Genomic DNA, 55580 nt, shown 5'->3' with positions numbered 1-55580 from the left:
GCCGCGACCGCTTTTCCAGGACGAGCGCTTCGCTCACCGCCATGACGTGAACCGATTCCCTCAAGGTCGAGGCGGTTGTGGCGCGGCAAGCTTGCGCGGGGATGGGTGCCTGCGGGCAAGGGCGGGAGAGCCGGTCGGCAGAGGCTCTTAACCCTGACTCTCAAAGCCTGCCGTCACCCTCCGCATGGCAGGGCGTCGAATCGGATGCTGCCGTTGCCTGCTCTCGGTGTTAAGGTCTTCTCCGTCGAAGCTTTTGTCCTTCCCAAGGTCGAGGCTTTCGCGCGGGACCGGGCGATCAAGTCTCGACAGCTTCCTCCGCCCGGTCCCAACCGTTCTTCCACCGTCGAGCCGGTCTGTATCGGTCTCCTTGCGCCGGATGCTCCGCTTCACGGGCGGGGCGCGCTTGCGAGCGGCTGGCAGGGTTTCAGAACCCGGTCGCGATCCGGCCGTAGGTCATCTCGGCAAACGCGTAGATCTGCGCGCCGACGAAGGTGCCGGTCACCAGCATCACCAGCAGGATCGCGACGATCTTCGGGACGAAGGTGAGCGTCACCTCCTGGATCTGCGTCAGCGCCTGAAGCAGGGCGACCGCGATGCCGACCAGCATCGCCGCGCCGACGGAGGGCCCGGCGGCGACCAGCACCGTCCAGATCGCGGAGCGGACGAGTTCGAGGGCGTCGACCTCGTTCATGAGTGGGTCTTTGGATGGCGCATCGTCTTCGTCCGAAAGCCGGCAACCACCTTTCGGGACGATGCGCTAGCTGATCGAGATGCCGGAGGCGAGCAGCATCTCGCGGCCGTCGGTGAGCTTGGCCATCACGCCGTCGCCGGTGACCCGCACCGACTGCACCGTGCCGGACGTCAGGCCGTCCGCCGAAGTAAGGCTCCGCCCGATGATCGCGTCGGCCTGATTCAGGAAGCTCGACGTGAGCAGCGAGTCGAGCTTCTGGTTGGTCTTGGTGGCCTGCTCGACCTGCGAGAACGTGGCGAGCTGGCTGACATATTCCGTCGAGTCCATCGGCTTCGTCGGATCCTGATTCTGAAGCTGGGCCATCAGCAGCGTCAGGAAGGTGTCGGCGTTCATCTTGGAGGCGACCGAGGTCGCCGCCTTCGCCGCCGCGGCGGTGGTCGAGCTGGTGGTGCCGGTATTCGTGCCGGTGCTGCTGACGTCCATGGAAGTTCAGGCCTTGTCGGAGGAGAGGGCCGGCCGGGGCCGCGGCCGGCGGCGTTGGCCGGAGCGGGCGGATGGCACGAGGGCGGCGGGCGGCACCTCGGGAAGGGGAGCCAACGGGCCGAGCAAGGTGGCCTCCGTCGCGTAGAGGCCGCGGATGAGCTTCAGCGCCTCGAAGGCCCGGCCCGCCTCGACGAGGGCCTGCGCCGCCGCCAGCCCCTCCCGGATCGCGGGCTCGGTCGTCACGGCGAGGATGCCCTCCTCGATCAGGGCATAGAGCGACCGGGCCGGGCCGGCCTGGGCCGGGGTGATCAGCATGGTCTGCGCCGCGAAGTAGAGCTGGCGCAGGGGCGTCGTCGCCTCCTCCGCCTGGAGGACGTGGCCCTCCAGCAGGAAGGTCGCGTCGTTCATCAGTTCGAGCGCGACCTTGCGGTCGACGCGCACCACCGCGCCGTTGATGTAGACGCGCTCGCCCGCTTTCAGGCTCAGGTGCATGGTGCGGGTAGCGGCCCGGCCGGTCTCGCGCGTCATGGCCCGCCCCCTACTGCAATCCGTCGCGGATCGAGGTGTTGACCTCGATCAAGGCCGCGAGGCTGCGGTCGGGTGCGCTCAGCACCTCGCCGGCCTCGCGCATGTTCCACAGGCCGATGGCGACGAGGTCGGCGCGCAGGCTTTCGGGCAGCGCGTTCTCGGGGTCGAGCAGGTCGGCGATCAGCACGTTCCAGAGATCCTGGATCGAGCCGACCGCGGCGCTGCGCGCCGGGCCCGCTGCGGCGCCCCGTGCTTCGGCCGTGCGGAGTTGGCTGAGCGCCCGGTCGAAGGCGTCGCGCTCGCGCTCGCGACCGAGGTCGGGCGCGTCTTCCATGATCTCGGCATAGGACAGGCGGTACATCGGGGCCGACGCTCCGTACTCGGTTTGAAAAAGGCGGGCGTTCAGGAGATGAAGTTGATCAGGCTGAGGCTGCGCAACTGCGCGGTCAGCCCGTAGGACATCTGCATCTGGGTCGTGATGGCATCGACCCGGCTCTTGGCTTCGGCTGGATCGACACTCTCCAGATCCCGGATCTGTCCGGTCAGCAGCGCGGTCTGCTTGGACATGCGCGCGTTCGCCTCCGTGATCTGGTTCTGGGCGCGGCCGAGATCCGCCTGCATCGTCGTGAGGCTTCCGCTGACTTGGCCGAGGAGGTCCATGACCTTGCCGGTGGCCACGTTCTGCGCCTCCTGCGAGAGGCCGGACAGGCCGAGCCCCGAGGCGATGACGTAGGCCATGCCGAGCTTGCGGAACGGCTCGGCGTTGGCGCTCACCGAGGTGGTGACGGTCTCGGTGAGCGAGATCTGGCTGTCGAGGGGGCGGCTCGAGGCGCTCGACCACGTCTGATTCCAGTTCACCTCGGTGAACAGGCCGGCGAGCGGCCCATCGATGAAGCCCTGGAGTTGGTTCGGGGTGATGGTGGACGCCGCCGCCGAGCCGGGCGCGAAGCCGAAGAAGCCCGTGAAGAGGTTATCGACCGCCGTCTTGGCGGCGGAGGTCGGGCTGCCCTCGTAGGAGGCCAGCGGTGCCGCCCCACTGTTCGTGCCGGCAAACACGAACTGACCGCCCGTGCTGGTGTTGAGCGCGCCCGCCAGCGCCGCGAGGCGACCGCGCGCGGAATCCACGAGCGTCTTCGCCCGCTGATCGGCGGGGAGCGCGGTGAGTTCGTTGAGCGTCGCGTCGGCGGACGAGCGAATCGCGTTGAGCGCGCCTTGCGTCGCCGCGAGCCGGGACGTGGCCGCGGTGTTGCTCTGGGTCAGCGAGGCGAGCACGGCGCTCTGCCGCCGCAGGCCGAAGGCCCCGGCGACACCGCCGCCGAGGGTCGCGCCGACATCGGCCAAGCGGCCGGTGGCGATCTCCCTGGTCGCGGTCGCGAGTTCGCTCTGGAGCCGCGAGACGCCGGTGCGCGGCGCATTCCAGAGGTTGAGGCTTGAGATGAAGCCGGTCGTCATCATGGCCGTATCACCGCACCGCGTCGAGGAGGGTCTTGAGGAGGTCGTTGACGACCGAGATGAGCTTGGCCGAGGCGCTGTAGGAGCGCTCCAGCTGCAGGGCGAGGGCGGTCTCGTCGTCGCCGTTCACGCCCGCGACGTTCGAGAGCGCCTCGTTGGCGCGCGTCAGCAGGGTCTTCTGGTAGGAGGCATCGGTCGAGGCGTCCTTGCGCTGCGCTTCGAGCCAACCCGCGGAGGCCGCGGCGAGGTCGGGCAGGCCGGCGGAGGTGCCGAGGCCGAGGGCCGGATCGACGGGCTGGGCCGCCGACAGCGCCGTGAGAAGGCCGCGAAGGCGACCCGCATAGGCCGCGTCGCCGCCCGCCGCAGGGTCGGCATAGTCGCTGCCGTTCATGCCGCCGCTGCGCAGCAGGGCGACGGAGCCGCCTCGGGCCGGGTCGACCGCCGCGTTGACCGAAATCGAGGCCGCGAGGCCGGTGCGCCCGGCGGCCATGGGCAGGATCCCGCTGCCGCCCGCGGTGAACAGGCCGGCCCGCGGACCGCTGTTGATGCCGACGGCATCGCTCTCGGCGAACGCGTCGATCAACCCGCCGGCGAGGGCGTCGAGCTGCGCCTCGTACTGGACCGCCGCACCGTCGCGCAGGGCCACGAGCCCGGCGATCCGCCCGGAATGGAGCGGCATCGGCGAGGCGGCCCCGGTCACCGGCACGCCGTCGATCCTCACGCCGCCGCCGACGGTGCCTGCGGCGAAGACGGATGTGGCCGAGAACGTGACCGCGCGGGGCCCGCGCTCGAACAGGGTCACGCCGCCATCGGTGTAGAGCGCCATGTCGCCGCCCTCGCGGGCGACCGCGTGGACGCCGATCTCCTGCGACAGCGCGGTCAGGATGCGGTCGCGGTCGTCCAGCGCGTCGGTGGCATCGCCGCCGAGGGCCGTGGTCTTGGTCACGGCGCGGTTGGCGGCGTCGAACCGGACGAGAAGGTCGTTGATGCGGCTCACCGAAGCGGCGATTCCGGCATCGGCCTCCGCCCGCACGGCGTGGACCGCGTCCGCCGCCTGGCTCAGGCTTCCCGCCAGAGCCTTGGCCGACTCGACCGCGTCACGGGCGAGCTGCGCGTTGTCGGGCTGGTTGGCGGCGCCCTGGAGCGCGGCTTGGAAGGTCGTGAGGCGCGCGGCCGGCGCGGTCGGGTCCTCGGTGTCGCCGACGGTCTGCGCGAGCTTCGTCAGCCCGGTGAGAAGGGCGTCGCCGCGGGCGGCGTCCGACGAGGCGTTCAGCGTGCGGGCATAGAGCGCCGGGTCGCCCGCACGGGTGATCGTCACCGTGGCGCCGCCCGCGCTGCCGGCGACCAGCGTCGCGATCTTGCGCGAATAGCCCGGATCGTTCGCGCCCGCGACGTTGCGCGCGGAGACGGCGATCTGGTTCGAGTTCGCGAGCAGCGAGGCGCGCGCGGTGTTGAGCGCGAGGGTGAGACCCATCGGTCGGTTCCTGGGACGCGATACGAGATGGGGACGCCGGTGTCGGGCCGGCGCCCCCGGATGCGACGATGGTCCGCGTCAGCGCTTCAGGTTCATCAGGGTTTCGAGCAGCTCGTTGCCGGTCATGAACACCTTGGAGTTGGCGGTGTAGACCGTCTGCGCCTCGATCATCGTCGTCAGTTCGGTGCTGACATCGACGTTGGACTGTTCGAGTGCGCCCGCCTTCAGGATGCCGCGCCCGCCCTGGCCGGCGAAGCCGACCTGGATGTCCCCGGATTCGGCGCTCGTCGTGAAGACGTTGCCCGCCCGCGGCGCGAGGTTGTCGGGGCTCGCCACATCCGCCAGCGGCACCTTGAACGCGGCCTTGCGAGTGCCGTCGGTATAGACCGCGTAGACCGTGCCGTCCTCGCCGAAAGCGGTGCCGCTCACGGAGGTGGGCGAGGAGCCGTTGGCGGTGCCGGAGAGGTTGTGTTCGCCGGAGAGCTGCGTCAGGCCGCCCAGATCGACGGTGATGCGGCGACCGTTCGGCACGTCCACGAGGGCCGAGCCGCCGCCATTGACCTTGCCGTTGCCGTCGAAGGTCACGCTGGTCGTGCCGAGGGACACGGTCGGCGCCGCCGGGTCGAAGAACGCGACCGACCACGTATTGGCGGCGGTCTTGGTCATCTGGACGTCGAGCGTCACCGGCCGGCCGACATTGTCGTAGACCTTGAGCGAGTTCTTCTTCGAGTAGCCGATGGCACCCGTCGCCGTCGGATCGTAGACCGGCGTCTCGAAGGAGAGGTTGCCGCTGACCGTGGCGGCGGTGGAGGGACGCGCCTCCTGCCCCATCACGCTGACATTGACCGGCTTGAGGTCGGCCACGCCGTTGAGGACCGGGTTCGGGGTGCCGTTGGCGAGGCTGTAGCCCATCAGGGTGAAGCCGCCGGCATTGACGAGGTTGCCGGTCTTGCCGTCGACCACGAAGTTGCCGGCCCGCGTCATGAAGGGCGCGCCGGCGGCATCGCTCACCACGAAGAAGCCGTTGCCCTGGATCGCGAGATCCTTGTCGGAATTGGTCGAGGCGATGGGGCCGCCCTCGCTCACCGAGCGGCGCAACGTGGTCTCGACCGCGCCCGAGTTGTAGTTTCCGACATCACCCGAATCGAGCAGCAGCGACGAGAACTCGGCCGAAGTGCGCTTGTAGCCGGTGGTACTGGCGTTCTGAATGTTCTCGGCCACCGTGGAGATTCGGTTGGACTGAGCGTTCATTCCGGAGACGCCGGTGCGGAGCACGCCGATGAGACTCATGCGGACACCTCGTTGACTTTCGAATTCGTGCGCAATGGACACGGTGTCGCTTGCGCGGGGCTGAAGGTTTTGCGGGGCACAATCATCCCCGCAGGGATTGGGCGAGTTCGAGGAAGGCGTCGCGGCTCGGCGGCTGGCCCGGCTCCTGGCGCAAGGCCTCGTAGATCCGCGGCACGAGGCTCACGGCTTGGTCGAGGTCGGGATCGCTGCCGGCGCGATAGCCGCCCATCAGGCGCAGATCCCGTGTCTCCTCGAAGCGGGCCATCATGCTCTTGAGCTTGCGCACCAGCTCGCGCTGGTCTCCGGTCCAGACCTCGCCCGCCAGGCGCGAGATCGAGCCGAGCAGCTCGATCGCCGGGTAGCGGCCCTGCTCGGCGATGGCGCGGTCGAGCACCACGTGGCCGTCGAGGGTGCCGCGGATCGAGTCGGCGACCGGGTCGTTGTGGTCGTCGCCATCGACCAGCACCGAGAAGATGCCGGTGATCGTGCCGGTGCCCTCGGCGCCGGGGCCGGCGCGCTCCAACAGCCGCGGCAAGTCCGAAAAGACGCTCGGCGGGTAGCCGCGGGCCACCGCGGGCTCGCCGGCGGCGAGCGCCACGTCGCGGGCGGCGTGGGCGTAGCGGGTCACGGAATCGACGATGAGCAGCACCGACTCGCCGCGGTCGCGGAAGGACTCGGCCACCGCCAGCGCCACCTTCGGCGCTTGGCGGCGCATCATCGGGCTCTCGTCGCCGGTCGAGACGACGATCACGGCGCGATCGCGGGCGGCGGCGATGGGGCCTTCGAGAAACTCGCGCACTTCGCGTCCGCGCTCGCCCACCAGCGCGACCACAACGCTGTCGAAGCCCTGGGCGCCGGCCAGCATCGCCAGCAGGGTCGATTTGCCGACGCCGGAGCCGGCGAAGATGCCGATGCGCTGTCCGGCGCAGAGCGGCGTGAAGAGGTCGATCGCCCGCACCCCCGTGGGCAGCGGCGTCTTCACCCGCGCGCGGGTCATCGCGGCCGGCGGGTCGGCATCCAGCGGAACGCTGGCGGGCCCCTCGGCCAGGGGGCCGAGCCCATCGACGGGGCGGCCGAGCGCATCAATCACCCGGCCCTTCCAGCGCGGATCCGGGCGCAGCTGCGCCGGGCCGATGCGATGGGCGAGGCTGCCGATGCCGGCCTCGATCCGGCTCTCGAACGGCTTCACCGTGGCGCCGGCCGCATCGATGCGGACCACCTCGCCGACCTGCGTGCGGCCGTCGGCGGAAAAACCCATGCGGTCGCCGAGTCGCACGAAGGCGGACACGCCCGCGACCCGTGCCGCGCTGGCGGTCACCTCGCGCACGGGGCCGGCGACCCGCACCAGCGGCAGGTCGCGGCGCCCGGCCTCCATCGCCCGTTCCAGGCGCTCGATCGCGTTGAGGCTCATCGCATCAGCCCTGCGGTCCCAGCGTCTTGACGGCGCCGGTGAGGGTGGTGTCGGCCTCCGAGGTCATCGTCGCCGCGCTCTCGAAGGCGCGCTGGATCGCGATGAGCCGGGTCATCTCCATGATCGGGTTGACGTTGGCGCCCTCGACATAGCCTTGCACGAGGCCGATGCGGGTGAAGTCCTGCACCGGCCGGCCGGGCAGGCTCGAGGCGACGGCATTCTCGCCCGAGCGCGTCAGCGTCGCCTTCGGGTCGATGCTGAACAGGCCGAGCGCGCCGACCTGGTTCACGCCCTGGTGGATGCTGCCGTCCCGGCCGATGACCGGTGGACCGGCCTGGGGATCGAGCAAGAGCGGGCCGCCGCCGGGATCGACCACCGGCATCCCACCCACCGTCCGCAACTGCCCGTTGGCGTCCATCGTCAAGCGCCCGTCGCGCGTATAGAGCGTGTCGCCCTTCGGCCCCTTCACGCCGAGCCACGCATCGCCCTGGACGGCGACATCGAGGGCGGAATCGGTCTTCGTCGTCGGGCCGGCGGCGCGCGAGATGATGTTCTTGCCAGGGCCCACGAAGGCGACGTCGCCGCGGTTCGAGCGGGCGAGCAGTTCCGAGAAGCTGACTTCCTCCGCCCGGAAGCCCACCGTCGCCATGTTGGCGACGTTGTTGGCGGTCGTGGTCAGGCGCTTTTCGAGGGCGATCTGGCTCGATAGGGCGACGTAGAGGCTGCTCTGCATGGCCCTTAAGCTCCGATCCGCGCCGTCTGCACGCTCTGGAGCGTTTCGGCGTCGAGGCTGCCCGTGCCGGTGAACAGAGCGAGGATGGGTGCGCTGGCGGTGTTGTTCTGCGCGTCCCAGATCGCCGCGAAGCGCCGCACGAAGGCGTCGAGCTTGGCAGGGTCCCGGAAGCTCGCGATGTCGATCTTGGCGGCGATCAGTTGGGCCCGCTTGGCCAGGGCCTCGCTCGTGGCCGCGCCGCTCGTCGCCGGCAGGCCGATCACGGTGTTGGCCACTTGGCTCAGCGCCGCGTCGCCGAGAATGTCGTAGGCGCTCGTGAGCGTCGATGCCTTGCGGGCGAAGTAGAGCGCGAGGCGCACGCCCGTATCGGCGTCGCCCGCCTCGCTCTCCAGCGACTGGCGTAGATAGGCCTGGGTCACGGTCTGCGCCATCGTGTCGGGCCCCAGATCCGTGCCGAAGCCGACATCGACGGCGGTCCGATCGGCGGAGAGCGGGGCATTCCGGATCGTCAGGGTGCGGTTCGGCCCGCCCGCGTTCACCAGCGTGTCGGCGTCCCGGCCCGTGCCGCCGTAAGCGCCGTCGGCGCCGAGATCGGTCAGTGCGGTGGTCTCGAAGAACAGGCTCCCGTCGGCGGCAAGCCCCGCCTGGACCTTGCCCTTGAGGGCGGACGCCTCGATCTGCGCCGCCACCGCTGCGGCGATCTCCGACGGCGTCACCTTCGCGGGATTGTCCACGCGACCGGCCAGGGTTTGCGCGTTGAGCCGGATCGTGACCGATTGCGTCGTCGTGGCGTCGAGCCGGGACTCCACGAGGAAGCTCGCCTCGGCCCGGCCGCTGAAATCGTAGGTATCGGCCAAGAGCTTCGGCGCGCTGAGCGAGGCGGCGCGGGGCTGCTCACCGAAGCGCGCGGTGTCGGCACCCGTGGCGGTGACGCCCTGGCCGAAGCTGAACGCCTTGGCAAAGGCGGTGTAGCGGTCGTCCGCCAAGCGGTTGGCGAAGCTCGCCGCGCTGGCAGCGCCTTCCTCCAGCACCTTGCGCATGAACGCCTTGGCGTAGGTCATCTCCTCCAGGCCGTAGGCCTTCATGGCGTAGGCGTAGAGACGCTGGTCGCCGAGCAGATCGTCGACCGATTTCACCCCGCCGATATGCGCCTCGTAATAGGCGGTCTCCCGGGCAACCGTCGGCTCGGCCGCCTTCCGGGAGAGGGAGGCGGGGAGATCCTTGGCGATCAGCCGGTAGCTGGTGAGGGTGTCGGTCACGGGCGGGCGCCTGAGCGGGAGCGCGGGAGGGGGGCGACCAACGGCTCGGCGGTGCGAGCAGGATCCGATGCTTCTTTTGCATCGTCGTTTTCCGAAAGCCGGTCGCCACCTTTCGGGCCGATGCTTAGGGCGGCTCCCTTGTCCCAGGCTTGCCCGCCTTCGGCCGGTCGCGTCACGGCGCCACCGGGCCGATGATCGTCTCGGTCGTGATCACGACCCAGCCCGCGCCGGTCCGGCGGATCGACAGGACGCGGCCCGCGCCGGGCAGCACGCTGCCGAGCGCGGCGGTGCGCTGTCCCTCCCGGTTCTCGAGGGTCGCGATGCCGTCGGCGACCCCGCGCAGGGCGTAGGCGCCCGCGGGCGGCAGGGCCGGCGACTCCGCCGGACCCTGAAGGCCGGCGGTTGCCGCCCCGGGCCGGTCGGGCAGAGAGCCGGTGGTGACGGGATCGAAATCGGGGTCGGCCAAGCGCCCCTGCGCCACGGTCTTCTTCCAGGTGAAGGGCGCCGTGCCGGCGGGCAGAACTGCCTGCACCGCATATTCGTGCGTTCCCGTTGCGATGGCGTAACCGGCGAACCCGCTGGCGGTGAGGGCGAGCAGGACGAGGGCGGCCAGCACGGTGCGTTCGCCGGCCGCCTCGCGGGCACGGCGGGCCGCGATGCTTCCCGCCACCGGCCGCGCCGGCAGGCTCGCGGCGCGTGCGACGGTGCCGAGGGAGGATCGCCGTGCGGAATCGGACGTCATGGAGGTCTCGGCAGGTGATCCCGGTGCGCCGCGCGAAGCGTCCTCGCGGCGCGTGCCCCGGGGGCGACAGCGTCATCCTTCATGATCCGTCTACAAATATGCTTGATGTCCGGTTAACAATGCCGCGCGAAGGCGCGTCCCGTCTCATCGACAGCGCCGCGGGCGCTCGTTAAGCCGAAGGGGAGGGCGCCGGGGAGCGAGCATGGCCAATCCGCGGGAAAGTGTTTCGCCGGAAGCCGCAGCGCCCGTCGAACGGACGGGCAAGCGTCACCGCGTCGTCCAGCAGGGCCGCATCGTCCTCGGCCCCGAGCGCCTGATCGCCTGCACCGTGCGCGACCTCTCGCTTCGGGGCGCCAAGATCCGCGTCGCCCCCGAGCATGTCCTGCCGGAGACGTTTTCCCTCGTAATCGCCGCGCATGACCTGCGCACGATGACCGCCCGGCTGTGCTGGCGCCGCGGAGACTTCGCGGGTGTCGCCTTCGAGGGCGAGCCGGTCGTTTAGAGCGCCGCCCGTCGAAGCGGTCGCCGGTTCGGCGAAAGAATACGTGTCACGACAAGGACCGAGGGACGCCGGCTTGATGCCATCAGGTCGGAGACGGCTCTCGCCCCTTCTCCACAGGCACGAGGCCGACCTGTGGAGGGCGTGCGGCGGGACGGTGCCGGGCAGGCTCGCTTAATCGCTTCGTAACGGGAGGCGGCCATTGTCGGCCCATCGCGAGGCGCCTTCCGCAACCATGCGGAGCCGCCTTCGAGAAGAGGCCAGCGGGTGAACCCTCCGACGGGTTCATAGACATGATGTCGGTCCGTTGATCCGGTGCGAGTCCGGAGGTGTGATGCGCGGCGAAACGAGCCCTCAGGGGCTCGCCGCGGCCCTCTCGATAGGGCCGTGCGGCCGTACCGGTGCGAGTCCGGTCCTGAGAACCGTCCCCCCTCTTTTGCCGGAAGTCTGACCTGTGACCAGCCTGCTCACCAACATCTCCGCCATGACGGCGCTGACGACGCTCAAGGGCATCAACAGCCAGCTCGACGCCACCTCCAACCGGGTCTCGACCGGCCAGCGCGTCTCGACCGCCTCCGACAACGCCGCCTACTGGTCGATCGCCACCACGGTGCGCACCGACAACGCCTCCCTCTCGGCCGTGAAGGACTCGCTCGGCCTCGGCTCCTCGGCGGTCGACACCGCCTATAACGGCCTCAACTCGGTCCTGTCCGACCTGCAGAACCTGCGCGCCAAGCTGCAGACCGCGCTTCAGCCGGGCGTCGACCGGAACAAGGTCCAGACCGAGATCAAGGCCATTCAGGACAAGATGAAGGCCACCGCCGATTCTTCGACCTCGTCCGGTCAGAACTGGCTCTCGGTCGATTCCTCCGCGACCAACACCAGCTATCAAGCAACCCAGAACGTCGTCGCCGGCTTCTCGCGGAGCCCGACGGGCACCGTCGGCTTCTCGATGATCGGCATCGACGTCAACGCGATCAAGCTCTACGACGTCGCGACCTCGACCGTGAACACGGCCGCGACCGAAGGTAAGGTCACCGGCGCCCAGTCGCTGACCGGCACCTCGGCCTTCTCCCCGGGCGGCGTCGTCGACTTCGCCACCGTCACCGCCGGCAAGTCGAAGCAGGTCTCTTTCACCGTCACGCTCGGCACCGGTGCCAGCGTCGACATCGTCCTCGACAAGAACACCATGATGTCGGCCGCCAAGGATCTGACCAAGGTCACGACCGACGAGTTCCTGAGCGCAGTGAACAATCAGATCGCCGCAAGCGCGGCGATGTCCGGAAAGGTCACGGCGAGCCTCGACACGGCGGGCCGCCTGTCCTTCCAGACGGCGGCGACCGGCGCGGGTACCAATGCCCAGGTCTCGGTGACGAACAACGCGGTCGCCAACGGTAAGTTCGCCGCGGCGGATGTCGGTTTCGGCACCTTCTCCGGCTTCATGACGGGCACGGCCCTCGCTGCCCTCGACGTGACGACCGCCAAGGTCCTGACCGTCAACGACGGCGCCGGCGTCAAGACGGTCACCCTCAACTCCGCATCCTTCTCCGCGCTCGGCAGCGACGCGACCTCGGCCGCCAACACGGCCGTCAACGGCGACGACGTCGCCGCGATGATCAACGCCCAGCTGAAGTCGGCAGGCAGCAAGGCGCGGGTCTCCTTCGCTGGCGGTGCCCTGTCGTTCGGTTCCAATGCCGGCGGCTCGACCACGATCACGCTGAACGGCGCGGATGTCGCCAGCTTCGGCTTCACCGCGGCCGACTCCACCACCGGCACCAGCGGACTCACCGGCAAGGGCACGGCCGCAGGCACGACCAACGCCAAGGGTATCCTCGACACGGTCGATGCGACGACCACCTTCTCCATCGGCGAAATCGGCACCGGCGGCACGGGCATCAACATTGCCGGGCTCGTCGGGACCACCGGCGACACGACACTCAAGAACATCATCACCCAGGTCGAGAAGGCCATCGCCTCGGTCACCAACGCCGGCACCAAGCTCGGTGCCAACAAGACCCAGATCGACGGCCAGAAGACCTTCGTCGACACCCTGATGAAGGCCAACGACCGCACCATCGGCACCCTGGTCGATGCCGACATCGAGGAGGAGTCGACCAAGCTGAAGGCTCTCCAGACGCAGCAGCAGCTCGCGGTGCAGGCTCTCTCGATCGCCAACTCGGGCAGCCAGAACGTTCTGTCGCTGTTCCGCTAAGCTGAGACGTCCCAGCCGCTCGCGCGGCTGGGACACCGCCCGTCGTAGAAAAAGGCCGCGCTCTCACCGAGTGCGGCCTTTTTCATGGAAAGATCTTGGAAGGATCGTGTGCGGATTCTTCAGCCGACGAAAGTGTAGCCTGCCATCCGCTTGGCCTCGATCGGATCGTAGCCGAGGCGCATCCGCAGCTTCTTGCGCAGCTTGCTGATATGGCCCTCGACCACGCTCTCCTCGACGCTGGTGTCGAGGTCGCCGTAGACCGCCGTGAAGATCTGGCCCTTGGTCACCTGCCGGCCGCGGTTCTTCGAGAGATATTCGAGGATGTGGCGCTCGCGCCGGGGCAGGATCAGGCAGGCGCCGTCGATCTCCGGGTCGCGCCCGTCGGTATAGACCTTGAGGCGGCCCGCCCGGTCGGGGGCCGGCGCCGGCTCGACGCCCCGGCCGGTCCGGCGACGGATCGCGGTGGCGCGGGCGATGATCTCGCGGACATGGACGGGCTTGCGCACCACGTCGTCGATGCCGACGGTGAACAGCGCCAGGGTCTGCTCGAGCGAGCGGGTCTCGTTGAGGGCGATGATCGGCGCCCGGCTGAGCGAGCGGATCGCCACGGTGCAGGAGGCGCGGTCGGCGCAATCGCCGATCAGGAAGCCGTCGATCGCCTCGACGTCGATCCGCGGCGCGGCGTCGAGCCAATCCTTCATGGACCCGATGGCCAACCCTTGCGCCTTCACGCCCTCCGCGCCGAACCCGGCGACGTAGTGGTCGGTCACGGTCTGCTGCTCGTCGACAACGATATACATCGTCAGTGCTCGAAGGTGTGCGAGGAACTGCGGGGTCATCGCGTCCGGCGCGACTGTCCGTCGCGCCGCGCCATGGCCGATTGAAATTCGGAAGGCTTTCGAATGCTGTCGGTTGGCGAAGGTGAGAGCGTATCGGCTTTCGCTCGACACTCTCCGCGTTCCGCTTACTTTCAACATTTGACGGTTTTAGCTTTTTGGTTGGAATGGTTAACGACGCGTTAAAGCTGTCCCCGGCGGGAGGGCGGCGTTAGGAGTTTGGTCACGTTGCATCGGCGCGCGTGGCAGAGGCGCCACACTGTGACCTTGGGTTCACGGCATGGTCTCCGTGCCGTCGGTTCGGTTCGTTCCGGGGGCTGATGTCGGCGGCGCTCGAGCGGCGGGCGGCCGTCGCCCCACTGCTTTCCGCCGGAGCCGCCTTGACCGGGGCCCATTCGCGGGCTCGAACGCGGGCCGGCACCACTACGAGGAATCCCATGCCGTCGCTGTCCACCCTGTCGCCCAAGGCTCTGACGGAGCTGCGCTCCGGCCTGCGCGGCGAGTACGAAGTCCTGAAAGCGCAGGGGCTCAAGCTCGACATGACCCGCGGCAAGCCCGCCTCCGATCAGCTCGACCTTGCCGCCGAGATGCTGGCGCTGCCCGGCAACCGCGACACCACCGCCGAGGACGGCACCGACGCGCGCAATTACGGCAACCTGCAGGGTCTGCCCGAGACCCGCGCGCTGTTCGCGCCGGTGCTCGGCGCGCCGCCGGAGCAGATCGTGATCGCCAACAATTCGAGCCTCGCGCTGATGCACGACGTGCTCGTCTACGCGCTGCTGAAGGGCGTGCCCGGCGGCGCGGGGCCGTGGTCGAAGCAGGAGCCGATCACGATCCTCTGCCCCGTCCCGGGCTACGACCGCCACTTCACCCTGTGCGAGGGCTTCGGCATCCGCATGATCCCGATCCCGATGACGGGGGAGGGGCCGGACATGGAGGCGGTCGAGCGCGAGGCCGCCGACCCTTCGGTGAAGGGCATCTGGTGCGTGCCGCAATACTCGAACCCGAGCGGCGAGACCTATTCCGAGGAGACCGTGCGGCGGCTGGCTTCGCTGAAGGCCGCGGCGCCCGATTTCCGCATCCTGTGGGACAACGCCTACGCGGTGCATCATCTCACCGAGGCGCGGCCCTCGCTTCCCAACATCCTGGAGGCCTGTGCCGAGGCCGGAAACCCCGACCGGCCGATCGTGTTCGCCTCGACCTCGAAGGTGACGCTGGCGGGTGCGGGCCTCGCGATGCTGGCCGCCTCGCCCGCGAACGTGAAGTGGTATCTCGCCCAGGCCGGGCGCCGCAGCATCGGGCCGGACAAGCTCAACCAGCTCCGCCACGTCCGCTTCCTGCGCGACGCCGCCGGCATCGCCGCACATATGGAGCGGCACCGCGCCCTGATCGCCCCGAAATTCGCCGCGGTGGAGGAGGCCTTCGCCGCCCGCCTCGACGGCTGGGACGTCGCAGGCTGGAGCCGGCCGCTCGGCGGCTACTTCATCACGCTCGATGTCACCGACGGCACCGCCTCGCGGGTCGTCCAACTCGCGGGCGAGGCGGGCATCGCCTTGACGCCCGCCGGCGCGACCCACCCCTACGGCAAGGACCCGCACGACCGGACTCTGCGCATCGCGCCGACCTTTCCGGGTCTCGACGCCGTGCGCAAGGCCGCCGAGGCGGTGGCGCTCTGTACGCTGCTCGCGGCGGTGGAGGCGCGGGCGGCCGGGTGAGGGTGAACCATTCTCCGTAGGTCATGCGGAGAATGGCGTTCCTCATCTCCGCACGTGGTGAATCGGGTTTTCGGAAGATCTCAATCGGGGCTGACCTCGTCCCCTCTCCCCGCGTGCGGGGAGAGGGGTTGCGCTTCCGGGCCGCACGGTAAGGCTCTTACACCACCACGGTGATCGCCTGCGCCGCCCGCGTCAGCCCGGTATAGAGCCAGCGCGCCCGGTGCTCGCGAAACGCGTAGGATTCGTCGAACAGCACCACCTTGTCCCATTGCGAGCCCTGCGCCTTGTGGACGGTGAGCGCGTAGCCGTAGGTGAACTCGTCGGTCTCGCGGCGCAGGAAGAGCGGGATCTCCTCCTCCGAGCCCTCGATCACCTGCCGCAGCACCTTGATGTCCACGGCCCGGCGGCGCACCGCCGGATCGTCCTCCGGGACCACGTCGAGGCGGATCGTGTCGGGGCGGGGCGGGGCGCGCAGGGCCTGCACCGTCCAGGTCGAGCCGTTGAGCAGACCCTTGGTGCGGTCGTTCCGAAGACAGACCAGCTTCTCCCCCACCGACGGCATCGGGTCGGTGTGGCCGGCAAGCTCCCGCAGGCGGTTGTTGTAGAGGCGCCGCGTCCGATTGAGGCCGACCAGGACCTGATCGCAATCGAGCACCTGGGCCGGGTCGATATCGCGGCGGCGCACCACCCGGCTCTCGCCGTACTCGCCCACTTCGAGCCGGCCGCCCTCGCGGATCGTCATCGCCATGCGCACGATCGGGTCGTCGGCAGCCTGCCGGTGGACGTCGGTGAGCATCACGTCGGGCTCGGCCTCGGTGAAGAAGCCGCCCCCGCGCACCGGCGGCAACTGGGCGGGATCGCCCAGCACCAGAACCGGCTTGTCGAAGGAGAGGAGATCGTGGCCGAGGTCGGAATCGACCATCGAGCACTCGTCGATGACGATGAGGTCGGCCTTGGCCGCCGGGCCGGAGCGGTTAAGGGTGAAGGTCGGCCCGCCCTCGTCGCCCTCCTTGCTGCGGTAGATCAGCGAGTGGATCGTCGCCGCGTCCTCGCAGCCCTTCTGGCGCATGACGGAGGCCGCCTTGCCGGTGAAGGCGCCGAACACGACCGGCCCGTCGACGTCGTCGGCGATGCGGCGGGCCAGCGTGGTCTTGCCGGTACCGGCATAGCCGAACAGCCGGAAGACCTGGGAGCCGCCCTCCTTGCGCCAGCGGGCGATGGCTTTGAGCGCCTCGTCCTGCTGCGGGGCGAAACGGGTGGGAAGCGGGGACTCGGCCATGGCGTCACGTCATAAACGAGTCGGCCGATTTGTGGACCCGCGTTCGGGTCAGGGCCAGCGCACGGTCGGCGGCAGCGAGGACAGGATCGAGGCGACGTTGCCGCCGGTCTTCAGGCCGAAGATGGTGCCGCGGTCGTAGAGCAGGTTGAACTCCACGTAGCGCCCGCGCCGCACCTGCTGCTCTTCCCGGTCGGCCTCGGTCCAGGATTTGGCGAGATTGCGCCGGACGATCTCCGGATAGGCCTTGAGAAACGCCTGTCCGACATCGCGGGTATAGGCGAGATCGGCCTGCGGATCGCCGGTCCAGTGATAGTCGTAGAAGATGCCGCCGATGCCGCGGGGCTCGTTGCGGTGCTTCAGGTGGAAATACTCGTCGCACCACGCCTTGTACTTCTCGTAGTCCGCGGCCGGCGCATGGTTCTCGCAGGCCTCGTGCAGGCAGGCATGGAAGAGCTGCGTGTCGGGATCCTCCTGCGTCCGGCGCCGGTCGAGCACGGGCGTGAGGTCGGCCCCGCCGCCGAACCACGCCTTCGTCGTCACGACGAAGCGGGTGTTCATGTGCACCGTCGGAACGTTCGGGTTCCAGGGGTGGACGATCAGCGAGATGCCGGTGGCGAAGAAGCGCGGATCCTCGGCCGCCCCCGGCATCTGCGCGCGGAATTCCGGTGCGAACTCGCCGTGGACGGTCGAGATGTGGACGCCGGCCTTCTCGAACACGCGGCCCTTCAGCATCGCCATGACGCCGCCGCCGCCCGGCGTGCCGCTATGGTCCGTGCGCTGCCACGGCGTTTTTTCGAATTTCCCCGCTTCTCTCGGCGCATCCTCGTGGAACGGCCCCTCGGCCTCCGCCTCCAGGGTCTCCAGCGCGGCGACGATCCGGTCGCGCAGGGTGGAAAACCACGCCCCCGCCTCGCTCTTCAGCGCGGCGAGATCGTCGGGTGAGGGGAGGGGGGGTGCCGTCACATCAGCCATGGAGAGGCTTTCCCACTCGGTGGGCGATCCGTCAATTCGGGCTCAGAACTTGTAGGTCAGGCTGCCCAGGATCGTGCGCCGCGTGCCGACGAAGCAATCGCCGCGGGCGAGGCAGGTCGAGAGATACTTGGTGTCGGCGATGTTGGACACGTTGAGCTGGGCGCGCCAATGCGCGTCCTCCCAGCCGATCAGCGCGTCGGCCAGCGTCACGGCCGGGGTGTTGAAGCTGTTGAGCGAGCCGTCGAACGATTCGCCGATGTAGCGCACGCCGCCGCCGACGAGGAAGCTGCCGGGCACGTCCGCCAGGGTGAAGCGGTGCGTCACCCAGAGCGAGGCGAGGTGCAGCGGCTGCGTCTCGACCCGCGCTCCGGCGTTGTCGCCGGCCGCGTAGCGGGCATCGGTATAGGCGTAGCTCGCGATGATGTTGGTGTCGTTGTCGATCGTCGCGATCGCCTCGATGTCGCCGCCCTGGATCTTGACCTTTCCGGTCTGGATCGAGATCGGCAGGCCGCTCGGATCGGGGGTGAGCCGGTTGCGCTCCACCGTGTCGTAGATCGCCGCGTTGACCGCGAACCAGGGCGTCGGGTTGTACTTGAAGCCGCCCTCGATCTGCTCGCCCTCGATCGGCCGGCAGGCCCCGCCCGCGCAGACATTGGCGCCGAAGATCGGGGTGAACGAGGTCGCGTAGGAGACGTAAGGGGTCAGTCCGTTCTCGAAGGCGTACATCAGGCCGATGCGGCCGGTGGTGGCCTCGCCGGCGACGCTCTCGGCGCCGCGCGTCGCGCTGTTCACCCAGTCGTGCCGCACGGTGGCGAGCACGATCCATTGGCCGAACTTGATCTGATCCTGAAGGTAGAGGCCGGTCTGGCTCTGCGAGAGCGCGGTCGGCACGCCGAGATCCGGTGGCGTCACGCCGACATAGACCGGCGCGTAGAGGTCGAACGGGCGGGCATCGGTGCCGAAGCCGGTCCGCGTGCTGTCCCATTGCTGGCGGAAATCGACGCCGCCGAGCACCGTGTGCGAGACCGGCCCGGTGTCGAAGCGGCCCTGAAGGTTGGTGTCGGTGGTGATGCGGTCCTTGACCGAGCTGACGCGGTAGGTGAACCGGTCGACCGTCCGGCGGGCCGGGTCGAGGAACGGGGCGTTCGGCAGGCTGGCGCTCGGCGTCAGCGTGTACACGTTGCCGTAGGCCGACTGGTACGTGCCGTCGATGTGGCTGTAGCGCAGGTTCTGCCGCAGGATCAGGCTGTCGTCGAAACGGTGCTCGAACAGGCTGGTGATCGAACTCGTCTCGGTCTCGTAGCGGTTGAAGTTCGGGTCGCCGGTGAAGCGGCTCAGCGGAATGAAGCCGTTCGGGCCGGCATAGAGCGAGCCCTCCCGCGGCAGGAACGCGTCGGAGGCGCCGAACGCGTCCTTCTGGTGCAGGCCGATCAGGGTCCAACTCGTGTCGGCGGAGGGGCGCCACGTGACCGAGGGGTTGATGACGTAGCGGTCGTTGGCGACGAAATCGGTCTGCGCGTCGGCGAGCCGCCCGACGCCGACGAAGCGATAGAGGAACTGCCCGTCCTCGGTGAGGCGCCCGGTCGAATCCGTGAAGGCTTCCTTCCAGCCGAAATTGCCGAAGCGGACGCCGGCTTCGGTGTAGGGCACGTCGAGCGGACGTTTTGACACGAGGTTGATCAGGCCGCCGACGGGGCTCGACCCGTAGAGGGTCGAGGCGGGGCCGCGCAGCACCTCGATGCGCGACAGAGTGTAGGGATCGGGGCGAGGCTCGTTGAAGACGTCGGGGTCCTTCAGGCGCAGGCCGTCGAGGAAGATCGCCGCGTTCGAGCCGCGAATGCGCGGATAGTCGCCGCGGGTGCTCGGGCCATAGGCTTCCGCCGCGATGCCCGCGGTGTAGCGCAGGGCTTCCTGCACGCTGGTGGCGGCCTGCTCGCGGACCTGCTGCTCGCCGACGACCGAGATCGATTGCGGCGTCTCCTTCAACGCCGTGTCCGTCTTGGTGCCGGTGGCGCTGCGCTGCGCGACATAGCCGGGGACCGGACCGAAGGCGCTCTCGGTGCCGGACCTGCCGGGGCCGCTGCCGCCCCGGCCCGAACCCTCGACGCTCAGCGTTTCCAGCGTCACCGCTTCCTGCGCCCACGCCGCGCCGGACGAACCGAGGGCGGCCGTGCCGGCGAGAAAAGCGGCAACGCCGTAACGCAGTCGATCACGCAACGCAGGCGACATCCGGGAACCCAGTTTCGTTGTTCGCTGAGGAGGCAGCTAGAACGAGGGGCTGGGCTTCGCAACACAGGTTGCGTTTCTGGAAATAGAAAGATTCAAGTCTTCAAAGTGATCCGTGTTTTACTTCAAGCATCGGGCATGGTCTTCGGGAGGATCATGCCTGTGCACATTCCTGCTTCGCTGTTTCTTTTCGGTCACTCGGCCGCGCCGGCATGGCCGTTAGCGGCCGGCGCGACGGCCGTTCCGTTCCGCAGCCCGCCGACCAGCGTGTCGAGGCTGCCCTTGCCCTCGGAAAAGCCCGCCTCGTTCAGGATCGCCCCGAGGATCGGGCTGTTGTACTGGTAGCGCAGCAGGTGGCCGGACAGGCTGTCGCCGAGGCTCGCCGAGACGCCGCCCGCGCCGTTGCCGCCCATCATCCCGCCCGCGTCGAAGATGCGGATCGAGTCGATCTTCTCCACCGCCCGCATACTCTCGCGCAGCGCGTCAGGGATGATGCCGAGGCGCTTCAGCCCGGTCTCGTAGGTGCGCGCCTCGGCCGAGAGGGCGTTGCGGGCCTCGTTCATCACCCGCTCGCGCTCGGCCTCGGCCCGGCCGAGCTGGGCGATGGCCTCCGCCTTGGAGGCGGCGGCGGTGGCCTCGGCCTCGGCCAGCGTTGTGATGGCGTTGGCCCGGTCCTCCGCCGCGCGCCGCTCGGCCTCCGCCGTGACGGTGACGCCGGTGGCATCCCGCTCCGCCTCGCGCTTGGCGGCGATCACCGCGATCTCGCGCTCGCGCTCGGCGATCTCCTTGGCTTTCGCCGTGGCCACACGCTCCTCGGCCGCCACGGCCAGAGCCTCGGCGGTCTTGGCGGCGGCGCGGGCCTCGGATTCCTTCTGCGAGCGCTCGGCGATCTTGATGGCATTGTCCTGAAGGATGAGCTGGCGCTCGCGCTCGGCCTCCGCGTTGCGCTGGGCGATCGCCAGATCCGCCTCGATCCGCGCGCCCTCCGAGTTCTTGCGCGCCTCGGCCTCGCGCAGGCGCACCGCCTGCTCGCGCTCGATCCGGGCGGTCTCCTCGCTCTGCTGGGCGCGCTGCTCGGCCTGCGCCGTCTCGGCGCGGGTCTCGGCGGTCTTGTTGGCGATGTCGCGTTCCTGGGCGAGCTGCGCCTCGCGGGTCGTGCGCTTGATCTCGAGCTGCTTCAGCGCGGTCTCGCGGTCCTTCTCGGCCACCGCGACCTCGGCGTCGCGCTCGGTGGCGTTGCGCTCCTTGCGGCGCTGCTCGGTGATCTCCTTCAGCCGGGCGAGGCCCTCCGCGTCGAACGAGTTGTCGGGGTTGAAGTGCTCGATCGAGGTCTGGTCGAGGCGCGTCAGCGAGGCGGATTCGAGTTCGAGGCCGTTGTGGCGCAGATCGCCCGAGACCGCTTCCTGCACGCCCTTCACGAAGGCGGCGCGCTTCTCCTGAAGGTCGGGCAGGGTCATGCCGGCGGCGACCGCGCGCAGGGCATCGACGAACTTCGCCTCGATCAGCTCGCGCAGCAGCATCGCGTCGTTGGTGCGGTCACCCAGCGTCTGGGCGGCGAGCGCGATCGACTCCTCCTTGGGCTCCACGCGCACGTAGAACTCGACGGTGATGTCGGCCCGCAGACGGTCCTTGGTGATCAGGGATTCATTCCCTGAGCGCTTCACTTCGAGCCGCAGGGTGTTGAGGTTCACCATGGCGATGGAGTGGAACACCGGCAGCAGCACCGCGCCGCCATCGACGACGACCTTGCGCCCGCCCAGACCCGTGCGGACGAAGGCGGTGTCCCGCGTCGTGCGCCGATAAAGCCGGCTGAACACGAAGCCGATGCCGAGCAGCGCGACGACGATGATGCCGGCGATCACCAGCAGGTTGACGATGCCGGGGCTGACCATATCCATCGTGAGCGACCCTTTCGGTGGGGAGAGAAAAAGCGATCAGAGATCCGGCGCGGCGGGCACCGCGACGTAGACGGCGTCAGCCCGGTCCACGATCAGGACGCGGGCGCCGGCTTCCATGGCCGGGGCACCGGGGGCGGCGCGGGTGCGCAGGAAGTGGATATTGCCGTGGCGGTCCACCGCCCGGACTTGGCCCGGAAGGCCTTGATCCAGCGGCCCGAGGGTGACCTCCGCCGTCGCGCCGATCAGGTCGTCGGCGGTGACGACGTAGCTCTCGTCCCGCGGGATCAGCCGGGCGATGGCCTTGGTCGAGACGCGCAAAGCCGGCAGCGTCGCCGCGCCCGCGAGCAGGATCGCGGCCGGCGCGGGCAGGGGAGCGAGGAGCGCGGCGGCGAGCCCCTGGAGGGCGAAGCCCGCCAGCGCGAAGACGGCAAGCCCGAGGATCAGCAGGATCAGGAAGGGCACCCGGCCGAGATTGATCCACGACATCAGCGCGGCCGGCGAGAACGGCCCGTGCGCGTCCGCGGCGGCGCCGACGCCGTCGGTTCCCGTCGGGGCGCCGGCCTCGTGGCCGAGGGCGCCCTCCACCAGTTCCGAGAGCGAGTGCCCGACGAGAAGCGAGAGCACCTCCACCGCGACGAGGCCGGCCATCACCGCCGCGGCCAGGGTGAAGGGGAAGAGGGCGGGCGCGGCCAGCGCGCTCACGAAGATCGGCCCTGCTTCAGCGCGGCGAGGCGCTGTTCGATGGTGTGGTCGCGGTGCAGGCGGTCGAGATCCTCGATCGACGGATCGGCTGGGGCGGAGGCCGTGCCGCTGACCCGGTCGATGGCCCGCAGCGACTGTTCGAGCTGGCGGGCCCGGGCCGCGTCCTCGCCGCCGTAGCCGGCGAGCGTGTCCGCGTTCCGCGGGGCGGGCGCGCGCAGCAACGCGATCCGGTGCTCGGCATCGCGCCGGGCGGCGGTGGCCGCCTGCATCGCCTTCGAGGCCGCCTCGTGGCGCTCGGCCACGTCCGCGAGACTCGAATCGATCGCCTCGATCTGGCTTTCCAAGTCGAGCTGACGGCTGATGCCGGCCCGCGCCAGATCCTCGCGCCCGCTCGACAGCGCCAGCGACAGCTTCTCGGGCAGGGCCGTCCGCTCGCCGTCGAGCTGGCCGCGGCGGGCGGAGAGGCGGTGCTCCTCGGCCTTGATCTTGCCGAGGTCGAGCCGCGCCTCGTGGATCACCGCATCGATCTCGCGAAGCGCCTGCTCCGCGATCGCGAGGCCGTTGCGGTCCTCCACCGCGTCGAGGGCGGCGTTGGACAGGCCGCCGATGATCCGGCCGACGCGGGTCAGGATGTTCTCGGTCATGCGGGTCTCCTCCTTCGGTGCGGTGACGGAGACGCCCACCTGGATGGTGAGCGCGTCGCCCGCGAGCGTGAGGCGGGCACTGGAGAGTTCGCGCCAGGGGCCGTCATAGCCCTCGACGCGGTAGGGCATCGTGCGCCGGCCGTTCATCGTCGTGAGCGCGATCTCCGAGGCGCCCTTCACGCTGAACAGCTTGTCGTCGAGCGGTATCGACGTGACGGTCTCGGGGTCGAACCCGGCGGCGCGCTGCGCGAAGTCGCGGATGCCGAGCGTCACGAGGCGGGCCGGCAGCCCGGTCTCGTCACGCACGCGTCCGTAACCGTGCTCGATCAGGGCGACGACGTTGGCCCGCAAACCATGCTCCCGGCGGATCTCCTCGAGCAGAACGAGCATCCGCCGATAGGCCGCCAGCATGGCGCGGACCGCATCGAGATCGGCCGGCTCGGGAAGGAGCCGGTAGGTCAGGCGAGAGGGAAGGGTTCCTGAGCGGGTCACGAATCGAACCTAAAACACCGCTATGGTGTCTTCAAGCGCCGCACACGCTCCGGATGTAACATTTGAGGGTATCTGCTCGCCGTGGGTGTGCAGAGGCACATCGGTCCCACCCGGCGGATTGGCGTCGCCTCGCGACTCGCCGGTCACCGGACCCAAGCGGCAACAAAAAAGACCCCGCCCGTCGGGGCGAGGTCTCTCCGTCGTGTCGTGGTGTGTGGGTCAGGCGGCTCGGACGGTTGCGAGGAAGCGCTGCACTTCCGCCGACAGATGTTCGGACTGTTGCGACAGCTCGGCGGACGAGGTGAGGACTTGGCTCGCGGCGATGCCGGTCTCTTCGGAAGCCTGGGCCACACCGGAGATGTTGCGCGTCACCTCTGAGGTGCCGGTCGATGCCTGCGCCACGTTGCGCACGATTTCCTGCGTGGCGGCACCCTGTTGCTCGACGGCGGCGGCGATGCCGGTCGCGACGTTGTTGATCTCCCGGATCCGGCTCGTGATCGCGCCGATCGCCGTGACCGCTTGATCCGTAACCCCCTGGATCTCGCCGATCTGACCCGAGATCTCCTCGGTGGCGCGCGCCGTCTGGCTGGCCAGTTCCTTCACCTCGGACGCCACGACCGCGAAGCCGCGGCCGGCTTCGCCCGCCCGCGCCGCCTCGATGGTCGCGTTCAGCGCCAGGAGGTTGGTCTGGGAGGCGATGTTGGAGATCAGGCCGACCATGTCGCCGATCCGGGCCGAGGTGGTCCGCAAAGCCTGGACGAGATGGGTGGTCTGGTCGGCCTCGCCCACGGCCGCCTGCGCCAGGCCAGCGGAGCCCTGAACCTGACGGCCGATCTCCTGAACCGAAACCCCGAGCTCCTCGGCGGCGGCCGCAACCGTGCCGACATTGGAGGCGGCTTCCTCGGCGGCGGCAGCGACCGTGGTGGATTGCGTTGCGGTCTCGGTCGCGCTCGCGGTCATCTGCTGCGCGGTGGCCTGCAATTCCGTCGCCGAGGAGGAGACCATGCCGACGATGCCGCCGACCGCCGCCTCGAAGCCGTCGGCCAGCTCGATCATCGTGCGCTTGCGCTCTGCCGCCGCGGCGTCGTCCGTACGCCGGCGCACCTCGGCCTCCTCGGCGGCCTTGCGGGCCACCATGGCCTTGATGCCCTCGACGGCCCGACCGACGGCACCGATCTCGTCGCCGCGGGTGGCCTCGTTGATTTCGGCGTCGGTCTCCCCGCCCGCCATACGCTGCAGGACGTTGACCAAGCGGCCGAGCGGGCGGGTCACCGCGAACACGGTGATCAGGCCGGCCAGTGTCATGGCGCCCAGCAGGCCGACGGTCGCCAACCCGATGAGTGTATAGGTTCCGCGATCGGCGGCTTCGATCGCCTGAGTCTTCGCCGTGGCCAGCTCATTGTGCAGGATCGTGGCCCGGCTCTGCATCCACTCGTTCAGCTTGAGCCGGGCCGGGATTCCGACGTCGCGCGCGATCCGGAACGCCTCGTCACCCTGCTGACGCATGCCGAGATCGTACACGCGGTCGAGCAATTCAAAGAAGCCGTCGACATCCTTGCGCAGGGCTATGTTGGTGGCCCGCCGCTCCGGCGTTTCGGCCGCGGCGAGGAGCCGGTCGGTCGCTTCGCGCGCCTCGGTCATGCCGGCCTGCTGCTTGATCCGGAAGCGCGATCTGTTCTCCGGATTGCTTTCGAGCAGCATGTTGCGGTCCATGACCGCCGCCTCGGTAATGCCGCCGCGCAGGTGCATCAGTGCGTTCAGGCGCACTGCTTGGACATCGACGATTCGGACCGTCTGCTCAGACAGGCTGCGCATCACGTCGCGCGCATAGACGATGAGGCCGGTACTGACCATAAGTGTCAAAAGGAGTGGCAGGGCGATCTTGATAATCAACTTGGAGTTTCTGAAAAAATGCATCGTGATACCGGCCTTATCGAGAGATAACTCGAATCGATAACGCGGTGATTGAGTAAAATTGAAGTTAACATATTTAATGGCTGGCGAGCGCTCGGCGATCATCGAGAGTCGATAAAGCCGCGTTTTATGAAGTCATCGCGTCTCCGTTCGATGTCGAAGGTCGCGCATTTCGAGGGCGGGCGTGGGACGCGATGCGCGGCAGGCTCGTCGATTCGTTCGGCGGCACGATCGATCGCCTCCGTCACCCCACCTGCCGGATCGCCTCGCCCAGCATCATCGCGGCGCAGACCGCGACGTTGAGCGAGCGTAGACCCGGCCGGATTGGCACGACGACACGGGCATCGGCGGCCGCGTGGATCGCCTCCGGCACGCCGGCGGATTCGCGGCCCATCAGTAGGCAGTCGCCGTCGCGGAACGCGTGCTGCGTGTAGGGCACAGAGCCGGTGGTGGTGGCGAGCACGAGGCGGATCCCGGCCACGCGCCGCCACGCCTCGAAGGCGTCCCAGGAACGGTGCCGGGTGATCGCGACGTGGTCGAGATAGTCCAGCCCCGAGCGGCGCAGGTGCCGGTCGGACACGTCGAAGCCCGCCGGCTCGATGATCTCCACCGCGATCCCGAGGCAGGCGGCCATGCGCAGCATCGTTCCCGTGTTCTGCGGGATGTCGGGCTGGTAGAGGGCGAGGCGCAGCATCGGCGGTGGGGGTTTTCGAAGGGACAAGGCGGGGCAGGGTCTTGCCTGCGGCATGGGCGCGGGGTTGGCCCGGCGTCAAGGAGCCTTACCTGAGCCTCTCATTCCTGACTTGGTCCCAAAAAACATGTTCCTCGATTGGCTCGAGCGTCGCATCGATCCGTTCGCGCCCTTCGATGACCGGCGCATGCCGCCGAAGACGGTGCTCGGCTTCGCGGGTTTCTATCTGCGGCCGATCCGCTTCGCGCTGGCGGCCCTGTTCGTCATCGCCGTGATCGCGGGCGGGATCGAGGCCTCGCTCTATCTGCTCATGCGCTGGTTCATCGACCTGATGAACGCGGCCGACCGCACCACCGTCCTCTCCGACAACGCCGTGCCGCTGACGCTCGCTGCGTTGCTGCTCCTCGTGGTGCGCCCGCTGGCGGCCTTCCTGCACGAACTGGCCTCGAACCAGCTCATCGTGCCGCAATCGACCAACCAGATCCGCTGGCGCACGCATCTCTACACACTTGGCCACTCGCTCTCGTACTTCCAGGCGGATTTCGCCGGGCGGCTGGCCAACCGCACGGTCCAGGTCGGGCCGGCGGTGCGCGAACTCGCGGTCGTGTTCATCGATACGCTGCTCTACGTGGCGATCTACGCGGTCACCGCGATCGGGCTGTTCTCCTCGATCTCGGGCTGGCTGGCGCTTCCCGTCGTCCTCTGGGTGGTGGCCTATGCCGGGCTGACGTGGTGGTTCGTGCCGCGCGCGCGCAAGCGCTCGCATCTGACCGCCGAGACCCGCTCGACCCTGATCGGCCGGGTGGTCGACAGCTACACCAACATCATGACCGTGAAGCTCTTCGCCCGCGACCGCGAGGAGCGCGCCACCGTGCGCGACGCGGTCGATACCCACACCCGCGCTTATCTCCACCAGTTCCGGCTCACCACGCTGACGACGAGCCTGCTGGCGGGGCTCAACAGCCTGCTCCTGTTCGCCACCGCCGCCGTCTGCTTCGCGCTGTGGCAGCGCGGCGCGCTGACGACCGGCGAGGCCTCGGCCGGTCTGGCGCTGATCCTGCGGCTCATGGCGATGTCGGGCTGGGTGATGCAGACCGTGCGCGGCGTGTTCGAGAATGTCGGCGTGATCCAGGAGAGCATGCAGACCATCGCCCGTCCGCACGGCCTCACCGATGCCCCCGATGCGAAGACGCTCATCGTCACCGGGGGCGACATCCGCTTCGAGAACGTGGATTTCCACTATGGCCGGGGTGATGCCAGCATCATCGAGGATCTGTCCTTCCACATCCGCCCGGGTGAGAAGGTCGGCCTCGTCGGCGTCAGCGGGGCGGGCAAGAGCACCATCACCGCGCTTCTGCTACGCCTGCACGACGTCGAGGGCGGGCGCATCCTGATCGATGGGCAGGACATCGCCGGGGTGACCCAGGATTCCCTGCGCGAAGCCATCGCCATGGTCAGCCAGGACACGTCGCTGCTGCACCGCTCGATCCGCGACAACATCCGCTACGGCCGCCCGGATGCGAGCGACGCCGAGGTCGAGCAGGCGGCGCGGCTGGCGCACGCCCACGACTTCATCCTCGATCTCGTGGACCACAAGGGGCGGCGCGGCTACGAAGCCCATGTCGGCGAGCGCGGGGTGAAGCTCTCGGGCGGGCAGCGCCAGCGCATCGCGATCGCCCGCGTCATCCTCAAGGACGCGCCGATCCTGATCCTCGACGAGGCGACGAGCGCCCTCGACAGCCAGGTCGAGGCGGCGATCCAGGAGGCGCTCGACACGCTGATGGGCGACAAGACCGTGCTCGCCATCGCCCACCGGCTCTCGACCATCGCTGCGCTCGACCGGCTGATCGTGATCGACAGCGGCCGGATCGTCGAGGAAGGCACCCACGCCGAACTGATCCGCCGGGGCGGGCTCTACGCCGACCTGTGGCGGCGCCAGTCCGGCGGCTTTTTGGGAGACCGTGCGCCGGCTCCCGCTTCGTGACACGGGGACGGATGTCGTGACGGTTTCACCGAGCCTCGCGGCGAGCGGCCTGCGCCGGCCGCCGGCCTCGCCCTGGTGGGACGAGTTGCGCGCGACCTGCCGGCTTTCCGCCCCGCTCGTCCTCATCAATCTCGCCCAGCACGGTCTGGTCGCCTCGAACGCGGTGCTGCTCGGCCGGCTCGGCGCCGAGCCCATCGCCGCGGGTGCGCTCGCCACCAGCCTCTACCTGCTGCTGTTCATCGGCGGCATCGGCCTCACCTCCAGCGTCGCCCCCCTCGTCGCGGAGGCCGTCGGGCGCGGGGGCGGACGAGGTGCGGCGCACGGTTCGGGCAGGCCTGTGGGTCGGGTTCCTCGTGACGCTCGCGCTGATGCCGGGGCTCTGGTTCACGGAAGGGCTGCTGATCGCGCTCCACCAGGAGCCGGCCGTCGCCCGCGAGGCCGGCGCGTACATGCGGGTGCTGCAATGGTGGATGTTCCCCGCCCTCGCCTTCATGGTGCTGAAAGGCGCGCTCGCCGCGCTCCAGCGCCCGGGGCCGCCGCTCGCCGTGAGCCTCGCCGCGCTTCCGCTCAACATCGCGCTGGGGGCCTTCTTCGCCTTCGGCCCGCCGGATCTCGGCATCGTCGGCGTCGCGCTCGGCACCGTGATCACCGAGTTCCTGGCGATCGCCGCCCTGGTCGCGGTGATCCGGCTCGACGGGGGCCTCCGCCGCCACCGCATGTTCGCCCGCCTCTGGCGCTTCGACGCCGAGCGCCTCGCCCGCGTCGTGCGGGTCGGCCTGCCGATGGGCGTGGCGGGCATCGCCGAGGCCGGGTTGTTCGAGGCGGCCACGGTGGCAATGGGCACCTTCGGCACGCTGCCGCTCGCCGCCCACGCGATCACGCTGCAGATCGCCGCGACCTGCTTCATGGTGCCCAACGGCATCGGGCAGGCGGCGACGGTGCGGGTCGGCCGCGCCTATGGCGCCGCGGACCGGGCGGGTCTGCGCCGCGCGGGCGCCGTCGCGCTCTGGCTCGGCTTCGGCTTCATGGTGGCCTGCGCGCTGGTGCAGCTTTTCGCGCCGCATATGCTGATCGGGCTGTTCCTCGACACCGAGGCACCCGGCGCGGCCCAGGTCTATCCCGTCGCCGCCGGCTTCCTGATCTTCTCGGCTCTGTTCGCGATCTCGGACGGCGTGCAGTCGGTGGCACTGGGAGCCTTGCGCGGCTTGCAGGATACCAAGGTGCCGATGCTGATCGCGCTGTTCGGCTACTGGGTCATCGGTGTGCCGCTCGGGGCGGCGCTGGCCTGGGGCGCCGGTATGGGCGGACGCGGGATCTGGGCGGGCTTCTGCGCCGGTCTTCTCGTGGTCTCGGTGGCGCTGGTGATCCGCTGGCGGCGGCTGAGCGCCGGCCGGCCGCGCGTCCCAAGCGCGCAGCCGGGTTGAGGCCGGAACCGCCTCCGAAACGCCCCCGTTCCCGCCCCGAGAATACCGGGAGGATTGAGGGGCGCCATGGCCGAGAAAGACGATCACGAGGCGATCTGGAAGGACTTCAAGGGCGCGGTGAACATGACCGCCTCGGCCCTCGAGACATTCCTCGAGACCGACGAGAGCCAATCGGTCGGCCAGAAGAAGGACGGCGGCGAGGCGACCGGCCACAAGGAGGGCCGCCGCATCGTCGAGATCCTTCACAAGAAGAAGGCCGACCTCAGCGACGACGACTACGCCCACATGAGGAAGGTGACCGGCTACGTGAACCGCCACCTCAAACAGGGCGGACCGGAGGACAAGTCCAAGACCGAAGACTCACCCTGGCGGCTGTCGCTGATGAACTGGGGCCACGATCCACTGAAGGATTGACGGTCCGCTGGTTAAACGGCCTCACAAAACGCCCGGTCTCCGACCGTTCTCGCTCCGGCGATGACAGCGCGGCGGGAGCTTTGTGGGAGACACTCAGGCGGCCCGGCGCCGCTCCGGATAGAGCCCGGCCAAGCCGTCCTCGGAGGCGTCGCAGACGCCCCGCTCGGTGATGATGCCGGTGACGAGGCGGGCGGGCGTCACGTCGAAGGCCGGGTTGGCCACCGGGCTGCCGGGCGAGACCACCGCGACGGTGGCGAAGGCGCCGTCGTCGGTGCGGCCGGTGAGATGAGTGACCTCGCGGGCGTCGCGCTCCTCGATCGGGATGTCGCGCACCCCGTCGGACAGGGTCCAGTCGATCGTCGAGAACGGCAGCGCCGCGTAGAACGGGATGCGGTTGTCGGTGGCGGCCAGCGCCTTCAGGTAGGTGCCGATCTTGTTGCAGACGTCGCCCGACGCCGTGGTGCGGTCCGAGCCGACGATGCAGATATCGACCTGCCCGTGCTGCATCAGGTGGCCGCCGGCATTGTCGGCGATCACGGTGTGCGGCACGCCGTGGGCGTTCAGCTCGAAGGCGGTGAGCGCCGCGCCCTGGTTGCGCGGCCGGGTCTCGTCCACGAAGACGTGGACCGGCACGCCGGCATCATGCGCCACGTAGATCGGCGCCAGCGCCGTGCCCCAATCGACCGTGGCGAGCCAGCCGGCGTTGCAATGGGTCAGCACGTTGACCGGCCCCCCCTTCTTGGCGGCGATCTCGGACAGGATCTTGGCGCCATGCTCGCCGATGGCGCGGCAACTCGCGACGTCCTCGTCGGCGATGGACGCGGCCTCCGTGAAAGCGAGCGCCTCACGCGCCGATTCCGGGGCGCGGCGCAGCACGGTGGCCATCCGGTCGAGCGCCCAGCGCAGGTTGATCGCGGTCGGCCGGGTCGCGGCGAGCGTCGCGGAAGCTCGCTCGATCCCCGCCTCGCTCGCATCCTGCCGCATGGCCAGCGCCATGCCGTAGGCGGCGGTGACGCCGATCAAGGGCGCGCCGCGCACCACCATCGTACGGATCGCCACCGCCGCATCGTCGAGGTTCGCCAGCCGCTTCAGTTCGAAGGCGAAGGGCAGCCGGGTCTGGTCGATGACCGAGACGGCATCGCCGTCGGCCTCGGGGAAGATGGTGCGGTAGGGGCGGCCGTCGATCTTCATGGGGTGCTCGCGCGTGAGAGCATCGGCTCGGCAGCGGCCAGGGCCGTCCGGAGCGATGCCTGACGATGTCTCATCGCGCGACTGTGTCGCCAGGATGGCCCCGGCCGGTCAAGCCGTCCGAGGCCGTCTTTCGGACGGCGTCTTCAGCGGTTCACCCGTTCGACGTAGATGTCGATATAGGCGCCGTCTTCGAGGCCGAGCAGGTCGCGGATCATGCCGGGCAGCTTGCACAGCAGGGCCGGCATGGTCGGCGCCTCGGTGGCGAGGCCCGGCACCGGCGAGTCGTGCACGAAGAAGACGCCGGCCGCCTCGTCCCAGGCGCAGCGAACGGTGAATTTGCGGGCCATCGCGCGATCCTCATGTTCAGGGGCAAGGGGGGACGGCGCGGGGAGCGTCGTGCCGTCATTGTCGAGGGGGCGGCCGGGATCGTCCGCCGGGGGCTTGCCGGCCTCAGCCGGGGGCTTGCCGGCCTCAGAAGCGTACGGGGCGGACACGCTTCACCTGCGGGATCGCTTCGATCGCCTTAAGAACCTCGGGAGATACCTCGGCATCGACCGCCACGAAGGCGATCGCGTTGCCGCCCTCGGCCTCGCGGCCCAGCGCGAAGGTCGCGAGGTTGACGCCGGCCTCGCCGAGCACGGTGCCGAAGCTGCCGACGAAGCCCGGCTTGTCGTGGTTGCGCACGTAGAGCATCAGCGGCGCGAAGGGTGCGTCGATGTTGATGCCGCGGATCTCGATGATGCGCGGCTTGCCGTCGTTGAAGACGGTGCCGGCGGCGTCGCGCGGCATGTCTTCGGCATCCACGGCGATGCGCACCACCGATTCGTAGTCGCTGGCCCCGCCCTCACGCTTGATCTCGTCGATGACGATCCCGCGATCCCGCGCGATCACGGGGGCCGAGACCATGTTCACCTCTTGCAGGATCGGGCGCAGCACGCCGGTCACCGCCGCCGAGGTCAGCGCCCGGGTGTTCATCCCGGCCACCGCGCCCTCGTAGGTGATGCGGATGCCCTTGATCGGTGCTTCCGTGAGCTGGCCCAGGAACGAGCCGAGTTTTTCGCACAGGGCGACGAACGGCTTGAGGCGCGGCGCTTCCTCGGCCGAAATCGAGGGGAAGTTGATCGCGTTGGTGATGGCGCCGCTGAGGAGGTAATCCGCCATCTGCTCGGCGATCTGGAGCGCGACGTTCTCCTGCGCCTCGGAGGTCGCGGCGCCGAGATGCGGCGTGCAGATCACGTTCGGGTGGCCGAAGAGCGGGTTCTCGGTCGCCGGCTCGGTCACGAACACGTCGAGGGCAGCGCCCGCGACATGACCGGAATCCAAGGCGGCGCGGAGAGCGCTCTCGTCCACGAGGCCGCCGCGGGCGCAGTTGACGATGCGCACGCCGCGCTTGGTCTTGGCGAGGTTTTCCTCCGAGAGGATGTTGCGGGTCTTGTCGGTGAGCGGCACATGCAGGGTGATGATGTCGGCCCGCGCCAGCAATTCGTCGAGTTCGACCTTCTCGACGCCGATCTCGACGGCGCGCTCCGGCGTCAGGAAGGGATCGTAGGCGACGACCTTCAGCTTGAGTCCGATCGCCCGGTCGGCGACCACGGCGCCGATATTGCCACAGCCGACGATGCCGAGCGTCTTGGCCGTCAGCTCGACGCCCATGAAGCGGTTCTTCTCCCACTTGCCGGCCTGCGTGGAGGCGTCCGCCGCCGGGATCTGGCGGGCGAGCGCGAAGATCAGGGCGATGGCGTGCTCGGCGGTGGTGATCGAGTTGCCGAACGGCGTGTTCATCACGATCACGCCCTTGGCGGTCGCGGCTGGGACATCGACGTTGTCGACACCGATGCCGGCGCGGCCGACCACCTTCAGCCGGGTGGCCTCGGCGAGCAGCTTGCCCGTCACCTTGGTGGCGGAGCGGATGGCGAGACCGTCATATTGGCCGATGATGGCGGCCAGGGCGTCCTTGTCCTTGCCGAGGCCGGGCTGGAAATCGACCTCGATGCCGCGATCGCGGAAGATCTGGACGGCGGCGTCGGACAGGGCGTCGGAGATCAGGACTTTCGGCTTGTTCGTGGCAAGCTTGGGCATGGAAGCACCTCGCGTCGGGCAGGCGCGCAGGATCGCTCGCGATTGCGCGAGACGTGTCCGGCCGGCGCCGTGCGCGGACAAAAGACCGGTGGATCGCTGGAGCGCGTCGATAAGCAAATGGCCGGTCCTGCGACCGGCCATCACGACGTCTCAGACCCTCAGGCCGCGGCGGCGGCGAGCGCCGCCTTCTCCTGGGCGAAGGCCCAGTCGAGCCAGGGGGTGAGCGCCGCGAGGTCGGAGGCCTCGACGGTGGCCCCGCACCAGATGCGCAGGCCGGCCGGTGCGTCGCGGTAGGCGCCGAAGTCGAAGGCGACGCCCTCGCGCTCCAGCCGCGTGACGAGGGCGGCGGCCAACGCCTTCACCGCGGCATCGCCCTTGGCGAGCACGTCCGGATCGGTGATCACGAGGCAGACGCCGGTGTTCGAGTAGGTCGCCGGGTCCACCGCGAGGTGGCCGATCCAGGGGGTGCGCGCCACCCAGTCGTGGATCACCCGCGCATTGGCGTCCGCCCGCGCATGCAGCGCGTCGAGGCCGCCGATGCTCTGCGCCCATTTCAGGGTGTCGAGGTAGTCCTCGACCGCGAGCATCGAGGGCGTGTTGATCGTGTCGCCCTTGAAGATGCCCTCGATCAGCTTGCCGCCCTTGGTGAGGCGGAACACTTTCGGGATCGGCCAGGCCGGCGTGTGGCTCTCGAGACGCGCCACGGCGCGCGGTGAGAGGATCAGCATGCCGTGCGCGGCCTCGCCGCCCATCACCTTCTGCCAGGAATAGGTGACGACATCGAGCTTGTCCCACGGCAGCGGCATCGCGAAGGCGGCCGAGGTCGCGTCGCAGATCGTGACGCCCTCGCGGTCGTCGGCGATCCAGTCGGCGTGCGGGACCTTCACGCCGGCGGTGGTGCCGTTCCAGGTGAAGACGACGTCGTTGTTCTTGGTGTCGATCGCATCGAGCTTGGGCAGGATGCCGTGCTCGCCGACATGCACCTTCGGGTCGATCCGGAGTTCCTTGAGCGCGTCGGTGACCCATTCGGCGCCGAAGGAATCCCAGGCCATGACCTCGACGGTCTTCGGGCCGAGCATCGACCACATCGCCATCTCGACGGCGCCGGTATCCGAGCCGGGGACGATGCCGATGCGGTAATCGGCGGGGATGCGCAGAACCTTGCGGGTCAGCTCGATGGCCTCGGCGAGCTTGGCCTTGCCGACGGCCGAGCGGTGCGAGCGGCCGAGCGCTGCACCGGAGAGGGCATCGAGGGTCCAGCCGGGACGCTTGGTCGTGGGGCCGGACGAGAAATAAGGCACGCGCGGACGCGCGGCGGGCATTTGAGCCGTCATGTCATCCATCCTTCCAGATGGTTGCCTCCCGTTGGGGGGAGGTGTCCCGCCGCTGGAAATGACGGATCACGCGCCGCAATGCAAGTGGTCATTCTTGCATTCCGCGCCCTGTGTGCTGCCGGTGACGGAGCGATCGTTCAGTTGCCGGAAGAATAGATGTGTAGACGATCCCTCTAAGGTTCGTCCCGCTTCAGCAGGTCGGGCCGGCGCGCCCGCGTCAGCGCGCGGCTGCGCTCGGACCGCCAGCGGGCGATGGCGGCGTGGTTGCCGCCCATCAGCACGTCGGGAATCGTCCGGCCCTCCCATTCTCGGGGCCGGGTGTAGTGCGGGTATTCGAGCAGTCCGCCCTCGAAGCTCTCCTCGACGCCCGAGGCGTGCTTGCCCATCACGCCGGGCAGCAGGCGCACGCAGGCGTCGATGAGCACCAGGGCCGCGATCTCGCCGCCCGAGAGCACGTAATCGCCGATCGAGATCTCTTCCAACGCGCGCGCCTCGATCACCCGCTCGTCCACACCCTCGAAGCGGCCGCAGACGATGATGGCGCCCGGCCCTTCGGCCAGCGCCCGTACGCGGCTCTGCGTCAACGGCCTTCCACGTGGGGACATGAGGAGGCGGGGGCGGGGATCGACCGCCGACGCCGCGGCGTCGATGGCGGCGCCGAGCACGTCGCAGCGCAGCACCATCCCGGCGCCGCCGCCGGCCGGCGTGTCGTCCACGTTGCGGTGGCGGCCGAGCCCGTGCTCGCGGATCTGACGCGGCTCCAGGCTCCACGTCCCCCGACCCAGCGCGTCCCCCGACAGCGAATGACCCAGCGGGCCGGGAAACATCTCCGGGTAGAGGGTCAGGACGGTGGCCCGCCAGGGGGCCGCCGTGCCGGGGAGAATGGGCTCGCTCATGCCGCTTGATGGCGGCGGCGGGCGGGCCGGTCAACGGAGGCGACCCGCCCCATCCTCGTTGAGAAGTGCGAGGGTCGGCCCCTGGAAAACGATGGTGCCGACGCGACGGTCAGCGCCGGGCCATCGGCGCCCGCCGCTTCGGTTGGGAATGCCGATGGCTCTTGAGCTGCCGTTGCGGGCGCTGGCGGATGCGGCGCTCGGCCGGCTCCATGCCGGGCTCGGCAGAGGGCTCGGCGGAATATCCGGACGGCCGGTTCACCGTCGAGAGGCCGAACGTATCGGGCGAGCCCATGGGAAGCCCGACCGTCGCGCCGGGCATCCCCTGCGCCTGAGCGAGGCTCGCGGGGGGGAGCGTCAGTGCGAGAGCGGCGGAGGCCGCGAGAATCGCGTTGCGAAGGATCGGGTTGTGCATGGAGCTCTCGTTCGCGTCTGGGTTCGGGCCTGCCTCGACAGAACGGGGACGGTTCGCGAAGGTTCGCGCCGGCCGGTGCGTTCCGCCCATTCGCGCGTTGAACGCCGGCATGATCCGCTTTGCCGCCGCCCTCGTCCTCCTGTCGCTTCCGGCCATCGCGGCCGAGCCGCTCGCGCCTCCCGGCGCGCCGGCCGAGCGATTCCCGCGGCCCGACCGGCCGGTCGCCGAGATCGTCGCGCCGCAATGGGCGGACGAGCGGGAGCGCGACAAGGCCGACGAGGTGGGGCAGGTCGCCCGCCTGATGCGGATCGCCCCCGGCGAGACGGTGGCCGATATCGGCGCGGGCAGCGGCTACTACGTGTTCCGCCTGAGCCCCCGCGTCGGCCCGCAGGGGCGCATTCTCGCGCAGGACATCACGCCGGACTACCTCGCCGATCTGGAGCGCCGGCTCGCGGAATCGGGGTTGTCCAACGTCACCGTGGTGCGCGGAGAGGCGCACGACCCGCGCCTGCCGACCGGCTCGGTCGATGCGGCCGTGCTGGTCCACATGTACCACGAGATCGCCCAGCCCTTCGGCCTGCTCTGGAACCTCGCCGCCGCGATCAAGCCGGGCGGCCGGGTCGGGATCGTCGATGCCGACGCGATCCCCTCGCGCCACGGCACGCCGCCGAAGCTTCTGCGCTGCGAACTCGCGGCCGTCGGCTTTCGCGAGGTGTCGTTGACGCGGCTGAAGGGCGGCGTCGGCTATCTCGCCGTCTTCGAGGCGCCCGCACCCGACCGGCGGCCCGCACCGGAAACGATCCGGCCCTGCCGGGACGAGGCCACCCGCGAGAAGCGCTGACGCGTCTTTACCGAATCGGAGTGGTTCGCCAGCCACGCTGCCGGCCCGTCCTCGCAGTCCGTTCGGCAATGATCCTCGACCTCTGGCTCGACCAACCCGTCTGGTTGATGTTCACCCTCCTCTCGGGCGTCTTCCTTGCGCTCTGTCTGCTGCTGAGCCTGCTCTCGACCCTGCCGTGGACGCGGGCGGGGATGCGCCTGCTCGCGACCGGTATCGTGCCGCCGTATATCGGCGTGATCGCGGTGCTGCTCGCGCTGCTGACGGGCTTCGTCGCCAACGATGCCTGGGAGCGTCAGCGGCAGGCCAGCCGCGTGCTCCAGGCCGAGCGCTCGCATGCACTCGCGGTCTACGACCTCAGCATCGCCTCGGCGCCGGACATGAGCGGCCTGCGCACCTCGCTCTTCGCCTATCTCGATGCCGTGGTGAAGGAGGAGTGGCCGTCCATGGCCGCGACCGGCGCCTCGGCTCCCGCCGCCGGCCAAGCGCTCGGGCGTCTGCTCCAGACCGCGGCCGACCCGAGCACCGCCGCGGAGGCGGGGCAGGCGACGCACGCCGCGCTGCTCGATGCGGTGATGCAGCTCCGCTCGACCCGCAGCGAGCGCCTCGCGCTCAGCGCCGCCCGCAGCGACGAGAGCAAATGGCTGACGCTGCTCGTGCTCGCCGCCCTGACGCTGACGGCGATCGCCCTCGTGCATTGCGAGCGCCCGTTCGCGCAGGCGACGACGCTCGCCCTGTTCTCCGCGGCGATGGTGACGACGCTCGGCGTGGTCGCTCTGCACGAGCGCCCCTTCGACGGACCCCTGGCGCTGTCGTCCGAACCGATCCGTCTTGCCCGCGCTGCAATGGAGGCGGGCACACGCTGAGCGGCTCGTTGCGCATCGCCACGTTTGAGGCGAATTACATCATGCTGATCAGCGTGATGTGAGCGCTTTTTAACATTTTTAAAATGCATTGGATATCAAAGGACAATCGAAGGTTTGTCCACATCCAGAGCGGATAGAATGTAAGCCATGTCTCATATTAAAATATTTGCGAAGTTTATATCAGTTATTGTGATGATCACCATTATAGTTGGGGGGTGTATCTGGTTTGCACAGTCACGCATGAGTAGTATTGACGAAACCTATAGCCTCTTCATCGTCCGTGAGGCAAAGGCTGTGTCCAATGCACGCCGCTCCAATCAGCTGATCTTCGAGTTGAATTACTGGGTCTTCCGGATCATCGCCGAGACCGATCCGGCCCAGATGAAGGCTGCCAACGAGGGCTTCGAGGCGGCGCTTCCGACCATGCGGCAGACCCTGAGCGAGTTGCGCGGGCAGGCACCGACCTTCGCGGCGCGCCTGGATGAGCAGACCGCGCGCGTCGAACGCTTCGTCAAGGATGTCAGTGAGATCCGCCGTCTCGGCACCCTGAACCAGAACGCCGAGGCAATCGATTTGATGCACGGCACGGTCGACCCAACCCTTGCTGCCATGGTCGCCGAGGGCGGTAAACTGGCCAGCGACATCTCTGCCTATATGGAGAAGAGCTCCGATCTGCTCACCGATCAGACCAACGCCACCCGCTACAGCCTGATGGGCATCGGTGCGCTGGGCATGCTGTTCGGTCTCGCTGCGGCGATCTTCGTCTCCGTCGTCGGCATCACGCGTCCGTTGGGCAACTTGGTCCGCGTCCTCCAGCGGATGGCCAAGGGTGAAATCGACACCAAGATCAAGGAAGCGGACCGCGGTGACGAGATCGGTGCGGTCGGCCGTGCGGTCGAGGATATCAAGACAATGGTGGCTCGGAAGGCCGCCGAGCAGGCGGAGATCAAGCGCATCGCCGACGAGGCCGCCGCCGCCGAGCGCAAGCGTACCATGGTGGAACTCGCCGACGGGTTCGAGACGGCGGTCGGGTCGATCGTCGGCATGGTCACGGCTTCCGCCACGGAATTGCAGGCCACGGCGCAGCAGATGACGGCCACCGCTACCGAGACCGCCAGCCAGTCCACCACGGTCGCCGCCGCGGCTGAGGAGGCGGCGACCAACGTCAGCACGGTCGCGACCGCGGCCGAGGAACTGGGCGCGTCGGTGCAGGAGATTGGCCGGCAGGTGTCGGGCTCGGCCGATCTGGCTGAGACTGCGGTCGCCGAAGCTCACGAAACCACGCAGCTGGTGCAGGAACTCAAGCAGGCCGCCGAACAGATCGGCGCCATGGTCGGCATGATCTCGAACATCGCCGGCCAGACCAACCTGCTCGCCCTCAACGCGACGATCGAGGCGGCCCGCGCCGGCGAGGCGGGGCGCGGCTTTGCGGTCGTCGCCACCGAGGTCAAGGAACTCGCCAACCAGACGGCGCGCGCCACCGAAGAGATCAGTCAGCGCATCGGCCAGGTGCAGGGGGTGACCGATCAGGCGGTCGGCGCGATCGGCGGCATCGGCAACCGCATCCGCGAGATCAACGCGGTGGTCGCCGGCATCGCGGCGGCGGTCGAGCAGCAGGGCGCGGCAACTCAGGAGATCGTGCGCAACGTGGCCCAAGCTTCCACGGGCACGACGGAGGTGACGAGCAACATCGCGGGCGTGGCGCAAGCCTCCGAGGAGACCGGAGTGGCAGCCAGTCAGGTCCTTTCGTCGGCATCCGAGCTGTCCCAGCAGTCCGAACGCCTCTCGGCGGAAGTCGACCGGTTCCTAACGACGGTTCGTGCCGCCTGACCTCAGTGTTGAGGAAGTCGCCGAATGCGTCCGGGGTCGATTTTCAATCCGGACGCTTGGACCATCGTCCCGAAAGCCGGGAACCACCTTTCGGGACGATTCTCTACCCCGGATCGTCGGCAGGCTTCGGCCCCGGCGGGGCGAACAGGTCGTCCGGCGGATCGGCCACGACCTTCCCGCCCGCGAGATCGAGGGTCGGCACGAAGGCCTTGGTGAAGGGCAGGAGCGCGGTCGGCCCGCCGGCTGCCGGGCGGATCTCGAGCAGATCGCCGCCGCCGAAATTCGGCACCGCCACGATGGTGCCGATCGCCACTCCGGCCCCGTCCTCGACCGTGAGCCCGATCAGGTCGGTGAGGAAGAACTCGTCTTCGTCCTCCACCTCGCCCAGACGCTCGCGGGCGATGGAGAGGGTGACGCGGTTGAGGGCTTCGGCGCCGCTGCGGTCGTCCACGCCCTTCACCCGCACGATTAGCAGGTCGGGGGAGCCGCCGGAGGCGGGGCGGACGCTGGCGAGTTCGAGGAAGCGTCCGTCGGAGGCGTGCAACGGGCCGTAGCCCGCGATCGCCAACGGCTCGCCGGTAAAGGATTTCAGCCGCACTTCGCCGTGCAGCCCGTGCGGCCGGCCGAACTCGCCGAGCAGAACGAGCCCCGGATCGGGGGAGGCGGGCGGGGGCGGCTTGGCGCCCGGCGGCTTGCGGGCTGAGGTCACGGCTTCCGGCGCGAGGCGGTCGGCGGGGCGGTCGAACCGCGCAGGTCCGCGCGATGAGGAGCCGGGGCGGCGAGCCATGCAGAGTGCCTCGATGACGGCGCGTTTGTCCCGTCCCCTGACGGGGTGGGAGCGAGGGTGGGGGGGTGCCCGAGGCATCCCCCACCCCGGAAGACCCCTCCCCGCAGGGGGGAGGGGATTGGAAGACTTACGCCGCGGCGTCTTCGGCCGGGGCGGCAGCCTTCTCGGCGCGCTTGGCGGCGCGCTCCTTGGCCTTCTCGCCCGGCTCGGCCTTCTGCGGGTTGTTGCGGGTCGGGCGCTTGGCGAGGCCGGCGGCGTCGAGGAAGCGCAGGACGCGGTCGGTCGGCTGCGCGCCCTTGGCGAGCCAGGACTGGATCTTTTCGTTGTCGAGCACGATCCGGGCCGGATCGTCCTTGGCCTTCATCGGGTCGTAGGCGCCGACCTTGTCGATGAAGCGGCCGTCGCGCGGGGCGCGGGCGTCGGCGATGACGATGCGGTAGTACGGGCGCTTCTTGGCGCCGCCACGGGTGAGACGGATCTTGAGGGACATCAGTCGTTCCTTTCGGTGTCGGGTTTCGCAGTGGTGTTGTGATCGACGCTTTCGGCGATCGTCCGGTGGTGCCGAATGACTTCCTTGACCACGAAGGCGAGGAATTTCTCGGCGAAATCGGGGTCGAGCTTGGCTTCGACCGCGAGATTTCTCAGGCGCTTGACCTGACGGGCCTCCCGATCCGGATCGGAGGGAGGCAGACCCTTGCGGGCCTTCAACTCGCCGACTCGCTGGGTGCAGCGGAAGCGTTCGGCGAGCAGATGGATGAGCGCGGCATCGAAGTTGTCGATGCTCTCGCGCAGGCCTGCCAGCTCGGGATCGATCCCCTGTGCGGACAAGATCGTCATTTCTTCTTACCCGGCAGGAAGCCGCCGAGGCCCGGCATCTTCGGTCCGCCCAAACCCGGCAGGCCCGGCATCTTTCCGGCCCCGAGCCCCGCCGGCATCGGCGGCAGCTTGCCGCCGAACTGCTTCTCGATCTCCGCGATCTGCTCCGGCGTCGGCTCCGGCATGCCCGGCGGCAGCTTCATCCCGCCCGGCAGCCCGCCCGGCATGCCGCCGCCGAGGCCGAACATATTGCCGAGCGCCTGGCCGATGCCGCCGCGTTTGCCCGAACCCATCGCCTTCATCATGTCGGCCATGGTCCGGTGCATCTTGAGGAGCTTGTTGATCTCCTCGACCTTGACGCCGGCACCCGCCGCGATGCGCTTCTTGCGGCTGTTCTTGAGCAGATCCGGATTCTTGCGCTCCGCAGGCGTCATCGAGGAGATGATGGCGCGCTGGCGCTTGAACATCTTCTCGTCGAGGTTGGCGCCCTCGACCTGCTTCTTCATCTGCCCCATGCCGGGCAGCATCCCCATCAGGCCGCCGATGCCGCCCATCTTCTCCATCTGGGCGAGCTGCATCGACAGGTCTTCGAGATCGAACTTGCCCTTCCGCATCTTCTCGGCGGTGCGCAGGGCCTGCTCGTGGTCGATCGTCTCGGCCGCCTTCTCGACGAGCGAGACGATGTCGCCCATGCCGAGGATGCGGTTGGCCACCCGCTGCGGGTGGAATTCCTCCAGCGCATCGACCTTCTCGCCGACGCCGACGAGCTTGATCGGCTTGCCGGTGACGGCGCGCATGGAGAGCGCCGCGCCGCCGCGGGAATCGCCGTCCATGCGGGTCAGCACGATACCGGTGACGCCGAGGCGCTCGTCGAAGGCGCGCGCGGTGTTGACCGCGTCCTGGCCGGTGAGCGCGTCGGCTACCAGCAGGACTTCGTGGGGTCTCGTCGCCGCCTTCACCTCGGCGGCCTCGTTCATCAGGCCTTCGTCGACCGTGGTGCGGCCGGCCGTGTCGAGCATGACCACGTCGAAACCGCCGAGGCGGGCGGCTTCCATGGCACGCTTGGCGATCTGCACCGCCGACTGGCCGGCGACGATCGGCAGGCTCTCGACCTCGACTTGCTTGGCGAGCACCGCCAACTGCTCCATCGCCGCGGGACGCCGCGTGTCGAGGGAGGCGAGCAGCACCCGGCGCTTGTCACGCTGGTTCAGCCGCCGGGCGATCTTGGCGGTGGTGGTCGTCTTGCCCGAGCCCTGGAGGCCGACCATGAGGATGGCGACAGGGGCGGGCGCGTTGAGATCGACGACGCTGGCATCGGTGCCGAGCATCGCGATGAGCTCGTCGTTGACGATCTTCACGACCATCTGGCCGGGCGTCACCGACTTGAGGACGACGGCGCCCACCGCCTTCTCGCGCACCTTGTCGGTGAACGAGCGCACCACCTCCAGCGCCACGTCCGCTTCGAGGAGTGCGCGGCGCACCTCGCGCATGGCGGCGGTGACGTCGGCTTCCGTCAGCGCACCGCGGCGCGTCAGGCCGGAGAGGATGCCGGAGAGGCGGTCGGAAAGGCCTTCGAACATGTGTCGCGTCAGCCTGGGCTACTGGTGAAGGCCGGCATTGGCCACGCGGCGCGCGCGCAGCGCATCCTCGAAGGCCGCCACCGCGCGGGCGAACTTGTCCCGGCACGCCGCATCGCAGAAGCCGACCACCGCACCGTTGTAGAGGGTCAGCGCCTCGGGCACGATCGGCTTGCCGGACCACGGGCAGAGGTCGTTGACCGCATCCTCGATGCGAAGGGTGGTGTCGCTCGCGGGCGCCATGGCAGGGCTCGTTTGACGCTTCGGCGCACGCGCGGCAACGACAAGGGCGCCCGAGGGCGCACACGCGCTGTCGGACGTTGACCTCCGGCCCCTCGGGCCGGTCGGCGGCTCATCGTGACGTTCGAACGTCGAAATGGAGCCGGGCGGATAGGCCCTGGACCGTCTCAAGTCAATCCCGGGCCCGTTTTCCACCCCGCTCCCGAAGGGGGCCCGCGCGGTGACCAAATTGGGGCTGTGCCCGAAAAGCACGTAAGCGGACGGTTAAGCTTTACTCTTCGTTAAGCATGTTCGGGTCTGATGCTCATCGACGCACCGCTGGAGGTGCCCGAGGACTACCCGATGTCGGAACCCGCGCGACAGGCCCCGTCTCCCGAGCCCGGTCTCCGGACTCCCGCTGCCACCGCACCGCTGCGGGAATGGCTCGCCAGCATGCGCACCGCCGTGTCCGAGACGCCTGCCGTCGAGACGCGCGGCGCGGAGCCCGCTCCCGCCGAGCCGGAAGCCGAGGCCCGCAACAGCGGCTGGTCGCCCCGCCTCGTCTCCGTGGCCGCAAAATCGGCCGAGACCGCCGACGAGGACGTCGCCGAGATCATGGCCGAGAACATGATGCTGAAGGCCCGGCTCCGGCTGGAATCCGAACGCCGCGACGAGCTTCAGGTCATCCTGGCCCAGGAAATTCGCGAGCTGCGCGCCCACATCGCCGAAGAGGTCGGCAAAATGGACGACCTGCGGACCGAGCGCGACCTCTGGCGCGCCCGCTGCGAGGCCCTGGCCGCCCCGCTGTTCCAGGTTCAGCACCGCTGAACTGTTTCGAGATGCTTGAGGCTCTTGCTTTCGCGTCATCTTTTTCCCGAAAGCCGGCAACCACCTTTCGGGACGATGCTCTGGAAATGCGAAGGGCCGCCCCGAGGGGCGGCCCTTCCATTGTCGAACCGGTCAGTCCGACGAAACCTGCTGTGATCCCGCGGATGCGTTAGGCGCACACGCCGGAGGCAACAGTCCAGGTCTTGGTCGTCGGCGACGGCTGATGACAATGAGACACTGGATCACCTCCTTTCGTTCGTTGCGGATGAGCCCAAGGTAGGGGCGATTTTCGCCGTGCGAAAGACCCCTGGGCGGCCGTTCCGGTGCGTTGTCTCGCCGCGGTGCAGCATGCGGTCCGGCCACGGCACTCACTTACAGTGATTCCCCCGGCTTCTCCTCCGGCCTCAAGCGCCGGCGGCCGCCTCCGCGACCTTGGACTTTCGCTCCGCTCGATGTTTTTCCAAGATCGAGATCCTGGAAATCCGCGCCGCAAAGGCGCCCGAGCGGCTTCTTCGAGCGATAGCCCTGAAGGTCTCATATGCGTGCCGCTGGCCGGCGGCCTGCGAGGCGCCTAAAGAGGGCGCCCGTAGCATCGGGCCCTTCAGACACCATGTCCTCCGCCGCCGCCCCGCGCATCTCCACCGACGACGCCCTCGATCCGCGCGCCATGCGCGAGCCGTTGTCGAACGCCTGGTACTGCGCCGGCCGAGCCTCGGCGGTCGCGGGCGGAAAGATGCGGGCGGTCGCGCTCAACGGCGAGCAGGTCGTGCTCGGCCGGGCCAAGGACGGCAGCCTGTTCGCGCTGCGCGACCGCTGCCCCCATCGCGGCATGGCGCTGTCCAAAGGCAAGTTCGACGGCGACACGCTGATGTGCCCGTTCCACGGGTGGCGCTTCGGCACCGATGGGCGCTGCCGTGACGTGCCGACGCTCTCCGCACACGACGCCTCGGACTTCTCGCGCATCGCGGTCCAGCGCTTCCCCATCGTGGAGAGCGCGGGCTTCCTCTGGGTCAACCCGCATCTCGGCCCCTCCGACCCCGGCGCCGTGCCGGCGGCGCCCTCCCTCGATTTCGAGCCGGCCGGATGCCTCGTGCTCGAACTGGAGGTCGAAGCCTCGTTCGACCTGACGACGCTGAGCCTCGTCGATCCCGGCCACGTCGCCTTCGTCCACGACACGTGGTGGTTCCGGCCCTCGAAGGAGTTGCGGGAGAAGCTGAAGACGTTCCAGCCCGTACCGCACGGCTTCGTCATGACGAGCCACGCGACCACGACGAGTTCGCCGGTCTACCGCCTGCTCGGCGGCGCACCGGAGGTCGAGATCGAGTTCCGTCTGCCCGGCGTGCGGCTGGAGCGGATCAAGGCGGGCACGAAGCGCGTGGCGAACTACACTTTTGCCACGCCGATGGGGCCCAACCGGACGATGCTGACCAACGCGCTCTATTGGAGCATGCCGGCGCTCAACCTCCTGAAGCCGATCGCCCGGCCTCTGATGCGCCAGTTCCTGACCCAGGATCAGCAGGTGCTCCAGCACGCGCAGGCGGGCCTCGACCGCAAGCCGACCATGGTGCTGCTGGGTCAGGGCGACCTGCCCTCGCAATGGTATTTCCGCCTCAAGCGCGAGGCCCTGGAGGCGGCGCGCGAGAGCCGCCCCTTCGCCAACCCGCTGATCCGCCAGGAGCTGCGCTGGCGCTCCTGAGGCCCTGCGCCGCGCTTGAACCGCGGACCGGACGAGCCATCTTGGCCGTATGAAGAAGCGTGGCCTGCTCACGGTCGCCAGCGCGGCCACGGTGATGACCCTCGGGGGTGTCGGCTACGCCGCGCATCGCCGGGGCAAGAACCCCTATTACCGGGGCCCCCAGAGTGCGCATTTCGATGGCTTGCGCTTCCACGCCCCGAACCAGCCGCCCGACAAGTCGCTCTCCGACCTCGCCCGCTGGCGCCGGACCGGCAAGCCCGAGGCGTGGCCGGCGAGCTTCCCGAGCCCGTTTCCGGCGGACAGGCCGCCGGAGCGGTTCGAGGGTCTTCGCGTCGTCCTGATCGGACATGCGAGCTACCTGTTCCAGGTCGCGGGCCGCAACATCCTGGTCGATCCGGTCTATGCCAGGCGCGCGAGCCCGGTCCGCTTCGCCGGGCCGAAGCGGGTCAACGCGCCGGGCATCGCCTATGCCGACCTGCCGCCGATCGATGCGGTGTTGATCACGCACAACCACTACGACCATCTCGACGGGCCGACGATCGCCCGCCTGTGGCAGGACCACCAGCCGCTGATCGTCGCCCCGCTCGGCAACGACGCGATCCTGCGCGGCTACGACGAGACCATGCATGTCGAGACCCATGACTGGGGCGAGTCGGTCGATCTCGGCGCCGGCATCACCGTGCATCTGACGCCGGCCAACCACTGGTCGGCGCGCGGCCTCAACGACCGGCGCATGGCCCTGTGGTGCGCCTTCGTGCTCACGACCCCGCGCGGCGTGCACTACCATGTCGGCGATACCGGCCTCGGCGACGGCGCGCTCTTCCGCGAGATCCGCGCCCGGTTCGGCCCGCCGCGCCTCGCCACGCTACCGATCGGCGCCTACGAGCCGCGCTGGTTCATGCAGCCCCAGCACATGAACCCCGCCGACGCCGTGGAAGCCTTGGGCCTCCTCGGCGCCGATCAGGCGCTCGGCCACCACTGGGGCACGTTCAAGCTCACCGACGAGGGCATCGAGCGCCCCGTCGAGGCATTGGGCGAAGCGCTGACGGCGGCCGCGCTTGCGCCGGAGCGGTTCCTGGCGCTGCGGCCGGGGCAGGTTTGGGAAGGGTAGAGGCGGCGGATTTACAATCACGCATTGCGATTTTCACGGCCTGATGGCAGCGTGGCCGGGAGAGCGGATCGAGTCGCGAAGGTATGCCTGAGCGTGACCGAGCAAGAGACGCTTTATCCCCTCGAGTTCATCGTGCCGTCCACTCCGGTTTCACTTCAGGCGAGCAGCCGCTCGAAGGAGCGTTGGAAATCCGCCGTCAGAGAGGCCGCGCGTGAGCGGATTCGTGAAACAGATCCCCTGGGCTTTCTTGATCGGCGCCCATTGAGTCTGACAATCTATTATTTTTCAGCTCTACCGATGGAAGGCGACATCGATAATATCGTGAAACCGATTATGGATGCTTTGATCCATGTCGCCTGTATGACGGACAACGATGTCGAACGTGTCGTCGTCCAAAAATTCGAGCCCGAAGTCGGACGTGCGTTCACCGATACAAGTGCGCAGCTGGTGGCCGCTCTGGATGTTCCGCCCCCGCTGTCTACGTTAGGATCGACGACGACCTGAGTTGGAGGTTCCTGTGACGGCACAGGTTCGATCGCTTCGGCCCGAGGCCGAAAAGCACTTCATCGACGCTTTGCGGCGACGCTACGAGGAGCAGGGGTTCGCTTTCACGTCAGAGCCCGATCCGAAACAGCTTCCTCTATTTTTCGGTTCCTATGTTCCGGATGCGCTTGCTCAGAAGTCGGGGCGCAACATCGTCATCGAGTTCAAGGAGCAGCCGACTTCATCGACACAGCGTGCTTTGTCCGAGATCAGGCGCCTCTTCGACGGGCATGCCGATTGGCAGTTCCGCGTGTTTTATACCGGAACGGATCCGCAAGAGGCCGAGACGGTCGCGCCCGCCTCGCCGGATCTCATCCGGAAATCGGCGGATGAGGTGAAGGCACTCGCTGCACAGGGCAACCTGCGGGCAGCATTCGTCGTGGGTTGGGCCCTGTTGGAGGCGGCCTTGCGAGCCCGTCGCGATGGATTGGAGAGTCTGTCGCGCAAACCCGGCACGGTCGTCCAGACGCTGGCAATGGAAGGCTTCATTGAGCCGCCAGCAGAGCGCCGATTGCGCGAACTGATCCCACTGAGAAACCGCATCGTTCACGGCGATCTGACGGTCGAGCCGACGACGGCGGAGATCGAGTTCGTCCTCTCGACCATCGAAAACGTTTTGGACGTCGACTTATCTTAAGCACTCAAGGGCTCTGCGATGTCCGCCGTCTGGCCGCCAGCGTGATCCCCGCCGAAGCCGCCACGATGCAGGCGATGGCCCCGCCCTGCACCGGGGTCAGCCGCTCGCCGAGCAGGGCGAGGGCGGCGACCGCCGCGACGGCCGGCTCCAGGCTCATCAGCACGCCGAAGGCCGGGCGGGGCAGGCGCGTGAGGGCGAACATTTCGAGGGAATAGGGCAGGGCACTCGACAGGACGGCGATGACGAGACCCGTCGCGAGCGTCGCCGGGGTGAACAGGTCGGTGCCGGCCTCCACCAGCCCCACCGGTGCGACGACGAGGGCGGCGACCAGCATGCCGAGCGACACCGCCCGGCCGCCGCCGGCCCGGCCGGCGCGCTGGCCGAACACGATGTAGCCCGCCCAGCACAGGCCCGCACCCAGCGCCAGCGCCGCGCCCGTCGGATCGAGGCTGCTGGTCTCGCCCAGCGGCAGCAGCAGGCCGAGCCCGAGCACTGCGAGACCGATCCAGGCGAAGTCGCGCGCCCGGCGCGAACCCGCCAAGGCCACCGCCAGCGGACCGGTGAACTCGATGGCCACCGCGATGCCGAGCGGGATCGTGCGGAGCGAGAGATAGAACAGCAGGTTCATGAGCCCGAGCGCCGCGCCGTAGAGCGCGATGGCGCCGATCTCGCCCCGCTCAAGACTGCGTCGCCACGGCCGCCAGACCGCGAGCAGGATCAGCGCCGAGAAACCGACGCGGAGTGTCGTGACGCCCGCCGCGCCGACGACCGGAAACAGCCCCTTGGCCAGAGCCGCACCGCTCTGGATCGATACCATCCCCGCCAGGAGGGCGAGGATCGGCAGGGCGATGTCGGGCGCGGTGTCGCGTCCGCGCACGGTCAGAGAATGAAGCGGCTCAGATCGGCGTTGGCGGCCAGATCCTCGACCCGGTCGCGCACATAGGCGGCGTCGATCGGCACCGTCTCGCCGGAGCGGTCGGTGGCCGTGAACGAGATCTCGTCGATCACCCGCTCCAGCACGGTCTGGAGGCGGCGGGCGCCGATATTCTCCACCGAGCCGTTCACCTCGACCGCGACGCGGGCGAGCGCGTCGATGGCGTCCTCGGTGAAGGCGAGGGTGACGCCTTCCGTCTCCATCAGCGCCACCGTCTGCTTGATGAGGCTTGCTTCGGTACTGGTCAGGATCTGCTTGAAGTCCTCGACGGTGAGCGGCTGCAACTCGACGCGGATCGGCAGGCGGCCCTGCAACTCGGGCAGCAGGTCGGACGGCTTCGAGACGTGGAAGGCGCCGGACGCGATGAACAGGATGTGGTCGGTCTTTACCGGCCCGTGCTTGGTCGCCACCGTGGTGCCCTCGATCAAGGGCAGCAGGTCGCGCTGCACGCCCTCGCGGGAGACGTCGGCGCCCGAGCGGCCCTCGCGGGCGCAGATCTTGTCGATCTCGTCGAGGAAGACGATGCCGTTGTCCTCGACCTCGCGGATCGCCTCGCGGGTCAGCGCGTCGTCGTCCACGAGCTTGTCGCTCTCCTCGGCGATCAGCGGCGCGTAGGCTTCCGACACCGTGATGCGGCGCGGCTTGCCGCGCTGGCCGCCGAGCGCCTTGCCGAGCATGTCGGAGAGGTTGATCGCCCCCATCGAGGCGCCGGGCATGCCGGGGATCTCGAACATCGGCATGCCCTGCGAGCCGGACGGGGCCAGCTCGATCTCGACCTCCTTGTCGTCGAGTTCGCTCGCCCGCAGCTTCTTGCGGAAGCTTTCGCGTGTTGCCTGGCTCGCGGTCGGCCCCACCAGCGCGTCGAGGATGCGGGATTCGGCGGCCGCTTCCGCCTTGGCCTTCACGGCCTTGCGCTTCTCCTCCCGCGTCAGGCCGATGCCGACCTCGACGAGGTCGCGCACGATCTGCTCGACGTCGCGGCCGACATAGCCCACCTCCGTGAACTTGGTGGCCTCGATCTTGAGGAAGGGCGCGCCCGCGAGCCGGGCGAGGCGCCGGGCGATCTCGGTCTTGCCGCAGCCCGTCGGGCCGATCATCAGGATGTTCTTGGGCGCCACCTCGTCCCGCAGCGGGCCTTTCAGTTGCTGGCGCCGCCAACGGTTGCGCAGGGCGATCGCGACTGCGCGCTTGGCGTCCTTCTGGCCGACGATGAAGCGGTCGAGCTCGGAGACGATCTCGCGGGGAGAGAAGGTGGTCATCGGGCTCCTGCGGCCATTTTGGGGACGTGTGGGGCGGCGCGTCGGGCGCGGGGCCTTCCTCACGGACGATCTAAGCGGGGTAGCCCCGGCTTTCCAGGGAGCGCGGCCCTCAGGCCGAGTCGAGGGTTTCGATCACGAGGTTGCCGTTGGTGTAGACGCAGATCTCGGCGGCGATCTTCATCGACCGGCGCACGATCGCCTCGGCGTCGAGCTCGCCGTCCTCCAGCGCGCGGGCGGCGGAGAGGGCGTAGTTGCCGCCCGACCCGATCGCCATCACACCGGTCTCGGGCTCCAGCACGTCGCCGGCGCCGGACAGCAACAGGCTGACCTCCTTGTCGGCGACCAGCATCATCGCCTCCAGCCGGCGCAGATAGCGGTCGGTGCGCCAATCCTTGGTGAGTTCGACGCAGGCGCGGGTGAGCTGGCCGGGATACTGCTCCAGCTTGGCCTCCAGCCGCTCGAACAGGGTGAAGGCGTCGGCGGTGGCACCCGCGAAGCCGCCGATCACCGTGCCCTTGGCGAGCCGCCGGACCTTGCGGGCATTGCCCTTCACGATGGTCTGGCCGAGGCTGACCTGACCGTCGCCGCCGATCACCACCCGGCCGCCCTTGCGGACCATGAGGATCGTGGTGGCGTGCATTTGCGGCAGGCGATCGTCGGTCTGGGCCAAGGAAACGCTCCGGTTCGAGGGAAAAGAGTGCCTCACAAAACTCCCGATCGCTGGCCGTTCATTGTCTGGCGATGACGGCGCAGCGGGAGTTTCGTGAGAGACAGTCGGGCCGAGCCTCAGTTAGGCGTTCGAACGCCCGGCTCCAAGGTCGGCCCCGGTAGCGACGTGCTCCGCCGCTCAGCGAAAAAAACTAGGACGGCAAAGCCGGCTGTCTGGTGTTTGACGTTATGGGGGCGCCTGCTGGAGGCGCGCGATGTCCCGAACCGAGTGTCGGACGGCGGATCGTGAACGGGTCTTGGCTCCGGTCCGCCAGCTCTGCCCGATCTGCGGCCGGGCGATGCGGATCCGTTACGAGAATCGTCACACGATGGTGACGCTGACCGGCACGGTGCACCTGCGTCTGAAGATCCGTCGCTGCGAGGCTGCGGATTGCGTCCGCTTCCACAAGCCCTACCGCCCGGAGGCCGAAGGCGCGCTCGCCCTGCCGCACCACGAGTTCGGCCTCGACGTCGTGGCCCTGGTGGGCGCCCTGCGCCACCGCGAGCATCGCTCGGTGCCGGAAATCCACGCGATCCTGCGCGGGCGCGGGGTCGCCATCGCCGAACGCAGCGTGACCAACCTGCTCGACCGCTACGACGAGGTCGTGGCCACCCAACTCGCAGACCCCGCTCACCTGCGCCGACACTTGGCCGGGCAGGATCGGATGATCCTGGCGCTCGACGGCCTGCAGCCGGATGTCGGGCACGAGGTGCTCTGGGTGCTGCGCGACTGCCTCTCCGGCACGGTGCTCCTGGCCCGCAGCCTGCTGTCGGGCACGGCCGAGGATCTGGCCGTCCTGCTGCGTGAGGTCATCGCGGCGGTCGGTGTGCCGGTGGTAGGGGTGATCAGCGACGGTCAGCAGTCCATCCGCAAGGCGGTGGCCCTGGTCCTGCCGGGCGTGCCTCATCAACTCTGCCACTTCCATTTCCTGCGTGAAGCCGCCCTGCCGATCTTCGAGGCCGACCGGCACGCCAAGAAGGAGTTGAAGAAGGGCGTGCGCGGCGTACGCCCGATCGAGCGGGGGGTGGAGGGGCGCACGGATAGGGAGGCGGATCTGGTGCGCGGCTATGCGAGCGCGATCCGCAGCGCGATCACCGACGACGGCCGCGCCCCGCTCGACGCGGCGGGCCTGCGCTTGAAGGACCGCTTGGAGAAGGTGGCCGGAAGCTTGGAACGGGTGCGCTCAAAAGGGGGGCCGAGGCGCAGGGCTCGCGCCCGCTCGGGCGGCTCCAGCAGTTGATCGAGCGGGCGCGAGCCGGCACGGCCGCCCTCTGGCCGGCGATCAGCCAAGGCTTCGTCTTCGTACACGCGGGCGCCCGCCTCCTGACCAACCCCGCCGGTGAGCCGGGGGCCAAGGTCCGGCGGCGCTTCGACGGCTTGCTGGGGGGCGATGCGGCGCCACCGGGATCGGGTGAAAGGGCTGGGTCCCGCCCTCGACCACTTCGCCAAGGTCGCGCGCAGCTATCGACCGGGACTGTTCCACGCCGCCGACGGGGCGGACCTGCCACGCACCAACAATGCCCTGGAGCAACTGTTCGGTTCCCAGCGCTACCACGAGCGGCGGGCCACCGGACGCAAGACCGCCTCGCCCGGCGCGGTGCTGCGGGGCGCCGTGCGGCTCGTGGCCGGCATTCACTCCCGAACTCGGGCACCATCCGGACGCGACCTCAGCCGGGTCGATCCAGAGAAATGGCGAGCCCTACGCCGATCCCTCGACATCCGCAGGCAGGCGCGCACTCAACGCACCCGCTTCCGCCGCGATCCCGACGCCTATCTCAAGGCCCTCGAACAACACGCGCAACAGCAGACTTTGCCGTCCTAGAAAAAAAGCTCCGCGCAAGCCACTATGCCTATTGGCTCGGACAAAGGGCCGCCGCGCGTCGGCACCCGTCCCCGCAGCGGTGTCCCCCGGAGTCTTCTCATGGGAATCCTCGTCGGCCTCGTCATCGCGATCGGCTGCATGCTCGGCGGCTTCGTCGCCATGGGCGGGCACCTGATCGTCATCTGGCAGCCCTGGGAGTTCGTCATCATCTTCGGCATGGCGGCGGGCACCTTCGTCATCGCCAACCCGATGAAGACGGTGGTCGATTCCGGCAAGGCGACGATGGAGGCCTTCACCAACAAGGGGCCCAAGCGCCAGGACTTCCTCTCGCTGCTGGGGCTCCTGCACGCCCTGATGCGCGACCTGAAGACGAAGCCGCGCAACGAGGTCGAGACGCATTTCGACGATCCGGCGAATTCCGAGATCTTCAAGAACTATCCGGAGGTGACCAAGGACCAGGATCTGGTGCTGTTCATCTGCGACTATTGCCGCCTGATCCTCATCGGCAACGCCCGCTCGCACGAGATCGAGGCGCTGATGGAGGAGGAGATCGGCACGCACAAGAAGTACAAGCTCAAGCCCTATGCCGCGATCAACACCGTGGCGGAGGCGCTGCCGGCGCTCGGCATCGTCGCGGCGGTGCTCGGCATCGTGAAGGCGATGGGCGCGCTCGACCAGTCGCCGCAGATCCTCGGCGGCCTGATCGGCGCGGCGCTGGTCGGCACCTTCATCGGCGTCTTCGCGTCCTACGGGATGCTCGCCCCGCTCGCCGTGAAGATCAAGGGCGTGCGCGAGAAGCAGTGCAGCGTCTACACCATCGTGAAGCAGAGCCTGATCGCCTACATGAACGGTGCGCTGCCCCAGGTCGCGATCGAGCACGGCCGCAAGGGCATCGCCGGCGCCGACCGCCCGACCATCGACGAGGTCGAGAGCGCCACCGTGCCCGGCGCCCGCGCCGAACCGGCCGCGGCGTAAGGGGGCTTCGCAAATGGACGAGACCGAGACCCCCGAGGCGGCGCTCGACACGACGTCCGAGCCGGCCCCCGAGCGCCGGCCCGAATTGCCGCCCTTCGTCACGGCATCGCGGCCCGCGACCGACATCCGCGCCCGCATCCAGGAGGCCGGCGGCCTGTCGCTCGACCGGCTGCCGATGCTCAGCGTGGTGCTCGACCGCCTCGCCACCGCCTGCAGCGATGCGGCCAAGCACTTGGCCGCCTCCACGGCGTTCTACTCCCTGAGCGGCGTCGAGAGCGGGCGCTTCGGCGAATTCCTCGACGCCTACGACGCCAACGCGGTGGTCGGGATCTTCCAGGCGCCGGAATGGGACGGCCACGTCCTGGTCGGGCTCGACCGCGACTTCCTCTACACCATGGTCGAAGTGCTGTTCGGCTCCGACGGCGCCGAGCCGCCGGTGGAGGACGAGCGCACCTTCTCGGCAATCGAACTGCGCATCGCGCAGATGGTGTTCGAGCAGGTCGGCAAGGCGCTCGAATCCTCCTTCGGCCTCGTCTCGCAGACCGCCTTCCGCCTGGAGCGGATGGAGACCCGGATGGAGTTCGCGGTGATCGGCCGACGCTCCAACAAGGCGGTGCAGGCCAAGTTCCTGCTCCAGGCGCTCAACCGCGGCGGCGAGATGTTCCTCATCATCCCGCAGACGGTGCTGAACCCGCTACGCCCGGCGCTCGGCAAGGTGCTGACCGGCGAATCCGCCGCCCGCGACCCGCGCTGGGCCGAACAGATCGCGGCGGAAGTGCAGAAGACGACCGTGCGCCTGCGCGCCGTCCTCGAGGAGCGTCATCTGACGCTCGGCGAGATCGCCGGACTGAAAGTCGGGCAGGTGCTGACCCTCGATGCGACGCCCGCGACGCGGATCAAGCTCGAGGGCAACGACCGGCCGCTGTTCTGGTGCCGGGCCGGCCAGTCGCAGGGCAGCTACGTTCTGCGGGTGGAGGAATCGATCAATCCGGAGAAGGAGGGCGGCCATGGGCTCCTTGGTTGACGGCGTGCTGCTCGTCGCGCTCGTGGCGACGAGCGCCTGCGTGTTGCCGATGTACCTGAAGCTGAAGCGCCTCGACCGGAACCAGGCCGAGTACGGCGCGGCGGTGGCCGCCTCCGGCGTGGCGCTGACGCAGGCCGGCGAGGCGGTGCGCTCCTTCAAGGAGGAGGGCCGCGAGGTTCTGGACGCCCTGAGCCTCAAGATCGAGGAGGCGCGGGCGACGCTCGACGCGCTGGAGGCGTCGCGCGCGGCCCTTGTCGCGGCCCGCTCGGAGAAGCCGTGAGGCGGCGCCCGCCTCAGTCGTCGCTCTGCTTCTTGGCTTTCTCGACGATCGCCCCGGTCTGCGGATCGAGCTGAACCTTGACGCTCCGGCCGTCCCGAACCGCCTTGGCCTTCCACACCGCGTCGTCGGCCTCGATGCTGCGAACCGGGCCGTAACCGGCTTCCGCCAGCTTGGTCAGCACTTGGTCGATCGGCATCCAATCCTTACCGGGCGTGTCGGCATGTGCCGACGCCGCGAGGAGGCCGGTGGCCAGCGTGGCGGCGACGAGGGTCTTGAGGGTGTTCATGGGGTTCGGCTCCTGTCGGGTGTCGTGATGCCTCCTTCTGTCACCGGACGACCCCGCGAACCTGACGGAAGCCGTCAGCGAAATGTCAGCCGCGGCGGCCCGCGCGAAGCGGGAACCTGACGACCTGCGGCGACAGCCTCGCGTCAGCCAAGCCGGCTAGACCGTCCTCACGCACGAAGCGGACCCGAAGAGCCCGAGCGATGAGCAGCAGCCCCTTCCCCGATACCGATCTCGCCGGCACCGAGCCCCGCGTCGGCGATGGGCGCAACCTCGATTCGATCCTGCGCATCCCGGTGCTGATGCAGGTCGTGCTCGGTTCGGCGACCATGCCGGTGGCGGATCTGATGAAGCTCGGGCGCGGCGCCGTCGTTCCCCTCGACCACCGGGTCGGCGAGCCGGTGGACGTGATGGTCAACGGCCGGGTGATCGCGCGGGGCGAGATCGTGATCGTCGAGGAGGACAATTCCCGGTTCGGCGTGTCGCTGACCGAGGTGGTCGGACCCTCCGCCACCGACCAGAACACCTGAGCCCGGACGAGAACGGGCCGCCATGTCTTCGAGCCCTCTGGCATCGAGCCCCGTCCCATCGGACGCCGTCTCCGCGGGCGCCGTCGCCCCCCGTGCGGTGGCGACCCGGCGGCTCGAGCCCGTCGATCAGGTCGCGGCG

The 55580-nt window shown here is 69.0% G+C and carries 54 protein-coding genes and 2 pseudogenes (2 of these 56 only partly in view); 20 read left to right on the top strand and 36 right to left on the bottom strand.

Features of this window, described 5'->3' with window-relative positions; all coding sequences use genetic code 11:
• The 12 genes from flhA to E4V01_RS16945 form a co-directional block, all read right to left on the bottom strand.
• Positions 1-43, bottom strand: the 5' end (the start) of a protein-coding gene (flhA, locus tag E4V01_RS17000; protein ID WP_135299148.1) for a flagellar biosynthesis protein FlhA. The gene continues 2039 nt to the left of window position 1, outside the view; only the first 43 of its 2082 coding nucleotides appear in the window; it begins with the start codon at positions 41-43; its stop codon lies off the left edge, out of view.
• A 381-nt stretch (positions 44-424) separates the two neighbouring features.
• Positions 425-691, bottom strand: coding sequence for a flagellar biosynthesis protein FliQ (gene fliQ, locus E4V01_RS16995; RefSeq protein WP_056194240.1), 267 nt, complete (start codon positions 689-691; stop codon positions 425-427).
• Positions 692-757: 66 nt separating this feature from the next.
• Positions 758-1174: a flagellar hook assembly protein FlgD gene (gene flgD / locus E4V01_RS16990; RefSeq protein ID WP_135299147.1), complete on the bottom strand. Its 417-nt coding sequence runs from the start codon at positions 1172-1174 to the stop codon at positions 758-760.
• A 6-nt stretch (positions 1175-1180) separates the two neighbouring features.
• Complete coding sequence (gene flbT / locus E4V01_RS16985) at positions 1181-1666, bottom strand: flagellar biosynthesis repressor FlbT (RefSeq protein ID WP_371688528.1); 486 nt, start codon at positions 1664-1666, stop codon at positions 1181-1183.
• A 46-nt stretch (positions 1667-1712) separates the two neighbouring features.
• Positions 1713-2063: a flagellar biosynthesis regulator FlaF gene (gene flaF, locus E4V01_RS16980; protein WP_060768475.1), complete on the bottom strand. Its 351-nt coding sequence runs from the start codon at positions 2061-2063 to the stop codon at positions 1713-1715.
• 41 nt (positions 2064-2104) lie between these two features.
• Positions 2105-3157: a flagellar hook-associated family protein gene (locus E4V01_RS16975; protein ID WP_135299145.1), complete on the bottom strand. Its 1053-nt coding sequence runs from the start codon at positions 3155-3157 to the stop codon at positions 2105-2107.
• A 7-nt stretch (positions 3158-3164) separates the two neighbouring features.
• A complete protein-coding gene (gene flgK, locus E4V01_RS16970; RefSeq protein ID WP_135299144.1) occupies positions 3165-4628 on the bottom strand; it encodes a flagellar hook-associated protein FlgK in 1464 nt (487 codons plus the stop codon).
• 78 nt (positions 4629-4706) lie between these two features.
• Positions 4707-5918: a flagellar hook protein FlgE gene (locus E4V01_RS16965; protein WP_060768472.1), complete on the bottom strand. Its 1212-nt coding sequence runs from the start codon at positions 5916-5918 to the stop codon at positions 4707-4709.
• Positions 5919-6000: 82 nt separating this feature from the next.
• Positions 6001-7329 carry a flagellar protein export ATPase FliI gene (fliI, locus tag E4V01_RS16960; RefSeq protein WP_012252428.1) on the bottom strand — a complete coding sequence of 443 codons (1329 nt, stop codon included), beginning with the start codon at positions 7327-7329 and terminating at the stop codon, positions 6001-6003.
• 4 nt (positions 7330-7333) lie between these two features.
• On the bottom strand, positions 7334-8062 hold the full coding sequence (gene flgF, locus E4V01_RS16955) for a flagellar basal-body rod protein FlgF (RefSeq protein WP_135299143.1): 729 nt from the start codon (positions 8060-8062) through the stop codon (positions 7334-7336).
• 5 nt (positions 8063-8067) lie between these two features.
• A complete protein-coding gene (locus E4V01_RS16950; RefSeq protein ID WP_135299142.1) occupies positions 8068-9321 on the bottom strand; it encodes a DUF1217 domain-containing protein in 1254 nt (417 codons plus the stop codon).
• Positions 9322-9493: 172 nt separating this feature from the next.
• Complete coding sequence (locus tag E4V01_RS16945; RefSeq protein WP_135299141.1) at positions 9494-10063, bottom strand: hypothetical protein; 570 nt, start codon at positions 10061-10063, stop codon at positions 9494-9496.
• Positions 10064-10265: 202 nt separating this feature from the next.
• On the opposite strand from E4V01_RS16945, the gene E4V01_RS16940 reads away from it, so the two are divergent.
• Positions 10266-10565: a PilZ domain-containing protein gene (locus E4V01_RS16940; protein WP_135299140.1), complete on the top strand. Its 300-nt coding sequence runs from the start codon at positions 10266-10268 to the stop codon at positions 10563-10565.
• A gap of 451 nt (positions 10566-11016) precedes the next feature.
• The gene (locus E4V01_RS16935; protein ID WP_135299139.1) at positions 11017-12774 is read left to right on the top strand and encodes a flagellin; all 1758 of its coding nucleotides are present in this window, start codon (positions 11017-11019) and stop codon (positions 12772-12774) included.
• Positions 12775-12893: 119 nt separating this feature from the next.
• Here the strand turns inward: E4V01_RS16935 and E4V01_RS16930 are convergent, their stop codons facing one another.
• Positions 12894-13574 (bottom strand): response regulator transcription factor, encoded by a 681-nt coding sequence (locus E4V01_RS16930; protein ID WP_135299138.1) that lies wholly within the window; start codon positions 13572-13574, stop codon positions 12894-12896.
• A gap of 473 nt (positions 13575-14047) precedes the next feature.
• Between E4V01_RS16930 and E4V01_RS16925 the strand changes: the two genes are divergently transcribed.
• Positions 14048-15325: an aminotransferase class I/II-fold pyridoxal phosphate-dependent enzyme gene (locus E4V01_RS16925; protein ID WP_135299137.1), complete on the top strand. Its 1278-nt coding sequence runs from the start codon at positions 14048-14050 to the stop codon at positions 15323-15325.
• 157 nt (positions 15326-15482) lie between these two features.
• Here E4V01_RS16925 and E4V01_RS16920 read toward each other — a convergent pair whose 3' ends face one another.
• The 8 genes from E4V01_RS16920 to E4V01_RS16885 form a co-directional block, all read right to left on the bottom strand.
• Complete coding sequence (locus E4V01_RS16920; RefSeq protein ID WP_135299136.1) at positions 15483-16604, bottom strand: ATP-dependent RecD-like DNA helicase; 1122 nt, start codon at positions 16602-16604, stop codon at positions 15483-15485.
• A gap of 48 nt (positions 16605-16652) precedes the next feature.
• Positions 16653-17576, bottom strand: a complete 924-nt coding sequence (gene hemF / locus E4V01_RS16915; protein WP_135299135.1) for an oxygen-dependent coproporphyrinogen oxidase — start codon at positions 17574-17576, stop codon at positions 16653-16655.
• Positions 17577-17618: 42 nt separating this feature from the next.
• On the bottom strand, positions 17619-19805 hold the full coding sequence (locus E4V01_RS16910) for a TonB-dependent siderophore receptor (protein ID WP_135299134.1): 2187 nt from the start codon (positions 19803-19805) through the stop codon (positions 17619-17621).
• A gap of 191 nt (positions 19806-19996) precedes the next feature.
• The gene (locus tag E4V01_RS16905) at positions 19997-21700 is read right to left on the bottom strand and encodes a flotillin family protein (RefSeq protein ID WP_060768459.1); all 1704 of its coding nucleotides are present in this window, start codon (positions 21698-21700) and stop codon (positions 19997-19999) included.
• Positions 21701-21736: 36 nt separating this feature from the next.
• Positions 21737-22402, bottom strand: a complete 666-nt coding sequence (locus E4V01_RS16900) for an OB-fold-containig protein (RefSeq protein WP_083530727.1) — start codon at positions 22400-22402, stop codon at positions 21737-21739.
• Entirely contained in the window at positions 22399-23538 is a 1140-nt protein-coding gene (locus E4V01_RS16895) for a PspA/IM30 family protein (protein WP_135299133.1), read from the bottom strand. The genes E4V01_RS16900 and E4V01_RS16895 overlap by 4 nt, the downstream gene beginning before the upstream one ends.
• 219 nt (positions 23539-23757) lie before the next feature.
• Positions 23758-25455: a methyl-accepting chemotaxis protein gene (locus E4V01_RS16890; protein ID WP_135299165.1), complete on the bottom strand. Its 1698-nt coding sequence runs from the start codon at positions 25453-25455 to the stop codon at positions 23758-23760.
• A gap of 241 nt (positions 25456-25696) precedes the next feature.
• Positions 25697-26146: a tRNA (cytidine(34)-2'-O)-methyltransferase gene (locus E4V01_RS16885; RefSeq protein ID WP_060768455.1), complete on the bottom strand. Its 450-nt coding sequence runs from the start codon at positions 26144-26146 to the stop codon at positions 25697-25699.
• 124 nt (positions 26147-26270) lie between these two features.
• Here E4V01_RS16885 and E4V01_RS16880 point away from each other — a divergent pair, with 124 nt between their 5' ends.
• The 3 genes and pseudogenes from E4V01_RS16880 (at position 26271) to E4V01_RS16870 (ending at position 29965) form a co-directional block, all read left to right on the top strand.
• Positions 26271-28127, top strand: coding sequence for an ABC transporter ATP-binding protein (locus E4V01_RS16880; protein ID WP_060768454.1), 1857 nt, complete (start codon positions 26271-26273; stop codon positions 28125-28127).
• A 16-nt stretch (positions 28128-28143) separates the two neighbouring features.
• A pseudogene (locus tag E4V01_RS16875) lies at positions 28144-29551 on the top strand (MATE family efflux transporter).
• Between the two features lie 66 nt (positions 29552-29617).
• Positions 29618-29965 (top strand): DUF3140 domain-containing protein, encoded by a 348-nt coding sequence (locus E4V01_RS16870; RefSeq protein WP_135299132.1) that lies wholly within the window; start codon positions 29618-29620, stop codon positions 29963-29965.
• 93 nt (positions 29966-30058) lie between these two features.
• On the opposite strand, the gene mtnA is transcribed toward E4V01_RS16870, so the two are convergent.
• The 6 genes from mtnA to E4V01_RS16840 form a co-directional block, all read right to left on the bottom strand.
• Entirely contained in the window at positions 30059-31156 is a 1098-nt protein-coding gene (mtnA, locus tag E4V01_RS16865; RefSeq protein ID WP_135299131.1) for an S-methyl-5-thioribose-1-phosphate isomerase, read from the bottom strand.
• Positions 31157-31299: 143 nt separating this feature from the next.
• Positions 31300-31503: a DUF1902 domain-containing protein gene (locus E4V01_RS16860; protein WP_060768451.1), complete on the bottom strand. Its 204-nt coding sequence runs from the start codon at positions 31501-31503 to the stop codon at positions 31300-31302.
• Positions 31504-31627: 124 nt separating this feature from the next.
• A complete protein-coding gene (serA, locus tag E4V01_RS16855; RefSeq protein ID WP_135299130.1) occupies positions 31628-33235 on the bottom strand; it encodes a phosphoglycerate dehydrogenase in 1608 nt (535 codons plus the stop codon).
• A 158-nt stretch (positions 33236-33393) separates the two neighbouring features.
• On the bottom strand, positions 33394-34569 hold the full coding sequence (locus tag E4V01_RS16850; protein ID WP_060768449.1) for a phosphoserine transaminase: 1176 nt from the start codon (positions 34567-34569) through the stop codon (positions 33394-33396).
• Positions 34570-34742: 173 nt separating this feature from the next.
• Positions 34743-35465 carry a tRNA (guanosine(37)-N1)-methyltransferase TrmD gene (trmD, locus tag E4V01_RS16845; RefSeq protein ID WP_060768448.1) on the bottom strand — a complete coding sequence of 241 codons (723 nt, stop codon included), beginning with the start codon at positions 35463-35465 and terminating at the stop codon, positions 34743-34745.
• A 109-nt stretch (positions 35466-35574) separates the two neighbouring features.
• A complete protein-coding gene (locus tag E4V01_RS16840) occupies positions 35575-35877 on the bottom strand; it encodes a hypothetical protein (RefSeq protein ID WP_060768447.1) in 303 nt (100 codons plus the stop codon).
• Positions 35878-35986: 109 nt separating this feature from the next.
• Here E4V01_RS16840 and E4V01_RS16835 point away from each other — a divergent pair, with 109 nt between their 5' ends.
• The 3 genes from E4V01_RS16835 (at position 35987) to E4V01_RS16825 (ending at position 39411) form a co-directional block, all read left to right on the top strand.
• Positions 35987-36718 (top strand): class I SAM-dependent methyltransferase, encoded by a 732-nt coding sequence (locus tag E4V01_RS16835; protein ID WP_060768446.1) that lies wholly within the window; start codon positions 35987-35989, stop codon positions 36716-36718.
• Positions 36719-36786: 68 nt separating this feature from the next.
• Positions 36787-37581, top strand: a complete 795-nt coding sequence (locus tag E4V01_RS16830) for a DUF4239 domain-containing protein (RefSeq protein WP_135299129.1) — start codon at positions 36787-36789, stop codon at positions 37579-37581.
• A gap of 192 nt (positions 37582-37773) precedes the next feature.
• Positions 37774-39411, top strand: coding sequence for a methyl-accepting chemotaxis protein (locus E4V01_RS16825; protein WP_371688527.1), 1638 nt, complete (start codon positions 37774-37776; stop codon positions 39409-39411).
• A 103-nt stretch (positions 39412-39514) separates the two neighbouring features.
• Here E4V01_RS16825 and rimM read toward each other — a convergent pair whose 3' ends face one another.
• The 5 genes from rimM to E4V01_RS16800 all read right to left on the bottom strand — a co-directional run bounded on the left by rimM (position 39515) and on the right by E4V01_RS16800 (position 42834).
• Positions 39515-40198, bottom strand: coding sequence for a ribosome maturation factor RimM (gene rimM / locus E4V01_RS16820; RefSeq protein ID WP_135299127.1), 684 nt, complete (start codon positions 40196-40198; stop codon positions 39515-39517).
• A 127-nt stretch (positions 40199-40325) separates the two neighbouring features.
• A complete protein-coding gene (rpsP, locus tag E4V01_RS16815) occupies positions 40326-40688 on the bottom strand; it encodes a 30S ribosomal protein S16 (RefSeq protein WP_003601547.1) in 363 nt (120 codons plus the stop codon).
• Positions 40688-41035 carry a chorismate mutase gene (locus E4V01_RS16810; protein ID WP_060768442.1) on the bottom strand — a complete coding sequence of 116 codons (348 nt, stop codon included), beginning with the start codon at positions 41033-41035 and terminating at the stop codon, positions 40688-40690. Before E4V01_RS16810 ends, rpsP begins: the two co-directional genes overlap by 1 nt.
• Positions 41032-42594 carry a signal recognition particle protein gene (ffh, locus tag E4V01_RS16805; protein ID WP_060768441.1) on the bottom strand — a complete coding sequence of 521 codons (1563 nt, stop codon included), beginning with the start codon at positions 42592-42594 and terminating at the stop codon, positions 41032-41034. The genes E4V01_RS16810 and ffh overlap by 4 nt, the downstream gene beginning before the upstream one ends.
• An 18-nt stretch (positions 42595-42612) precedes the next feature.
• Positions 42613-42834, bottom strand: coding sequence for a glutathione S-transferase (locus E4V01_RS16800; RefSeq protein WP_135299126.1), 222 nt, complete (start codon positions 42832-42834; stop codon positions 42613-42615).
• 297 nt (positions 42835-43131) lie between these two features.
• On the opposite strand from E4V01_RS16800, the gene E4V01_RS16795 reads away from it, so the two are divergent.
• From E4V01_RS16795 to E4V01_RS16775, 5 genes are all read left to right on the top strand, one after another.
• Positions 43132-43638 (top strand): hypothetical protein, encoded by a 507-nt coding sequence (locus tag E4V01_RS16795; protein ID WP_135299125.1) that lies wholly within the window; start codon positions 43132-43134, stop codon positions 43636-43638.
• A gap of 610 nt (positions 43639-44248) precedes the next feature.
• The gene (locus E4V01_RS16790; RefSeq protein ID WP_060768439.1) at positions 44249-45334 is read left to right on the top strand and encodes an aromatic ring-hydroxylating dioxygenase subunit alpha; all 1086 of its coding nucleotides are present in this window, start codon (positions 44249-44251) and stop codon (positions 45332-45334) included.
• A gap of 49 nt (positions 45335-45383) precedes the next feature.
• Positions 45384-46445 (top strand): MBL fold metallo-hydrolase, encoded by a 1062-nt coding sequence (locus tag E4V01_RS16785; RefSeq protein ID WP_135299124.1) that lies wholly within the window; start codon positions 45384-45386, stop codon positions 46443-46445.
• Positions 46446-46538: 93 nt separating this feature from the next.
• Positions 46539-46949 carry a RusA family crossover junction endodeoxyribonuclease gene (locus E4V01_RS16780; protein ID WP_245517589.1) on the top strand — a complete coding sequence of 137 codons (411 nt, stop codon included), beginning with the start codon at positions 46539-46541 and terminating at the stop codon, positions 46947-46949.
• Between the two features lie 13 nt (positions 46950-46962).
• Positions 46963-47625, top strand: coding sequence for a hypothetical protein (locus E4V01_RS16775; RefSeq protein WP_135299123.1), 663 nt, complete (start codon positions 46963-46965; stop codon positions 47623-47625).
• A gap of 4 nt (positions 47626-47629) precedes the next feature.
• On the opposite strand, the gene E4V01_RS16770 is transcribed toward E4V01_RS16775, so the two are convergent.
• The 3 genes from E4V01_RS16770 to hslV form a co-directional block, all read right to left on the bottom strand.
• Positions 47630-48502, bottom strand: coding sequence for an EamA family transporter (locus E4V01_RS16770; protein WP_135299122.1), 873 nt, complete (start codon positions 48500-48502; stop codon positions 47630-47632).
• A gap of 2 nt (positions 48503-48504) precedes the next feature.
• Positions 48505-49818: an ATP-dependent protease ATPase subunit HslU gene (gene hslU, locus E4V01_RS16765; protein ID WP_135299121.1), complete on the bottom strand. Its 1314-nt coding sequence runs from the start codon at positions 49816-49818 to the stop codon at positions 48505-48507.
• Positions 49819-49927: 109 nt separating this feature from the next.
• Entirely contained in the window at positions 49928-50488 is a 561-nt protein-coding gene (gene hslV / locus E4V01_RS16760) for an ATP-dependent protease subunit HslV (RefSeq protein ID WP_060768433.1), read from the bottom strand.
• A 337-nt stretch (positions 50489-50825) separates the two neighbouring features.
• On the opposite strand from hslV, the pseudogene E4V01_RS16755 reads away from it, so the two are divergent.
• The 4 genes and pseudogenes from E4V01_RS16755 (at position 50826) to E4V01_RS16740 (ending at position 54628) form a co-directional block, all read left to right on the top strand.
• A pseudogene (locus E4V01_RS16755) lies at positions 50826-52349 on the top strand (ISNCY family transposase).
• 99 nt (positions 52350-52448) lie between these two features.
• On the top strand, positions 52449-53324 hold the full coding sequence (gene motA, locus E4V01_RS16750; RefSeq protein ID WP_003601565.1) for a flagellar motor stator protein MotA: 876 nt from the start codon (positions 52449-52451) through the stop codon (positions 53322-53324).
• Positions 53325-53337: 13 nt separating this feature from the next.
• The gene (locus E4V01_RS16745) at positions 53338-54348 is read left to right on the top strand and encodes a flagellar motor switch protein FliM (RefSeq protein WP_060768432.1); all 1011 of its coding nucleotides are present in this window, start codon (positions 53338-53340) and stop codon (positions 54346-54348) included.
• Positions 54332-54628, top strand: a complete 297-nt coding sequence (locus E4V01_RS16740) for a hypothetical protein (RefSeq protein ID WP_060768431.1) — start codon at positions 54332-54334, stop codon at positions 54626-54628. Before E4V01_RS16745 ends, E4V01_RS16740 begins: the two co-directional genes overlap by 17 nt.
• Positions 54629-54641: 13 nt before the next feature.
• On the opposite strand, the gene E4V01_RS16735 is transcribed toward E4V01_RS16740, so the two are convergent.
• A complete protein-coding gene (locus E4V01_RS16735) occupies positions 54642-54914 on the bottom strand; it encodes a PepSY domain-containing protein (protein ID WP_135299120.1) in 273 nt (90 codons plus the stop codon).
• Between the two features lie 200 nt (positions 54915-55114).
• Between E4V01_RS16735 and fliN the strand changes: the two genes are divergently transcribed.
• Together fliN and E4V01_RS16725 are read left to right on the top strand one after the other, a co-directional pair.
• Positions 55115-55441, top strand: coding sequence for a flagellar motor switch protein FliN (fliN, locus tag E4V01_RS16730; protein WP_003601570.1), 327 nt, complete (start codon positions 55115-55117; stop codon positions 55439-55441).
• Between the two features lie 22 nt (positions 55442-55463).
• Positions 55464-55580: the start of a flagellar motor switch protein FliG gene (locus tag E4V01_RS16725; RefSeq protein ID WP_060768429.1), read on the top strand. It continues 963 nt past the right edge of the window; the window shows 117 of its 1080 coding nt (coding positions 1-117); it begins with the start codon at positions 55464-55466; its stop codon lies off the right edge, out of view.

Source organism: Methylorubrum sp. Q1, from assembly GCF_004683995.1.
Classification (GTDB): Bacteria; Pseudomonadota; Alphaproteobacteria; order Rhizobiales; family Beijerinckiaceae; genus Methylobacterium.
The sequence above is the reverse complement of the archived record's forward strand: the minus strand, read 5'-3'. Positions and strand labels throughout refer to the sequence as shown.

Bases quoted from the DNA above. Each gene is read 5' to 3' on its own strand.
- E4V01_RS16910 (WP_135299134.1), bottom strand. From the start codon at position 19,805: ATGTCGCCTGCGTTGCGTGATCGACTGCGTTACGGCGTTGCCGCTTTT.
- flgD (WP_135299147.1), bottom strand. From the start codon at position 1,174: ATGGACGTCAGCAGCACCGGCACGAATACCGGCACCACCAGCTCGACC.
- E4V01_RS16825 (WP_371688527.1), top strand. From the start codon at position 37,774: ATGATCACCATTATAGTTGGGGGGTGTATCTGGTTTGCACAGTCACGC.
- fliN (WP_003601570.1), top strand. From the start codon at position 55,115: ATGAGCAGCAGCCCCTTCCCCGATACCGATCTCGCCGGCACCGAGCCC.
- flaF (WP_060768475.1), bottom strand. From the start codon at position 2,063: ATGTACCGCCTGTCCTATGCCGAGATCATGGAAGACGCGCCCGACCTC.
- E4V01_RS16785 (WP_135299124.1), top strand. From the start codon at position 45,384: ATGAAGAAGCGTGGCCTGCTCACGGTCGCCAGCGCGGCCACGGTGATG.
- E4V01_RS16880 (WP_060768454.1), top strand. From the start codon at position 26,271: ATGTTCCTCGATTGGCTCGAGCGTCGCATCGATCCGTTCGCGCCCTTC.
- E4V01_RS16830 (WP_135299129.1), top strand. From the start codon at position 36,787: ATGATCCTCGACCTCTGGCTCGACCAACCCGTCTGGTTGATGTTCACC.
- E4V01_RS16735 (WP_135299120.1), bottom strand. From the start codon at position 54,914: ATGAACACCCTCAAGACCCTCGTCGCCGCCACGCTGGCCACCGGCCTC.
- motA (WP_003601565.1), top strand. From the start codon at position 52,449: ATGGGAATCCTCGTCGGCCTCGTCATCGCGATCGGCTGCATGCTCGGC.
- E4V01_RS16870 (WP_135299132.1), top strand. From the start codon at position 29,618: ATGGCCGAGAAAGACGATCACGAGGCGATCTGGAAGGACTTCAAGGGC.
- E4V01_RS16740 (WP_060768431.1), top strand. From the start codon at position 54,332: ATGGGCTCCTTGGTTGACGGCGTGCTGCTCGTCGCGCTCGTGGCGACG.
- hslU (WP_135299121.1), bottom strand. From the start codon at position 49,818: ATGACCACCTTCTCTCCCCGCGAGATCGTCTCCGAGCTCGACCGCTTC.
- E4V01_RS16800 (WP_135299126.1), bottom strand. From the start codon at position 42,834: ATGGCGCCCGCGAGCGACACCACCCTTCGCATCGAGGATGCGGTCAAC.
- E4V01_RS16835 (WP_060768446.1), top strand. From the start codon at position 35,987: ATGATCCGCTTTGCCGCCGCCCTCGTCCTCCTGTCGCTTCCGGCCATC.
- E4V01_RS16860 (WP_060768451.1), bottom strand. From the start codon at position 31,503: ATGGCCCGCAAATTCACCGTTCGCTGCGCCTGGGACGAGGCGGCCGGC.
- fliI (WP_012252428.1), bottom strand. From the start codon at position 7,329: ATGAGCCTCAACGCGATCGAGCGCCTGGAACGGGCGATGGAGGCCGGG.
- E4V01_RS16810 (WP_060768442.1), bottom strand. From the start codon at position 41,035: ATGACGATCTTGTCCGCACAGGGGATCGATCCCGAGCTGGCAGGCCTG.
- hemF (WP_135299135.1), bottom strand. From the start codon at position 17,576: ATGGCTGATGTGACGGCACCCCCCCTCCCCTCACCCGACGATCTCGCC.
- trmD (WP_060768448.1), bottom strand. From the start codon at position 35,465: ATGAGCGAGCCCATTCTCCCCGGCACGGCGGCCCCCTGGCGGGCCACC.
- rimM (WP_135299127.1), bottom strand. From the start codon at position 40,198: ATGGCTCGCCGCCCCGGCTCCTCATCGCGCGGACCTGCGCGGTTCGAC.
- serA (WP_135299130.1), bottom strand. From the start codon at position 33,235: ATGCCCAAGCTTGCCACGAACAAGCCGAAAGTCCTGATCTCCGACGCC.
- E4V01_RS16745 (WP_060768432.1), top strand. From the start codon at position 53,338: ATGGACGAGACCGAGACCCCCGAGGCGGCGCTCGACACGACGTCCGAG.
- E4V01_RS16840 (WP_060768447.1), bottom strand. From the start codon at position 35,877: ATGCACAACCCGATCCTTCGCAACGCGATTCTCGCGGCCTCCGCCGCT.
- rpsP (WP_003601547.1), bottom strand. From the start codon at position 40,688: ATGTCCCTCAAGATCCGTCTCACCCGTGGCGGCGCCAAGAAGCGCCCG.
- ffh (WP_060768441.1), bottom strand. From the start codon at position 42,594: ATGTTCGAAGGCCTTTCCGACCGCCTCTCCGGCATCCTCTCCGGCCTG.
- E4V01_RS16850 (WP_060768449.1), bottom strand. From the start codon at position 34,569: ATGACGGCTCAAATGCCCGCCGCGCGTCCGCGCGTGCCTTATTTCTCG.
- E4V01_RS16975 (WP_135299145.1), bottom strand. From the start codon at position 3,157: ATGATGACGACCGGCTTCATCTCAAGCCTCAACCTCTGGAATGCGCCG.
- E4V01_RS16795 (WP_135299125.1), top strand. From the start codon at position 43,132: ATGCTCATCGACGCACCGCTGGAGGTGCCCGAGGACTACCCGATGTCG.
- E4V01_RS16965 (WP_060768472.1), bottom strand. From the start codon at position 5,918: ATGAGTCTCATCGGCGTGCTCCGCACCGGCGTCTCCGGAATGAACGCT.
- flgK (WP_135299144.1), bottom strand. From the start codon at position 4,628: ATGGGTCTCACCCTCGCGCTCAACACCGCGCGCGCCTCGCTGCTCGCG.
- E4V01_RS16930 (WP_135299138.1), bottom strand. From the start codon at position 13,574: ATGTATATCGTTGTCGACGAGCAGCAGACCGTGACCGACCACTACGTC.
- mtnA (WP_135299131.1), bottom strand. From the start codon at position 31,156: ATGAAGATCGACGGCCGCCCCTACCGCACCATCTTCCCCGAGGCCGAC.
- fliQ (WP_056194240.1), bottom strand. From the start codon at position 691: ATGAACGAGGTCGACGCCCTCGAACTCGTCCGCTCCGCGATCTGGACG.
- E4V01_RS16790 (WP_060768439.1), top strand. From the start codon at position 44,249: ATGTCCTCCGCCGCCGCCCCGCGCATCTCCACCGACGACGCCCTCGAT.
- E4V01_RS16885 (WP_060768455.1), bottom strand. From the start codon at position 26,146: ATGCTGCGCCTCGCCCTCTACCAGCCCGACATCCCGCAGAACACGGGA.
- flgF (WP_135299143.1), bottom strand. From the start codon at position 8,062: ATGCAGAGCAGCCTCTACGTCGCCCTATCGAGCCAGATCGCCCTCGAA.
- E4V01_RS16925 (WP_135299137.1), top strand. From the start codon at position 14,048: ATGCCGTCGCTGTCCACCCTGTCGCCCAAGGCTCTGACGGAGCTGCGC.
- E4V01_RS16890 (WP_135299165.1), bottom strand. From the start codon at position 25,455: ATGCATTTTTTCAGAAACTCCAAGTTGATTATCAAGATCGCCCTGCCA.
- E4V01_RS16940 (WP_135299140.1), top strand. From the start codon at position 10,266: ATGGCCAATCCGCGGGAAAGTGTTTCGCCGGAAGCCGCAGCGCCCGTC.
- flbT (WP_371688528.1), bottom strand. From the start codon at position 1,666: ATGCACCTGAGCCTGAAAGCGGGCGAGCGCGTCTACATCAACGGCGCG.
- E4V01_RS16920 (WP_135299136.1), bottom strand. From the start codon at position 16,604: ATGGCCGAGTCCCCGCTTCCCACCCGTTTCGCCCCGCAGCAGGACGAG.
- E4V01_RS16945 (WP_135299141.1), bottom strand. From the start codon at position 10,063: ATGACGTCCGATTCCGCACGGCGATCCTCCCTCGGCACCGTCGCACGC.
- E4V01_RS16905 (WP_060768459.1), bottom strand. From the start codon at position 21,700: ATGGATATGGTCAGCCCCGGCATCGTCAACCTGCTGGTGATCGCCGGC.